This window comes from Pseudonocardia sp. Ae717_Ps2 (assembly GCF_001932475.1).
GTDB lineage: Bacteria > Actinomycetota > Actinomycetes > Mycobacteriales > Pseudonocardiaceae > Pseudonocardia.
Map to the genome: position 1 here is coordinate 5823413 of NZ_MCIS01000001.1, position 57520 is coordinate 5880932.

The 57520-nt window shown below is 73.0% G+C and carries 52 protein-coding genes, 2 tRNA genes and 1 pseudogene (2 of these 55 cut by a window edge); 36 read left to right on the forward strand and 19 right to left on the reverse strand.

The window, feature by feature from the left end; all coding sequences use genetic code 11:
* Positions 1-56 carry the 3' portion of an SdpI family protein gene (locus tag Ae717Ps2_RS36435; RefSeq protein WP_020621930.1) on the forward strand. It extends 430 nt beyond the left edge of the window, so 56 of the gene's 486 nt are visible here — the last part of the coding sequence; its start codon lies off the left edge, out of view; it ends in the stop codon at positions 54-56.
* 163 nt (positions 57-219) lie between these two features.
* Here Ae717Ps2_RS36435 and Ae717Ps2_RS26905 read toward each other — a convergent pair whose 3' ends face one another.
* Both Ae717Ps2_RS26905 and Ae717Ps2_RS26910 read right to left on the reverse strand, forming a co-directional pair.
* A complete protein-coding gene (locus Ae717Ps2_RS26905) occupies positions 220-816 on the reverse strand; it encodes a YqgE/AlgH family protein (protein WP_020621932.1) in 597 nt (198 codons plus the stop codon).
* A gap of 141 nt (positions 817-957) precedes the next feature.
* Positions 958-2433 carry a CCA tRNA nucleotidyltransferase gene (locus tag Ae717Ps2_RS26910; RefSeq protein ID WP_075334027.1) on the reverse strand — a complete coding sequence of 492 codons (1476 nt, stop codon included), beginning with the start codon at positions 2431-2433 and terminating at the stop codon, positions 958-960.
* Between the two features lie 196 nt (positions 2434-2629).
* Here Ae717Ps2_RS26910 and Ae717Ps2_RS26915 point away from each other — a divergent pair, with 196 nt between their 5' ends.
* From Ae717Ps2_RS26915 to Ae717Ps2_RS26950, 8 genes are all read left to right on the forward strand, one after another.
* On the forward strand, positions 2630-3178 hold the full coding sequence (locus Ae717Ps2_RS26915; RefSeq protein WP_043276193.1) for an NUDIX hydrolase: 549 nt from the start codon (positions 2630-2632) through the stop codon (positions 3176-3178).
* Positions 3175-5469 (forward strand): DUF6049 family protein, encoded by a 2295-nt coding sequence (locus Ae717Ps2_RS37480; protein WP_075309305.1) that lies wholly within the window; start codon positions 3175-3177, stop codon positions 5467-5469. Before Ae717Ps2_RS26915 ends, Ae717Ps2_RS37480 begins: the two co-directional genes overlap by 4 nt.
* 266 nt (positions 5470-5735) lie before the next feature.
* Positions 5736-7499: a protein kinase family protein gene (locus Ae717Ps2_RS26925; RefSeq protein WP_075309303.1), complete on the forward strand. Its 1764-nt coding sequence runs from the start codon at positions 5736-5738 to the stop codon at positions 7497-7499.
* 77 nt (positions 7500-7576) lie between these two features.
* Positions 7577-8089, forward strand: coding sequence for a sigma-70 family RNA polymerase sigma factor (locus Ae717Ps2_RS26930; protein ID WP_020622546.1), 513 nt, complete (start codon positions 7577-7579; stop codon positions 8087-8089).
* A 119-nt stretch (positions 8090-8208) separates the two neighbouring features.
* On the forward strand, positions 8209-8766 hold the full coding sequence (locus Ae717Ps2_RS26935; protein ID WP_075309301.1) for a hypothetical protein: 558 nt from the start codon (positions 8209-8211) through the stop codon (positions 8764-8766).
* 192 nt (positions 8767-8958) lie between these two features.
* Complete coding sequence (trxB, locus tag Ae717Ps2_RS26940; RefSeq protein WP_075334028.1) at positions 8959-9972, forward strand: thioredoxin-disulfide reductase; 1014 nt, start codon at positions 8959-8961, stop codon at positions 9970-9972.
* Between the two features lie 50 nt (positions 9973-10022).
* On the forward strand, positions 10023-10349 hold the full coding sequence (gene trxA, locus Ae717Ps2_RS26945) for a thioredoxin (protein ID WP_020622767.1): 327 nt from the start codon (positions 10023-10025) through the stop codon (positions 10347-10349).
* A gap of 202 nt (positions 10350-10551) precedes the next feature.
* Positions 10552-11712, forward strand: a complete 1161-nt coding sequence (locus tag Ae717Ps2_RS26950; RefSeq protein WP_075309297.1) for an N-acetylmuramoyl-L-alanine amidase — start codon at positions 10552-10554, stop codon at positions 11710-11712.
* An 87-nt stretch (positions 11713-11799) separates the two neighbouring features.
* Here the strand turns inward: Ae717Ps2_RS26950 and Ae717Ps2_RS26955 are convergent, their stop codons facing one another.
* On the reverse strand, positions 11800-12489 hold the full coding sequence (locus Ae717Ps2_RS26955) for a GNAT family N-acetyltransferase (protein ID WP_075309295.1): 690 nt from the start codon (positions 12487-12489) through the stop codon (positions 11800-11802).
* A gap of 271 nt (positions 12490-12760) precedes the next feature.
* Between Ae717Ps2_RS26955 and Ae717Ps2_RS26960 the strand changes: the two genes are divergently transcribed.
* A complete protein-coding gene (locus Ae717Ps2_RS26960; protein ID WP_233147687.1) occupies positions 12761-14122 on the forward strand; it encodes a PLP-dependent aminotransferase family protein in 1362 nt (453 codons plus the stop codon).
* Between the two features lie 89 nt (positions 14123-14211).
* Positions 14212-15162 carry a D-alanine--D-alanine ligase gene (locus Ae717Ps2_RS26965; RefSeq protein WP_075334029.1) on the forward strand — a complete coding sequence of 317 codons (951 nt, stop codon included), beginning with the start codon at positions 14212-14214 and terminating at the stop codon, positions 15160-15162.
* 2285 nt (positions 15163-17447) lie between these two features.
* Here Ae717Ps2_RS26965 and Ae717Ps2_RS26970 read toward each other — a convergent pair.
* The 8 genes from Ae717Ps2_RS26970 to rpmH all read right to left on the reverse strand — a co-directional run bounded on the left by Ae717Ps2_RS26970 (position 17448) and on the right by rpmH (position 22859).
* A complete protein-coding gene (locus Ae717Ps2_RS26970) occupies positions 17448-18419 on the reverse strand; it encodes a ParB/RepB/Spo0J family partition protein (RefSeq protein WP_075309291.1) in 972 nt (323 codons plus the stop codon).
* Position 18420: 1 nt separating this feature from the next.
* Positions 18421-19314, reverse strand: coding sequence for a ParA family protein (locus tag Ae717Ps2_RS26975; protein ID WP_075309289.1), 894 nt, complete (start codon positions 19312-19314; stop codon positions 18421-18423).
* Positions 19315-19384: 70 nt separating this feature from the next.
* Complete coding sequence (rsmG, locus tag Ae717Ps2_RS26980) at positions 19385-20059, reverse strand: 16S rRNA (guanine(527)-N(7))-methyltransferase RsmG (protein WP_075334030.1); 675 nt, start codon at positions 20057-20059, stop codon at positions 19385-19387.
* Positions 20056-20547, reverse strand: coding sequence for a R3H domain-containing nucleic acid-binding protein (locus Ae717Ps2_RS26985; RefSeq protein WP_139319064.1), 492 nt, complete (start codon positions 20545-20547; stop codon positions 20056-20058). The genes rsmG and Ae717Ps2_RS26985 overlap by 4 nt, the downstream gene beginning before the upstream one ends.
* A 179-nt stretch (positions 20548-20726) precedes the next feature.
* The gene (yidC, locus tag Ae717Ps2_RS26990; protein WP_075309285.1) at positions 20727-21860 is read right to left on the reverse strand and encodes a membrane protein insertase YidC; all 1134 of its coding nucleotides are present in this window, start codon (positions 21858-21860) and stop codon (positions 20727-20729) included.
* A gap of 40 nt (positions 21861-21900) precedes the next feature.
* Positions 21901-22266, reverse strand: a complete 366-nt coding sequence (gene yidD / locus Ae717Ps2_RS26995; RefSeq protein ID WP_020622602.1) for a membrane protein insertion efficiency factor YidD — start codon at positions 22264-22266, stop codon at positions 21901-21903.
* Between the two features lie 41 nt (positions 22267-22307).
* Positions 22308-22694, reverse strand: coding sequence for a ribonuclease P protein component (rnpA, locus tag Ae717Ps2_RS27000; protein ID WP_075309283.1), 387 nt, complete (start codon positions 22692-22694; stop codon positions 22308-22310).
* A 27-nt stretch (positions 22695-22721) separates the two neighbouring features.
* Positions 22722-22859, reverse strand: coding sequence for a 50S ribosomal protein L34 (gene rpmH / locus Ae717Ps2_RS27005; RefSeq protein ID WP_020622600.1), 138 nt, complete (start codon positions 22857-22859; stop codon positions 22722-22724).
* A 503-nt stretch (positions 22860-23362) separates the two neighbouring features.
* Here rpmH and dnaA point away from each other — a divergent pair.
* The 11 genes from dnaA (at position 23363) to Ae717Ps2_RS27055 (ending at position 36695) form a co-directional block, all read left to right on the forward strand.
* Positions 23363-25120 (forward strand): chromosomal replication initiator protein DnaA, encoded by a 1758-nt coding sequence (dnaA, locus tag Ae717Ps2_RS27010; RefSeq protein ID WP_075334031.1) that lies wholly within the window; start codon positions 23363-23365, stop codon positions 25118-25120.
* 1040 nt (positions 25121-26160) lie between these two features.
* The gene (dnaN, locus tag Ae717Ps2_RS27015) at positions 26161-27315 is read left to right on the forward strand and encodes a DNA polymerase III subunit beta (protein ID WP_020628488.1); all 1155 of its coding nucleotides are present in this window, start codon (positions 26161-26163) and stop codon (positions 27313-27315) included.
* Positions 27316-27460: 145 nt separating this feature from the next.
* On the forward strand, positions 27461-28405 hold the full coding sequence (gnd, locus tag Ae717Ps2_RS27020) for a phosphogluconate dehydrogenase (NAD(+)-dependent, decarboxylating) (RefSeq protein WP_051050530.1): 945 nt from the start codon (positions 27461-27463) through the stop codon (positions 28403-28405).
* Positions 28406-28441: 36 nt separating this feature from the next.
* Positions 28442-29629: a DNA replication/repair protein RecF gene (gene recF, locus Ae717Ps2_RS27025; RefSeq protein WP_060713932.1), complete on the forward strand. Its 1188-nt coding sequence runs from the start codon at positions 28442-28444 to the stop codon at positions 29627-29629.
* A gap of 57 nt (positions 29630-29686) precedes the next feature.
* On the forward strand, positions 29687-30403 hold the full coding sequence (locus Ae717Ps2_RS27030) for a DUF721 domain-containing protein (RefSeq protein WP_337819621.1): 717 nt from the start codon (positions 29687-29689) through the stop codon (positions 30401-30403).
* Between the two features lie 420 nt (positions 30404-30823).
* Positions 30824-32890 (forward strand): DNA topoisomerase (ATP-hydrolyzing) subunit B, encoded by a 2067-nt coding sequence (gene gyrB, locus Ae717Ps2_RS27035; protein WP_020628484.1) that lies wholly within the window; start codon positions 30824-30826, stop codon positions 32888-32890.
* Between the two features lie 49 nt (positions 32891-32939).
* Complete coding sequence (gene gyrA / locus Ae717Ps2_RS27040; RefSeq protein WP_075309275.1) at positions 32940-35450, forward strand: DNA gyrase subunit A; 2511 nt, start codon at positions 32940-32942, stop codon at positions 35448-35450.
* A gap of 99 nt (positions 35451-35549) precedes the next feature.
* Positions 35550-36263: a DUF3566 domain-containing protein gene (locus tag Ae717Ps2_RS27045; protein WP_083695422.1), complete on the forward strand. Its 714-nt coding sequence runs from the start codon at positions 35550-35552 to the stop codon at positions 36261-36263.
* Between the two features lie 95 nt (positions 36264-36358).
* Positions 36359-36432 (forward strand) — tRNA-Ile (locus tag Ae717Ps2_RS27050).
* A gap of 40 nt (positions 36433-36472) precedes the next feature.
* On the forward strand, positions 36473-36583 hold the full coding sequence (locus Ae717Ps2_RS39390) for a DLW-39 family protein (protein WP_020628481.1): 111 nt from the start codon (positions 36473-36475) through the stop codon (positions 36581-36583).
* Positions 36584-36619: 36 nt separating this feature from the next.
* A tRNA-Ala gene (locus Ae717Ps2_RS27055) sits at positions 36620-36695 on the forward strand.
* Between the two features lie 16 nt (positions 36696-36711).
* On the opposite strand, the gene Ae717Ps2_RS27060 is transcribed toward Ae717Ps2_RS27055, so the two are convergent.
* Entirely contained in the window at positions 36712-36855 is a 144-nt protein-coding gene (locus Ae717Ps2_RS27060) for a hypothetical protein (protein WP_233147688.1), read from the reverse strand.
* A pseudogene (locus tag Ae717Ps2_RS39395) lies at positions 36856-36915 on the reverse strand (integrase); the annotation flags it as partial.
* On the opposite strand from Ae717Ps2_RS39395, the gene Ae717Ps2_RS36445 reads away from it, so the two are divergent.
* A complete protein-coding gene (locus Ae717Ps2_RS36445; RefSeq protein WP_139318878.1) occupies positions 36907-37302 on the forward strand; it encodes a hypothetical protein in 396 nt (131 codons plus the stop codon). The pseudogene Ae717Ps2_RS39395 and the gene Ae717Ps2_RS36445 sit on opposite strands and share 9 nt — an antisense overlap.
* Here Ae717Ps2_RS36445 and Ae717Ps2_RS36450 read toward each other — a convergent pair.
* Together Ae717Ps2_RS36450 and Ae717Ps2_RS27075 are read right to left on the reverse strand one after the other, a co-directional pair.
* Positions 37299-38135: a putative RNA methyltransferase gene (locus tag Ae717Ps2_RS36450; protein WP_139319221.1), complete on the reverse strand. Its 837-nt coding sequence runs from the start codon at positions 38133-38135 to the stop codon at positions 37299-37301. The two genes, Ae717Ps2_RS36445 and Ae717Ps2_RS36450, sit on opposite strands and share 4 nt — an antisense overlap.
* Positions 38136-38497: 362 nt before the next feature.
* A complete protein-coding gene (locus Ae717Ps2_RS27075; protein WP_217695641.1) occupies positions 38498-40279 on the reverse strand; it encodes an IS481 family transposase in 1782 nt (593 codons plus the stop codon).
* Between the two features lie 581 nt (positions 40280-40860).
* Between Ae717Ps2_RS27075 and Ae717Ps2_RS27080 the strand changes: the two genes are divergently transcribed.
* On the forward strand, positions 40861-41490 hold the full coding sequence (locus Ae717Ps2_RS27080; RefSeq protein ID WP_075309269.1) for a hypothetical protein: 630 nt from the start codon (positions 40861-40863) through the stop codon (positions 41488-41490).
* Between the two features lie 196 nt (positions 41491-41686).
* Positions 41687-42529 (forward strand): IS5 family transposase, encoded by an 843-nt coding sequence (locus Ae717Ps2_RS27085; protein WP_075329730.1) that lies wholly within the window; start codon positions 41687-41689, stop codon positions 42527-42529.
* 554 nt (positions 42530-43083) lie between these two features.
* Here the strand turns inward: Ae717Ps2_RS27085 and Ae717Ps2_RS27095 are convergent.
* Entirely contained in the window at positions 43084-43788 is a 705-nt protein-coding gene (locus Ae717Ps2_RS27095) for a DUF3159 domain-containing protein (RefSeq protein ID WP_139320141.1), read from the reverse strand.
* A 190-nt stretch (positions 43789-43978) separates the two neighbouring features.
* Between Ae717Ps2_RS27095 and Ae717Ps2_RS27100 the strand changes: the two genes are divergently transcribed.
* Positions 43979-44842, forward strand: a complete 864-nt coding sequence (locus Ae717Ps2_RS27100) for a helix-turn-helix transcriptional regulator (protein ID WP_075309267.1) — start codon at positions 43979-43981, stop codon at positions 44840-44842.
* 18 nt (positions 44843-44860) lie between these two features.
* Here Ae717Ps2_RS27100 and Ae717Ps2_RS27105 read toward each other — a convergent pair whose 3' ends face one another.
* A complete protein-coding gene (locus Ae717Ps2_RS27105) occupies positions 44861-45289 on the reverse strand; it encodes an SRPBCC family protein (protein WP_198932239.1) in 429 nt (142 codons plus the stop codon).
* 122 nt (positions 45290-45411) lie between these two features.
* Between Ae717Ps2_RS27105 and Ae717Ps2_RS27110 the strand changes: the two genes are divergently transcribed.
* The 4 genes from Ae717Ps2_RS27110 (at position 45412) to Ae717Ps2_RS27125 (ending at position 50305) form a co-directional block, all read left to right on the forward strand.
* Positions 45412-45819 carry a YciI family protein gene (locus Ae717Ps2_RS27110; RefSeq protein ID WP_075309265.1) on the forward strand — a complete coding sequence of 136 codons (408 nt, stop codon included), beginning with the start codon at positions 45412-45414 and terminating at the stop codon, positions 45817-45819.
* A 2-nt stretch (positions 45820-45821) separates the two neighbouring features.
* Positions 45822-46967, forward strand: a complete 1146-nt coding sequence (locus Ae717Ps2_RS27115) for an RNA polymerase sigma factor (RefSeq protein ID WP_020625419.1) — start codon at positions 45822-45824, stop codon at positions 46965-46967.
* An 84-nt stretch (positions 46968-47051) separates the two neighbouring features.
* Positions 47052-48764 (forward strand): SpoIIE family protein phosphatase, encoded by a 1713-nt coding sequence (locus Ae717Ps2_RS27120; RefSeq protein WP_075334032.1) that lies wholly within the window; start codon positions 47052-47054, stop codon positions 48762-48764.
* A 92-nt stretch (positions 48765-48856) separates the two neighbouring features.
* On the forward strand, positions 48857-50305 hold the full coding sequence (locus tag Ae717Ps2_RS27125; RefSeq protein ID WP_158071550.1) for an NAD(P)/FAD-dependent oxidoreductase: 1449 nt from the start codon (positions 48857-48859) through the stop codon (positions 50303-50305).
* Here Ae717Ps2_RS27125 and Ae717Ps2_RS27130 read toward each other — a convergent pair.
* Positions 50281-50745, reverse strand: coding sequence for an STAS domain-containing protein (locus Ae717Ps2_RS27130; RefSeq protein WP_075334033.1), 465 nt, complete (start codon positions 50743-50745; stop codon positions 50281-50283). The two genes, Ae717Ps2_RS27125 and Ae717Ps2_RS27130, sit on opposite strands and share 25 nt — an antisense overlap.
* 166 nt (positions 50746-50911) lie before the next feature.
* Here Ae717Ps2_RS27130 and deoC point away from each other — a divergent pair, with 166 nt between their 5' ends.
* Together deoC and Ae717Ps2_RS27140 are read left to right on the forward strand one after the other, a co-directional pair.
* Complete coding sequence (gene deoC / locus Ae717Ps2_RS27135; RefSeq protein WP_020625415.1) at positions 50912-51634, forward strand: deoxyribose-phosphate aldolase; 723 nt, start codon at positions 50912-50914, stop codon at positions 51632-51634.
* A 79-nt stretch (positions 51635-51713) separates the two neighbouring features.
* Positions 51714-53129, forward strand: a complete 1416-nt coding sequence (locus Ae717Ps2_RS27140) for a hypothetical protein (protein WP_075334034.1) — start codon at positions 51714-51716, stop codon at positions 53127-53129.
* Between the two features lie 21 nt (positions 53130-53150).
* Here the strand turns inward: Ae717Ps2_RS27140 and Ae717Ps2_RS27145 are convergent, their stop codons facing one another.
* On the reverse strand, positions 53151-53756 hold the full coding sequence (locus Ae717Ps2_RS27145) for a TetR/AcrR family transcriptional regulator (protein WP_043279680.1): 606 nt from the start codon (positions 53754-53756) through the stop codon (positions 53151-53153).
* Between the two features lie 99 nt (positions 53757-53855).
* On the opposite strand from Ae717Ps2_RS27145, the gene Ae717Ps2_RS27150 reads away from it, so the two are divergent.
* The 4 genes from Ae717Ps2_RS27150 to Ae717Ps2_RS27165 all read left to right on the forward strand — a co-directional run.
* Entirely contained in the window at positions 53856-54359 is a 504-nt protein-coding gene (locus Ae717Ps2_RS27150) for an SCP2 sterol-binding domain-containing protein (protein ID WP_083702510.1), read from the forward strand.
* 59 nt (positions 54360-54418) lie between these two features.
* Positions 54419-55627: an acyl-CoA dehydrogenase family protein gene (locus Ae717Ps2_RS27155; RefSeq protein ID WP_075309255.1), complete on the forward strand. Its 1209-nt coding sequence runs from the start codon at positions 54419-54421 to the stop codon at positions 55625-55627.
* Positions 55628-55930: 303 nt separating this feature from the next.
* The gene (folP, locus tag Ae717Ps2_RS27160) at positions 55931-56797 is read left to right on the forward strand and encodes a dihydropteroate synthase (protein ID WP_139318875.1); all 867 of its coding nucleotides are present in this window, start codon (positions 55931-55933) and stop codon (positions 56795-56797) included.
* Positions 56794-57520, forward strand: partial view of a dihydrofolate reductase family protein gene (locus Ae717Ps2_RS27165; protein ID WP_083695427.1) — the 5' portion only. 38 nt of this gene lie beyond the right edge of the window; 727 of the gene's 765 nt are visible here — the first part of the coding sequence; its start codon is at positions 56794-56796; its stop codon lies off the right edge, out of view. The genes folP and Ae717Ps2_RS27165 overlap by 4 nt, the downstream gene beginning before the upstream one ends.

A 57520-nucleotide genomic window follows, 5' to 3' on the forward strand; every position in this document is an offset into this window, starting at 1 on the left:
GCACCGAGCCGGGCTCCGAGCCCGGGGCCCGCACCGGCCTGTCCCACGAGGCCTGACCGGGCCCACCGGCCGCGGAAACCCGGCCCGCCGGTGAACGGGCCGACGAGCTCGTCGGTGACCCGGCCCCCGTAGAACCCGCCGGGCTGCGGGCGAACCGTCTCCCCGTCGAGGGTGATCCGCTCGAACGGCGCCACGTGCACCGCGACGCGGTCGGCCGCGTCAGTTCCAGGCCGGATCCCGCGGGAACGTGGCGAGCAGCGCCAGCGGGACGCCCTGACGGCGCAGCACCCGTTCCCACAGCTGGTCGTAGACGGTGGTCAGCAGGTCGTCGGGCAGGCCGGGGACGACGTACCAGTCACCCCGGGCGATCTCGCCACCCAACTGACCCGCGTCCCAGCCGGAGTAGCCGGCGAAGATCCGCAGGCCGCGCAGCCGCCGCGCGAGCGGGGCCGGGTCGGAGTCGAGGTCGACCAGCTGCACCGGCGGCCGGACCGGCATCAGCCCGCCGATCCCGCTGCCGGTCTCCCCGGTCCGAAGGGCGGCCAGGCAGAGCGCGGTGCGGGCCTCCACCGGCCCGCCGACGAACATGGTCCCGGGGTCGCTGGTGAGCCCGGCCCAGCGCGGGAGCACGTCCCGCACGGCGGCCTGGCCCGGCCGGTTGAGCACGACCCCGAGGCTGCCCTGCGGACGGTGCTCGATCATGTAGACGACCGTCCGGGAGAAGTTCGGGTCGCCCAGACCGGGGGCGGCGACGAGCAGACTCCCCGGCGTGACCGGGGGAAGAGCGGCGCCTCGCGTGGCGCGGTGTTCCCGCACAGGTCCATGTTCGCACCTAAGACGCGGACGCGGTTCTGCCACCCGTTCGCCGTAGCGTCGTACTCCAGACATGATAGTTCATACGTTCGTGTAGGACGTACGTCCACCGATGTGTACGTCCGTACAGGACGTACGTCCGGGTCAGAGGTTCTCGGCCGCCCAGGCCCGCAGCGCGGCCTCGGCCTGCTCGGCGTCCATCGGGCCCTGCTCCATCCGCCGCGCCAGCATGTGCCGGTAGGCCTTCCCGACCGCCGGCCCCGGCGGGATGCCCAGCAGCTCCATGATCCGGTTGCCGTCCAGGTCGGGGCGGATCGCGTCGAGCTCCTCCTGCTTGCGCAGCTCGGCGATCCGGTTCTCCAGGCCGTCGTAGTTGCGCTGCAGGGCCGCGGCCCGGCGCCGGTTCCGCGTCGTGCAGTCCGAGCGGACCAGCTGGTGCAGCCGCTCCAGCAGCGGCCCGGCGTCGGCGACGTAGCGGCGCACGGCCGAGTCGGTCCACTCGCCCTTGCCGTAGCCGTGGAACCGCAGGTGCAGGTAGACGAGCTGACACACGTCGTCGACCAGGGCCTTCGGGTACCTGAGCGCCCGCAGTCGCTTGCGGGCCATCTTCGCCCCCACCACCTCGTGGTGGTGGAACGAGACCCGCCCGTCCGGCTCCTTGCGCCGGGTCGCCGGCTTGCCGATGTCGTGCAGCAGCGCGGCCAGGCGCAGCGTGAGGTCCGGCCCGTCGGTCTCGCGCTCGATCGCCTGCTCCATCACGACGAGCGAGTGGGTGTAGACGTCCTTGTGCTGCATGTGCTCGTCGGTCTCCAGCTGCATCGCCGGGACCTCGGGGACGACGTGCCGGGCCAGACCGGTGTCGCAGAGCAGCTCCAGACCCCGCCGGGGGTGCTCGCCGAGCATCAGCTTGGTGAACTCGGCCTGCACCCGCTCGGCGGTGATCCGGGTCAGCTCGTCGGCCATCGCCGTCATCGCGGTGGTGACCCGCGCGGCGGGGGAGAAGCCGAGCTGGGAGACGAACCGGGCGGCGCGCAGCATCCGCAGCGGGTCGTCGGAGAAGGAGCGCTCCGGGGTGTCCGGGGTGTCCAGGACCCCCTGGGCGAGCGCGGCGAACCCGCCGTGCGGGTCGACGAAGCGGCGCTGCGGCCCGGTCAGCTCGACCGCCATGGCGTTGACCGTGAAGTCGCGGCGCACGAGGTCGCCCTCGACGGTGTCGCCGAAGCGGACCTCGGGGTTGCGGGAGGTGCCGTCGTAGGTGTCGGCGCGGAAGGTCGTCACCTCGAGGGTCTGCCCGTCGCGACGCAGTCCGACGGTCCCGAACGCGATCCCGGTGTCCCAGACCGCCTCGGCCCAGCCGCGGACGATCGCGAGGATCTGCTCGGGGCGGGCGTCGGTGGTGAAGTCGAGGTCGCCGGAGTCCCGGGTCGACGCGCCGGTGCCGCGCAGCACCGCGTCGCGGACGCTGCCGCCGACGAGGTAGAGCAGGTGCCCGCGGGCGGCGAACCGGGCGGCCAGCTCGTCGACGACGGCCGGGACGTCGAGCAGTGCGACCACGGCGTTCTCCTGTGCTCGCTGCAGCTCGTCCGGGTCCGGGGCGGATCCGGCCGGGGGCCGGGTCACCTGTCGGGCGGTGGAGGACGGGGACGACGAGGACACGACGGGCCAGTCTAGGCAACGCGCCCGGCCGCCGGGCACGGGTCCTCCGGTCGTCCCGCACCGTCCGACCGGTGATCGACGACGGGGCGACCGGGTGACGCCGCGGCCGCGGGCGGCTCGTCGACCCCCCTTCGGGCCACCTCCTCGTTACCATCGCCACATGTCCCCCTCCCGCGGCCGCTCCTCGGCAGGGCGCGGCGCGGAACCCGGCCGTGAGAGCCGGAGCGCACGCGCCGGCCGTGCCGGGCGCTCCGACCGGTCCCCGGACGGTCGTCGCCGGCTGCGCACGGTGGACGAGACGTCCGCCGGTGGGCTCGTCGTGCACCCCGAGACCGGCGCCGCCGCGCTGATCGGCCGGCTGGACCGCCGGGGCCGGTTGCTGTGGTCGCTGCCCAAGGGCCACATCGAGGCCGGTGAGACCGCGGAGCAGGCCGCGGTGCGCGAGGTGCAGGAGGAGACCGGCATCATCGGTGAGGTGCTGGCTCCCCTGGGCACCATCGACTTCTGGTTCGTCGCCGAGGACCGGCGCGTCCACAAGACGGTCCACCACTACCTGATGCGCGCCCTCGGCGGCGAGCTCTGCGACGAGGACGTCGAGGTCTCCGAGGTGGCCTGGGTTCCGCTCGACGAGCTCGAGGGCCGTCTCGCCTACGCCGACGAGCGCCGGCTGATCCGGCATGCGGCCGACCTGCTGGAGGAGACGGCGTGAGCCGGGTCGCGGCCCTGGTCGCGATCGTGCTCACCGCGGTGGTGGCGCTGTTCCTCCCCGCGGCGTTCCCGGCGGGCGCCCCGCAGGCGGCCGCCCGGGACAGTCCGGTGCAGCAACCGCTGCGGCAACCGGCCCAGCAGCCCGCCGCCCCGGTCCGGCTCGACGTCGCCACGATGACCCCGCGGGTGGTGACGTCGGCGGGGCCGGGCGAGCTCGTCGTCACCGGCACCGTCACCAACACCGGCCCGGGGACCGTCGACGACCTGTCCGTCCGGGTGCAGCGCGGGCCGGCGCTCACCGGTGAGGCGGCGCTGCGGACCGCGCTGGCCGGGGAGGCCGCGGTCGACGACGCGACGCCGCTGTTCGCCGACCTCGGCCCGCTCCCGTCGGGTGCGTCGGTCCCGTTCCGCTACGCCGTCCCGCTCACCGGGCCCCCGCAGTCGACGCTGGCGCTGCCCGGCCCGGGCACCTACCCGCTGCTGGTGAACCTCAACGGGACCGTCGACGGCGCGCCGTCGCGGCTGGCCGGGGTCCGCACGTTGCTGCCGGTGTCGTCGCTCCCGGGGGCCGCGTCGCCGCCGGCGCCGGGGGCCGCCGCGCCGGTGACGATGCTGTACCCGATCACCGACCCCCCGCGCCGGGTCCCGCCGCTGCCCGGCGAACCGCCGCTGCTGACCGACGACGACCTCGCGGTCTCCTTCGCCGAGGGCGGGCGGCTGCGCGGCCTGGTCGAGGCGCTGGGCTCCGCGGCGCCCGCCGGGTCCCCGACCCGGTCCGCGCTCTGCCTGGCGATCGACCCCGAGCTCGTCGCCACCGCGGCGGCCATGCGCGACGGCTACGACGTCGTCACCGGCCCCGACGAGTCCGAGCCGGGGCGCGGCGCGGAGGCGGCGGGCCAGTGGCTCGCGGCGCTGACCGCGGCCGCGCGCGGGACCTGCGTGATCGCCCTGCCGCCGTCGGACGCCGACCTGGTCGCCCTGGTCCGCGGCGGTCAGGCCGACCTCGCCCGGACCGCGCTGGACAGCGGCCGCCGGACCCTGTCCGCCGAGCTCGGGACCACGGTCCTCGACGGCGTCGTGTGGCCCGTCGACGGCGTCGTCGACGAGGCGACGCTGGACGCGCTCGGCGGTGGGACCCGGCTGCTGCTCACCGCCGACGGGGTCACCGGCGCGACGGCGTCGGGCCGGGTGAGGGTGGGCGGCTCCGGCGGCGCCGGCCGGGACGGCGACGAGTCCGCGCTGCTCACCGACCCGCTGCTCACCGAGGCCGCGACCGGACCCGCCGGTGTCGAGGTGCAGCAGGGGGCCGCGGGCGGGCTCGCCGGCCAGGACCTCGCCGGGGCGCTCGCGCTGCGCGCCGGGGAGGCCGACGGGCCGCTGGTCGTCGCGCCGCCGCACCGCTGGGCCGCGGACGGACCGGCCGCCGCCGGAGTGCTGACCGCCCTGACCTCGCTGATCGAGGACGGCCGGATCGCCCCGACCGGCCTGCCCACCCTCACCGGGGGCGAGATCCGGACCGGCGGGACACAGCTGTTCTACCCACCGCAGGCCGGCGGCGCGGAGATCCCGGGGAGCGTCGTGTCCGGGGTGGCCGACCAGGTCAGGACGATCGAGGCGCTGCGCGCCGCGGCCGAGGCCCGCACCGGGGTCGGGGCGAGCCCCGCCGACGTGTTCGACCCGCTGGTGACCGGCACCCTGCGGGCGGTGTCGTCGTGGTGGCGGGGCGACCCGGCGCGCGCCGAGCAGGAGCAGACCGTCGTCGCCGACCGGGTGGCCCAGATCCGTGCCTCGGTGCGGGTGGTCGAGCCGCCCAGCCCGTACTCGCTCGGGACCAGCGACGCACCGCTGCTGATCACCGTCGCCAACGGGCTGCCGGTGACGATGAACGTGCGGGTGGTGCTGTCGAGCACCACCGGTCTGCGGGTCGCCCCGATCGAGGTGCAGGCGGTACCGCCGCGCGGCCGCGTCCAGGTGCGGGTCAGCGCCCAGGTCACCCGCTCCGGGGTGTTCAGCGTGGACGCCGGTCTGCTCACCCCGGACGGCGTCGCGCTCGGGCCGGACACCCGGCTGCGGGTCCGGTCGACCGTCTACGGGACGGTCACCGTCTGGCTGACCGCGATCGCGGGCGGCGTCCTCGTGGTCCTGGTGGTCCGACGGGTGCTGCGCAGGCTGCGTCCGGCCGCCGCACCCGGTCCGTCCGGTGGCCCGGGACCCGGCCCCGGACCGGGCCCGCCCCCCGACGCCCCCGTGCCACCGGGGCCTGCGCCGTCCGGACGCGCCCACCGCTCCTGAGCCCGGGACGGACGTCGGGGAGACATCGGGGGAGGGATCGGGGGAGACAAGGAACACCGACGTCGTTCGCCGTACGGTATTGACCGCTCGTCGCATCACCCCTGCTTCCGGGCGAATCGCGAGGATGGGTGGGCAAACCGATCGGCACCCGCCGCCGAAGACAGGGGAGACGGGTCCGGGGGCGTGTTCTCGGCTCGTCCGCATCCGACCGAGTGCCGTAGGCTGACGCCGGACACGACACCGAGCGCCAGGGGAGGGCGAGGCCGTTGAGCGGGCAGATCGGCGAGCGCACTGCCCGGACCGGCCCCCACCCCGTCGAGGACGACGTGGCACCTCGTCCGCACCCGTCGCTCGACCCCGTCGACGCCGCGGCGACCGCCGACGCGCCCGGGACCGCCGGGGCGCCCGCGGACGAACAGCCGACGGCCGCCGTTCCCGCCGTTCCGGCCCAGGCCCGGCCCACCGAGCGCATCCCGGCCGTCCGCGAGACCGCGAGCACGACGGCGGGTTCGCCGCTCACCGAGCGCTACGTGCTCCGCCAGCGGATCGGGTCCGACCCGGCCGCCGGGGCGGAGTTCTGGCGCGCCGAGGACACCGTGCTGCGCCGTCCCGTCGGCGTCACGCTGCTGCGCAGGCTGCCCGCAGACGACCGTTCCGACGACCCCGAGGGCACCGCCCGCGCCGGCGAGATGATCGTGCGCGCCCTGCGCTCGGGCTGCTTCGAGCACTCCGGCAGTGCCCGGCTGCTCGACGTCCTGGCCCCGGGCACGCACGGCCTGCCGGCCGACGTCCTGGGCGCCGCCGTCGCCGAGTGGGTGCCCGGGCGGTCGCTGGCCGAGACCGTGGCCGAGGGCCCGGTCCGCGCGCAGCGGGCCGCGAAGGCCGTCGAGACCCTGTCGGCCGCCGCCACCGAGGCCCACCAGCAGGGCCTGGTCCTCGGCTGCGACCACCCGCAGCGGGTCCGGATCACCCCGGACGGCCGCGCCATGCTGGCCTTCCTGCTCCCCCGCCCGTCGGTGTCCGCCGCCGACGACGTCCGCGGGCTCGGCGGGATCCTCTACTGCCTGCTCACCCGGCGCTGGCCGCTGTCGGTGTCCGACGCCGCCCGGGCCGGGCTCGTCGCCGCCGACCGCACGCCCGCGGGCCGGCTGCGCCCGGCGTCGCAGCTGCGCCCCGGGGTGCCGCTGGAGCTGGACACGCTGTGCAGCGGAGCGCTCGGCCAGGGCGACGGCGTCAGCCGGGTGCACACCGCCGCGGCGATGCACCGGATGCTGGCGGACGTCGTCGCGGAGGACGCCGACCAGGCGTTCTTCCCGCCGGTGCACGACGGCGCCCCCGCCGAGCCGGACGACGTGTGGCAGGACTCCGACCGGCTGCCCGACACCCGCAACGACCCCCGGCGCCGCCGCAACCTGCGGATCGGTCTCGGAGTGCTCGCCGTCGGTGTGCTGGCCCTGCTCGGGTGGGTGGCCGTGCAGCTGGGCATGTTGTTCGGTGGCGGTGGCACCCCGCCGGTCGTGATCCCGCCCGCGGCGAGCGCACCGGTGCAGCAGCAGGTGCCCGCCCCGCAGGGCCCGGCCGCGACGTCGGGGACGGGCGTCGCGGTGCAGGGCGTGTCGGCGACGGTGTTCGACCCGGTCGGCGACGCGGACAACGCCGGCACCGTCGGCAACGTCGTCGACGGCGACCCCTCCACCGTGTGGAGCACGAGCCGCTACTTCCAGCCCTTCCCGGCGCTCAAGCCCGGGATCGGTGTGCTGGCCTCGTTCGGCGCCGCCGAACCGCTCACCGGGCTCACCATCGACTCGCCGACCGCGGGCGCGGTCGTGCAGGTCCGCTCGGCCCCGTCCGCCGCGCCGACGCTGGCGGACACGACGCTGCTCGACACCGTCACCCTGTCCACGGGACGGACGACGGTGGAGCTCGACCCGAGCCGCCCCACCCAGCACGTGCTGCTGTGGATCACGAACCTGGGTCCGAACAACCAGACCCAGATCGACGACGTCACCTTCCGCCGCACCGCCCCCTGAGCCGACCCGTTCGCGATCGCGACGGACCGGCCCGGCAACGCCCGTGGGCACTCCGTCGCGCTGCCTACCGTGCGCGGGTGACGACCGTCGACCGGATCCCGGACCGGGCCCAGCCCGATCTGGACGAGATGTTCCGGAGGTATGCCGACCGGCTCTGGTCGGTGGCCCTGCGGATGCTCGGCGACCGGGCCGAGGCCGAGGACGCGGTGCAGGAGGCGTTCCTGTCCGCGCTCCGCTCGCCCGGGTTCCGTGGTGATGCGGCGACGGGGACGTGGCTGCACCGGATCCTCGTGAACGACTGCGTCGACCGGCTCCGCGCGGCCGGACGGCGGAGGGACCGGCTGCGGACGCTGGAGGCCGTCGTCGCGGCCCGGGACCACGCGGGCGGGCTCGTGGTGCGGCTCGCCGTCTCCGACGCGCTGGCCCTGCTGCCGGCGGACCAGCGGGCGGCCCTGGTGCTCGTGGACGGCCTCGGCTACGGCGTCGCGGAGGCGGCGGAGATGCTGGCCGTGGCGCCCGGGACGGTGAAGAGCCGCCGGGCCCGCGCACGGGCCCGGCTGGCCCCTGTGTTGCGGGAGGACGAGGGATGAGTAGTTCTCACCGGTTCGACGACAATGAGGGCCGCGCCAATCGTCAGAACGACGACAACCACGCAGCACCTGCTTCGTGTCATGTCGACGAGGAAGACCTCGTCGAGGTCGGAGCCCGGGTGGCCCGGGAGCTCGGCCCGGTGGCGATGCCGGACGACGTGGCGGCGCGGATGCGGGCACGGCTCGTCGCGGAGGCGTCGGGGAGCGCCACCGGACCGCACTCCCACGCGCTCCCGGTAGGCGGGAGCGGCCCGCTGAGGACCGCCGGACGCAGCGCCGCCCACAGCCTCCGGGGCACCCCCTGGCGGGCGCTCGCCGTCGCCGCGGCGGCGGTCGTCGTCTCCGTCGCCGGTGCGGCCGCGCTCGCCCCCACGGTCCCGGAGGTCGTCCCGGTCGCCGGGACCGCGCCGGAGGAGCTCCGGTCCGCCGCCGCGGGCGCGGCGGCACCCGTCGGTGCGCTCGACGACCCCGCCCGGGTCCGCGCCTGCCTCACCGCTGCCGGCGCCGCCCGGCCGGACGCGCCGTTCCTGGCGGCCCGCCCGCACGCCGTGGACGGCCGTCCGGCGGTCCTGCTGGTCCTCGGCGCACCGGAACGGGGCCGCTACCGGCTCGTCGTCGTACCACCGGACTGCGGGCCGGGCTCCGCACGGGTGCTCGCCGAGACCACCACCGGCTGACCCGGCAGGGCACCGGCGACGCCCGCGTCACCCTGGCCACGTTCGGCGGGACCGACGGGCGGGAATGCCCCTGTCTAGGATCGCGTTCGAGCCATACGGCAGCCACGACGCAGGAGCCGGCCAGCAGGGCCGGCACCCGCAGGCCCCGTCATCGCGCCCGTCTCGCGGGCGCGCCAGGAGGGATCGGTACCGGTGACCACCGACGACACGGTGCACAACCTGATCATCATCGGGTCCGGGCCGGCCGGCTACACCGCCGCGGTGTACGCCGCGCGGGCCCAGCTCGCCCCGCTCGTGTTCGAGGGCAGCCAGTTCGGCGGCGCCCTGATGATCACGACCGAGGTGGAGAACTACCCGGGCTTCACCGAGGGGATCATGGGCCCCGAGCTCATGCAGCAGATGCGCGGCCAGGCGGAGCGCTTCGGCGCCGACCTGCGCCCGCAGGACGTCGACGAGGTCCGCCTCGACGGCGACGTCAAGGAGGTGCGGGTCGGGAAGGAGACCTTCCGGGCCCGTGCGGTGATCCTCGCGATGGGTGCCGCCCCCCGCTACCTGCACGTCCCCGGCGAGCAGGAGCTCCTCGGCCGCGGTGTCAGCTCGTGCGCCACCTGCGACGGCTTCTTCTTCCGCGACCAGAACATCGCCGTCATCGGCGGTGGCGACTCGGCGATGGAGGAGGCCACCTTCCTCACCCGCTTCGCCGAGACCGTCACGGTCATCCACCGTCGCGACGAGTTCCGTGCCTCGAAGATCATGTACGAGCGCGCGAAGAACGACCCGAAGATGCGCTGGCGTACCAACTCCGAGGTCACCGCGGTGACCGGCGAGGGCTCGGTCAAGCAGCTGCAGCTGCGCGACACCGTGACCGGTGAGACCAGCACGCTCGACGTCACCGGCATGTTCGTCGCGATCGGCCACGACCCGCGCAGCGCGCTGGTCGCGGGCCAGGTCGACGTCGACGACGAGGGGTACGTGAAGGTGGACGGACGTACCACCTACACGAACGTCCCGGGCGTCTTCGCCTGTGGCGACCTCGTCGACCACACCTACCGCCAGGCGATCACCGCCGCCGGCTCCGGCTGCTCGGCCGCGATCGACGCCGAGCGCTGGCTGGCCGGCCACGAGGTCAGCTCCGAGCTGGTCGGTGGCAGCTACGGCTCGGAGGAGACCGCCCCGGCGGCCGCCGTCGCCGACGCCGCGCACTGACCGCCCACCGGCACCCACCAGACCCGCATCCGCGACCGAAGGAGAACCCCATGGGCAACAACACCGTCGACGTCACCAGCAGCTCGTTCGACCAGGACGTCCTGAAGAGCGACAAGCCCGTCCTGGTCGACTTCTGGGCCACCTGGTGCGGCCCGTGCAAGATGGTCGCCCCGGTGCTGGACGAGATCGCCGGCGAGAACTCCGAGAAGCTGACCGTCGCCAAGCTCGACATCGACGCCAACCCGGAGGTCGCTCGCGACTACCAGGTCATGTCGGTCCCGACGATGATCCTGTTCTCCGGCGGCAAGCCGGTGAAGCAGATCGTGGGCGCGAAGCCGAAGGCGGCGCTGCTCGCCGATCTCGCCGACCACATCTGATCACACTCCGTGCGCCGTATAGCGCACAGACATCACGCTGCGTGTCCCGGTTGATCACAACCGGGACACGCGCGTATCCGCCCCGCTGCACTCCTCCGGGGGTCGGGCAGGGCACAATGAGTCCGGCACGCGTCCGGTCACCGGGCGAAACCGACCCATCACGGGCGTCGCACGGCGCCTCACGACTGCGAGCGAGGGGTGCATGCAGCTGCTCCGGCGCGGGGACTGCGGTCCGGCCGTACGCGAGATCCGGACGACGCTGGGACAGCTCGGTCTGCTCCCGGCGGTGCCGCCGGGCTCGCGCGCCCAGGACATGTTCGACGACGGCGTGGACCGCGCCGTCCGCATGTTCCAGCAGGGCCGTGGCCTGATCACCGACGGCATCGTCGGCCCGGACACCGCCCGCGCGCTGCGGGAGGCGGGATGGAGCCTGGGCGACCGGATGCTGTCGTTCACGCTCTCCACCCCCACCACCGGCGACGACGTCGCTCACCTGCAGGAACGCCTGCTCGAGCTCGGGTACAACCCGGGCCGGCCGAGCGGGCTGTTCGACCAGCAGACCGAGCAGGCCCTGATCCGCTTCCAGCGGGACTACGGCATGACCCCCGACGGTGTCTGCGGGCCGGAGACGCTGCGCGCACTGCGCCAGCTCGGCCGCAAGGTCACCGGCGGTCGTCCGCACCTGCTGCGTGAGCAGGAGCTGCTGCGCCGTGCCGGGCCGCGGATGCGTGGCAAGCGGATCGTCATCGACCCGGGCCACGGCGGACACGACCGCGGCGTCGACGTCGGCGGGGTCACCGAGGCCGACCTGATGTGGGACCTCGCCCGCCGGGTCGTCGGCCGCATGTCGGCCACCGGGATGGAGGCCCTGCTCTCCCGCCCGGAGAACGGCAACCCGCCGGACAGCGAGCGCGCGCAGTTCGCCAACGACGTCGGCGCGGACCTGGTCGTGTCGCTGCACACCGACGCGAGCTTCAGCCCGCACGCGCAGGGTCTGGCGACCTACTACTTCGGCAACGGGTCGGGCACCACGTCCAATGTCGGCGAGGCGCTCGCCGGGCTGATCCAGCGCGAGCTGCTCACCCGGACCTCGATGCTCGACTGCCGTAGCCAGACGTGCACCTGGGAGCTGGTGCGCCGGACCCGGATGCCGGCCGTCCGCGTCGAGGTCGGGTACCTGACGCATCTCGGGGACCGCCGCAAGCTGCTCGACCCCGGCTTCCGTGACGTCGTCGCCGAGGGCATCCTCGTCGCCGTCAAGCGGCTCTACCTGCTCGGGCAGGACGACCAGCCCACCGGCACGTTCACCTTCAACGACGTGCTGGCCCGTGAGTACACCCGGGACGAGATCCGGGCCGTCTGAGGCCCGCCACGACCTGCAGAACCCGGCTCGGCCCCGTCCACTCGGGGCCGAGCCCGGCAGGCCGCTCACGGCCCGCTCAGAGCGCCCTCAGATCGTCCCTGTGGGTGGCGTGAACGACAGTCGGCAGGACCCCGCACGGGCCGGTGTCGCCGTCGGACGCGGCGCCGCGCTCTGCATCGGGATGGTCACCGTGTTGAACAGCTGTTCGAGCGCGGCCTCGACGTCGGACTTCCACTCCAGCCCCGAGCGCAGCTCCATCCGCAGCCGCGGCCAGCGGTGGTGCGGGCGGACGGTCTTGAAACCGACCGAGCGCAGGAAGTCCGCGGGGACGACGCAGTCGGACTCGGTGCCGGGGCGGGCGTCGCCGAACGCCTCCACGGCCTTCACCCCGCGCCGGGTCAGGTCCTTCACGACGGCCTGGGCGAGCGCCCGGCCCAGCCCCTCGCCGGAGAACTCCGGAGCCACCTGCATCGTGGTCAGCAGGACGGCGTCGGCGCTGACCGGGCCGGTCGGCATCTCGGTGGCGCGGGGGACCGACGCCGGCGGCGCGAACAGCACGTACCCCGCCGGGGCACCGCCGACGTAGACGACCCGGCCGCAGGAACCCCACTCGAGGAGCACCTCGGACAGCCAGGCCTCCTTCTCCAGGTCGGTCGTGCCGTACCCCTCGGCCTGCTCCGCCAGCTGGGGCGAGAGCTCCCAGTAGACGCAGTTCCGACACCGCTTCGGCAGATCGCCGAGGTTGTCGAGGTTGAGCGCGGCAACATGCCAGGACACGGAAACCGACCTCCGGATGTCGTCGTCACGCGCTGCACGCGCTGCTGCGCGGTCCGGCCCGTCCGGGGCGTGGTCCCGACCCCGGCGCCGGAGCGGCCGTCCCCCCTGGCCACCCCCGGGTCCGGTGACCCGCGCAGCCCGAGAGTAGGTGGATTTCCGCGATCCCGTCACCCCGAGAGTGCTCACCGGTACGAACGTCACGACGAAGGGCGGGCCGATCACCCGTCGCGGTTACACTCGGCGGGTCCTTCCCTTCGCAGAGGAGCACGCGATGACCCTGCCCGACCGCCCGCAGCAGCCCGACGTCCGCCGTCCCGCGGCCGCGGCAGCAGCGGCGGCAGGGGAGGGGGCCGTGGTCCCGCTCGCCCCCACCGAGCGTTTCGCGACCCGCACCGCCGGGATGACGGCGTCGGAGATCCGGGCGCTGTTCGCCGTCGCGAGCCGCCCCGAGGTCGTCTCGCTGGCCGGCGGCATGCCGAACCTGGCGGCGCTGCCCCTGCAGTCCCTCGCCCGCGAGGTGGCCGAGCTGGTCGACGTGGACGGCATGTCCGCGCTGCAGTACGGCTCCGCCCAGGGCGTCCCGCAGCTGCGCGAGCAGATCTGCGAGGTCATGCGCGAGGAGGGCATCGAGGCCGACCCGAACGACGTCGTCGTCACCGTCGGCTCGCAGATGGCCCTCGACCTGCTGACCCGGATCTTCGTCGACCCGGGTGACGTCGTCCTGGCCGAGGGGCCGTCCTACGTCGGCGCGCTGGGCAGCTTCGCCGCCTACCAGGCGCGGGTCGTGCACGTCGCGATGGACGAGCACGGGCTGGTCCCGGAGCTGCTGCACGAGGCGCTGGAGTCCCTGGCCCGGCAGGGCGTCGTCCCGAAGTTCCTCTACACGATCCCGAACTTCCACAACCCGGCCGGCGTGACGCTCGCGCACGAGCGCAGGCCGCGGATCCTGGAGCTGTGCCGCCGCTACGGCGTCATGGTCGTCGAGGACAACCCGTACGGGATGCTCGGCTTCGACGGCGAGGTGCACCCGGCGCTGCGTTCCTACGACCCGGACGTGCTGTACCTGGGGTCGTTCTCGAAGACGTTCGCGTCCGGGCTGCGGGTCGGCTGGGCGCTGGTGCCGCCGCTGGTGCGGGACCGGCTGGTGCTGGCCGCGGAGTCGGCGACGCTGTGCCCGCCGTCGTTCACGCAGATGCTGGTGTCGCGCTACCTGTCGCACCACGACTGGCGCAGCCAGATCAAGACGTTCAGCGAGAACTACCGCGAGCGCCGCGACGCGATGTTGGCCGCGCTGGAGACGTACCTGCCCGAGGGCTGCACCTGGAACGTCCCCGACGGCGGGTTCTTCGTGTGGCTGACCGTGCCGGAGGGCGTCGACACGAAGGCGATGCTGCCCCGCGCGGTGACCGCGCGGGTCGCGTACGCGTCCGGCACCGGCTTCTACGCCGACGGGTTCGGCAGCCGGCAGCTGCGGCTGTCGTTCTGCTTCCCGACGCCCGAGCGCATCACCGAGGGAGTGCGGCGGCTCGCGGCGGTCCTGGAGGCCGAGATGGAGGTCGTGCGGACCTTCGGGACGCCGGTCCGCCCCGAGCTGAGCCGGGGCACCCAGAGCCCGTCGCCGGACACCACCTGACGCCGTCCCACGACGGCGATGTTTCACGTGGAACGCCCCGGACCGGCTCCCGGTCCGGGGCGTTCCCGTTGATGGCGCAGAATGCCCGCGTGAGCGATCGAACGGTGGCCGTGCTGGCCGGAGGCCTGTCCCACGAGCGTGAGGTGTCCCTGCGATCCGGTCGTCGACTGGCGGGCGCGCTGCGCGCGAACGGTGTCGACGTCCGCGAGTGGGACGTCGACGCGCGCCTGCTGGAGCGGTTGTCGACCGACCGGCCGGACGCGGTCGCCGTCGCACTGCACGGCGGCGAGGGGGAGAACGGCGCGGTGCAGCAGGTGCTGGAGCTGCTGGGCATCCCGTTCGTCGGGACTCCGTCCGGGGCGTGCCGGCGGGCGTGGGACAAGCCGAGCGTGAAGGCCGAGCTCGTCCGAGCGGGCCTGTCCACGCCCGACTGGGTCGCCCTGCCGCACTCGACCTTCCGGGAGCTGGGCGCCCAGGGTGTGCTCGGCGCGATCGTCGACCGGCTGGGGCTACCGCTGGTGCTGAAGCCGGACCAGGGCGGCTCGGCGCTCGGCGTGCAGGTGGTCCGGAACGCGGCGGACCTCCCGGCCGCGATGGTCAGCTGCTTCGCCTACGCGGAGACGGTGCTCGTGGAGCAGTTCGTCGCCGGGACCGAGGTCGCGGTGTCGGTCGTCCACGACCGCGAGGAACCCCGCGCGCTGCCCACGGTGGAGGTGGAGGTGCAGTCCGGGTTCTACGACTACACGTCCCGCTACACGCCCGGTGCGGCCACGTTCCACTGCCCGGCACGGCTGCAGTCGGACATCCTCGACACGCTGGCCGACACTGCCCTGGCCGCACATCGACTGCTGGGCATGCGTGACGTGTCGCGCACCGATGCGATCGTCGACGCCGACGGTCATGTGCACGTCCTGGAGATGAACGTGTCGCCGGGCCTGACCGACACCTCGCTCCTCCCGACCGCGGTGGCCGCGGACGGTTCCGATCTCGCGACGGTCTACCTGGCGCTCGTCGAGCGCGCGGCGGCCCGACAGGGCTGAGCGATGTTCCACGTGGAACCACAGCCGTGTGGTTTCCCGTGGAACATCGGCCGAGCACGCCGGCGACAGGACCGGTCGCCCGGAGCGGGACCCGCAAGACGGCGGCGTCGGTCACGGTCGCGTCGACGCTCGGGGCTCCACCGGCCCGATGCCCTTCGCGCCGTGCACCGGAGGGATCGTCGTCCACTCGCCGCGGGGCTCGATCGCGCTCACCGGGGGAGCCGTGGGTGGCGTCGAGCTGCCAGGCAGCACGCATCACCGTGACGGAGTCGCCCAGCGGGTGGATCCGTCCCGCCCACCCGGGCACGGCCGAAGCCGGCGTGCAGCAGGGGCCGTCGCATCGGTGTCGGGCGGGCATCCCCGGAGGACCGCCGAGCGATCCCGGAGGAGGACGGGTCTCGGGCGACGCCGGGACGCACGGCGCGCACCACCGAGTGCCGGTGTCCGACGCCCACCGGCAGACCGCGATCTCGCACCGCTGCTGCACTTTCTGTGCCGGCGCGTCGAGGCCGGGGGAGGACCGGTCGGATGCGCACCACGACCGGTTCCGCTCCAGCAGGACGACGACCGAGAACCGGCCTCGTGGGACGTGGGCGCGTCCGGCGGTCGCCGAGGTCACGCTCAGCCGGCACCGCGGGGCGACGGCATGCGCGCCGCGGGCGGGCGGTTCGGCGCCGGTGGGCACCCGACCGTCCGCACGGTGTTCCACGTGAAACACGCGCGCACGGAGCCGGGTGCCGGTCGATCTGATCTGCCTCACTCGGGGCGCGGCTGGGCTTCTGCGGCGGCGTACCGGCTCGTTCCCACCGCGCCACCCCGTCCCGCCCCGTAGGGCCCGTGCACACGCAGGCTGGCCCGGCCTCGCCAGGTTCTACATCGCCGGGTTCTGTATCGCCGGGGATCCGCGCTGCCAGGTTCGGTGGCGCCGGGGTTCGGGCATGACGGCGCGGCCCGCGCTGTCGCCGCCCACGGTGTCGGTAGGTTCGGTGTCCCCGCGGTTCAGCGCCCTGGTTCCGGCGGCCCTGGGTTCGGCGGCCCTGGGGTCCAGCGACCCGTGCCTCAGCGCTCCCCGGTTCAGCGCTCCGCGGCTCGGCACACCGGGGGGTTCAGCGCCCCGCGGCTCGGTGGCCCCGCGGCTCGGTGGCACCGGGGTTCGGCGCCCCGGGGGTCGACACCCTGGGGTTCGGCACCTCCGGAGTTCGGCACCGCCAGGTTCCGCACTGCCCGGGCTAGCCGGATCCGCTCACGCAGCCCACTCGATCCCGCAGTGCCACCCCATCCCTTCAACTCCAGCCCCACAGCACCCGGTCCCACAGCACCCGGTTCCACTCACGTCACCTGACCCCTGAGCGCCACCCGGTCCAGAAGCAATCGAGACCGCGCCGACCAGTCCCGCATCCCGCGCCAGGCCGGCGGTCGAGCTGCGCGAGGGCGCAGTGCAGAACCACCCCGGAACACCACACCCCGGGCCGACGGACACAGGGCGGCCGTGTCCGACACCGTCGCCGATCATCGGCACGAACCCGGTGACGCAGCAGTGCCGACGCCCCACCAGAAGCTTCCTCCGAGGCACAGCCCGGACCGCGGGACCACGCGTCGGTGTCGCGCCTGCCCACCGCACGGCCCGAAGTCGATGACGGGCCCGTGGTGTGAGGCGCCGTCCTGAGCACCGCACTGCCGACGACTCGCACGAGGTCCCACCGCTGGCCCCGCGCAGACCGACACACGGCCCCGCCCCCGTCGATGTTCCACGTGAAACAACCGCTCCACGGGAAACTGCCGCATCGCTCCACCCGCGGTCCGGGTCACGCCCCGAACCGACGGTCGACACCGCCACCGGGAGCAGCGACCCCACCCCACTCCGGTCACGCACGCCCACGGCAGGCGCCGCCCCGACCACCATCCCGTCCCGGCACCACCCGAACCCGTCACCGCCGCCCCGTGAAGCACCGATCCGCCTCCAGCGACCGTCGACACGGCCGGATGTAGACGTACGTACGACAGATCGGGTCGCACTGCGGGCCTTTCGCCCCAGCCGACAGCGAGATGACCAGACAGCGGACGAATCGGGCATCATCCGTGCCTCAGCGACCCCCTGCGCCTCCTGAAACCCCCCTCGGCCTCCCCACAAGCAGGATGTCCGAACGACATCTCAGAGACCGTCTCAGGGCGCCCTCAGATCCGCTCCACGGCTCGATACCTCACGTCCGAACAGGAACCCGGAAACGCCGACGGCCGCCGTCCACGGGGACGACGGCCGTCGGGGCAGGGGACAGGTGTGCCTATCAGTCGCGGTCGCTGATGCCCATCAGCCCGGTGATCCGGTCCAGATCCTCGACCGACCCGAACTCGACGACGATGCGGCCCTTGCGCTGACCCATCTCGACCTTCACCCGGGTGTCGAACATGTCGGCCAGCCGGTCGGCACGCTCGACGAACTCCGGACGCTGCTCGCCGCGACGACGGGCCCGGCGTTCCCGTGGGGGCCCCTCCTGCCGCGCGAGCACGACGGCCTCCTCGGTCGCGCGGACCGACATGCCCTCGGCGACGATCCGGGTGGCGAGGTCCTCCTGCTGCCCGGCGTCCTCGAGGCCGAGCAGGGCGCGCGCGTGCCCGGCCGACAGCACCCCGGCGGCGACCCGGCGCTGCACCGACACCGGCAGCTTCAGCAGCCGGATCATGTTGGTGACGACGGGCCGGCTGCGACCGAGCCGGTCGGCGAGCTCGGAGTGCGTCACGCCGAACTCGGCGAGCAGCTGCTCGTAGGCGGCCGCCTCCTCGAGAGGGTTGAGCTGGACGCGGTGGATGTTCTCCAGGAGCGCGTCGCGGAGCATCACGTCGTCGGCGGTGTGCCGGACGATCGCGGGCAAGGTCTCCAGCCCGGCACGCTGGGCGGCGCGCCACCGGCGCTCACCCATGATCAGCTCGTAGTCGACACCGGCGCGCCGGACGACGATCGGCTGCAGCAGCCCGAACTCACGGATCGAGTGCTCCAGCTCGGCGAGCTGGTCCTCGTCGAACTGGGTCCGCGGCTGCTTGGGGTTGGGGACGATCCGCGGCAGCGGGATCTCGCGGTATTCCGCCCCGCCGTCGACGACCGGGGTCTCGGGATCGTGGTCGTCGCGTCGGACGGCCGGGCCCGGGCGGTGCAGCGGCGCACCGGGTCCGTTGCCCCCGGGCCGGTCACCGGCCTCCGTCGGGCCGGTGGGAATGAGCGCGGCGAGGCCGCGGCCCAGCCCACCCTTGCGCTCGGCCATCTCAGCGACCGTCCTGGCGGTAGGCGCCACTCGCCCCGTGCTCGGCGATCTCACGGGCCGCGTCGATGTAGCTCATCGCGCCGCGCGAGCCGGGGTCGTAGGCGAGCACGGTCTGGCTGTAGCCGGGGGCCTCGGAGACCTTCACGCTGCGCGGGATGACCGTGCGCAGGGCCGTCGGGCCGAAGTGCTGGCGGACCTCGGAGGTCACCTGGTCGGCGAGCTTGGTGCGGCCGTCGTACATGGTCAGCAGGATGGTCGACACGTGCAGCGAGGTGTTCAGGTGCGAGCGGACGAGGTCGATGTTGGACAGCAGCTGCCCGAGCCCCTCCAGCGCGTAGTACTCGCACTGGATCGGGATGAGCACCTCGGACGCCGCGACCAACGCGTTGACCGTCAGCAGCCCCAGCGACGGCGGGCAGTCGATGAGCACGTAGTCGACGTCGAGCCGGGACAGCGTCTCGTCGTTGAGCGCCTGGGCCAGCCGGGACTCCCGGGCGACCATGCTGACGAGCTCGATCTCGGCGCCGGCCAGGTCGATCGTGGCGGGCAGGCAGAGCAGGTTCGGCGACGCGGTGCTGACCGCGACGGCTTCCTCGAGCGGGATCTCGCCGAGCATCACCTCGTACACCGACGGCGTGCCGGTGCGGTGCTCGACGCCGAGCGCGGTGGACGCGTTGCCCTGCGGGTCGAGATCGATCACCAGCACCCGGATGCCGTGCAGGGCCAGCCCCGCGGCCAGGTTGACCGTGCTCGTGGTCTTCCCGACCCCGCCCTTCTGGTTCGCGACGCTCATGATGCGGCGCGCGGCCGGGCGGGGCATGCCGTGCCGGTCGGGGTGCAGGACGCGTGCGGCCCGCTCGGCCTCGTCCGCGATGGGGGTCCATCCGGCACTCATGCGCGACCCTCGCTTCCTGGACGGTTCGTGCCCGGTCGGTGTTTCACGTGAAACGGCGCTCCGGCACCCATCATCGCCGTTCCTTCCTCGGGATGCGGCGGGGCGCGCCGGTCCGCGGGATCTCGACCACCGTGGTCAGCGGATCGACCACACCGGCTCCGGTCTCGTGGATCCGGGGCTCGCCCCCTCCGAGCGCACGGACCGCCGCGGCGTCGCGGGCGATCTCGTCCGGGGCGGAGGCCCCCTTCAGCACCAGCATCGCACCCCCCTGCCGCAGCAGGGGCAGGCAGATGCCCGCGAGCCGGGCCAGCGGTCCGACGGCCCGGGCGGTGACGACGTCGGCCCCCTCCCATCGTCGCAGAACGGGCCGCTCCTCGGCACGCCCCCGTTCGACGGCGATGTCCAGGCCGAGATCGGTCAGCACCTCGCCGAGCCACTCCACCCGTCGGGCGAGCGGCTCGATCAGCACGATCCGCAGGTCCGGGCGGGCCAGGGCGAGCGGGATCCCGGGGAGCCCGGCCCCGGAGCCGACGTCGGCGACCCGGGCGTCGGCGGGCACGACCTCACCGAGGACCGCGCAGTTCAGCACGTGCCGGTCCCACAACCGGTCCCGCTCGCGCGGGCCGATCAGGCCGCGCTCGATCCCGGAGGTCGCGAGGTGCTCGACGTAGCGGACGGCCAGCCCGGTCCGGTCGCCGAAGACCTTCTCCGCGACCTCCGGGGTCGGGATGGGGGAGGTGGTCACTTCTTGTGGACCACGACCTGGCGACGCGGCTCCTCGCCCTCGCTCTCGGAGACGACACCCTTCACGGTGGCGACGGCGTCGTGCACGACCTTGCGCTCGAACGGCGTCATCGGCCGCAGCCGCGCGGACTCGCCGCTGGCCTTGACCTCCTGGGCGGTCTCCAGACCGAGTGCGGTGAGCTCGTCGCGGCGGTGCCGTCGCCAGCCCGCGATGTCGAGCATCAGCCGGCTGCGGCTGCCCAGCTGCTGCTGGACGGCGAGGCGGGCCAGCTCCTGCAGGCTCTCCAGCACCGAGCCCTTGTCACCGACGAGCTTCTGCAGGTCGGGGTCGTCCTCGGCGCCCTCGATGCTGACGATGGCGCGGCCGCCCTCGACGTCGAGGTCGATGTCGCCGTCGTAGTCCAGGATGTCCAGCAGGCGCTCCAGGTAGTCACCTGCGACGTCGCCCTCCTGGATCAGCAGGCTCTCGCCGGACGGCTTGTCCTGCACGTCCGGACCCTCGGCGGGCTCCTTGGCGGTGGTGGGCACGCGCTACTCCTCTCGTCAACGGTTCGCGGTCCGTCGCGTCCGGGCCCGCGCGGCGGTGGGGTCCGCCGGGGCCGGCGGGGCGCGCCGGGGTCTGTGGGGTCGTGCCTGTGGGGTCGTGCAGGGGTCGTGCGGTGGGGTCGTCAGCGACGCTTGCCGCGCCGGGCCTTGGCCCCCGGGCGCTTCTGCACCGGCTTGGCCCCGGGCTTCTTCTGGCCGTTCCCGTTCCCGTTCCCGTTGCGGGCCGCGCCGTTGCGCTGCCCGTCGGAGGTGGTGCCGGTGTCGGCGGAGGCACCGTCGGACCCGGTGGCGCGGGCCTGCGACGCCGCCTCGGCGGCCTTCTCCTCGGCGGGGCCGATCGGCTCGTCGGCGATCTCGCGGACCTCCTCCGCGGTGCCGCGACGGGCGTCGCGGATCGGCTTCTGGCCGGGGCGCGGGGCGCGGGCCTTCGCGGACTCGGTGGCCTTCTCGGCCTTGTCCGACTCCTCGGCGTCGATCTTGCGGTAGACGACGTACTGCTGGCCGAGGGTCCACAGGTTGTTGGCGACCCAGTAGAAGAGGACCGCGAGCGGCAGGAACGGCGCACCGACGACGACACCGATCGGGAACACGTAGAGCATCAGCTTCTGCATGATCTCGGCCTGCGGGTTCGCCGCGACGGTGCCGGCGGCGATCTGCGCCTGCTGGCGGGCGACCGAGTGGCGCGCGGTGATGTGGGTGAAGATGCCGGCCGCGATCATCAGCGGGATCATCACGATCCACTGCGAGACGAGGTTGCCGCCGAGCTCGGCGACCGACGCGGTGTTCTGCAGCGGCCACACGGCCGAGCCCAGCTTGGCGCCGAACAGGCTGGAGTCGACGAACGAGGCGTTCTCCGCCGCGTTGAAGACGTAGTTCTCGGTCTTGCCCGGCTTGAACTCGCGGAGCACGTGGAACAGGCCGATGAAGACCGGGATCTGCACCAGGATGGGCAGGCAGCCCATCAGCGGGTTGGCGCCGTTCTGCTGCTGGAGCTTCTGCATCTCCGTGGCGAGCTTCTGGCGGTCGTTCGCGTACTTCTTCCGGAGCTTCTGCATCTCCGGGGCCATCTCCTGCATCTTGCGCATGGAGCGGACCTGGACCACGAACGGCTTGTAGAGCAGCACGCGCAGCGTGAAGACGAGGAAGACGACCGACAGCGCCCAGGCGAACCCGTTGTCGTCACCGAGGACGAAGCCGAAGACCTTGTGCCAGACCCACATGATCCAGCTGACGGGGTAGTAGATGAAGTCCAGCACTGCTGCGTTGCTCCTCGTGGTCTCGGGCGGGGCCCGCGGGTCAGCGGTCCGTACCGCGTGAGAGGCCTTCGGTCCGGGGCGGGTCGGTGGACGTCTGCTCCGGCCCGGGATCGGGTTCGGTGCCGCTGCGCGGGACCCCGTCGCTGCGCCGCCGGCGCGGCGGGACCGGGTCCCACCCGCCAGGGTGCCACGGGGCACACCTCAGCAACCGCCACACGGTGAGGCCGAGACCGCGCACGAAGCCGTGCTCGCGGAACGCCTCGACCGAGTAGGCGCTGCAGCTCGGGTGGAACCGGCAGCTCGGCATCAGGTTCGGGGAGATCCACACCTGGTACCAGCGCACCGCGGCCATCGCGGCCCGCGCGCCGACGCCGGGACGGGCGCCGGGGAGCCCTCCGTCGTCCATCGGAGCCTCCTCACCCGTCGGAGCCGCGTCGTGTGCCGGACTCATCGCGCGTCGTCCGTGGCCGGGCGCGGACGGCGCGGTCGCTGCGCCGCCCGCAGTGCGGAGTCGAGGTCGGCCGCCAGCTCGGCGGACGAGGCGTCACCGGCGGGCGGCAACGCACGGACGACGAGCGCGGCACCTGCGGGCAGCGCCTCCAGCCGGTCCGCGACCAGGTGCCGCAGACGCCGGGCGACCCGGTGCCGGACCACGGCGTTGCCGACGGCCTTGCTCACGACGAAACCCGCCCTCGGCGAGGCGTGCTCGGGCACGCCGCCGGGGCGGGTCAGGTCGAGGTGCACCACCAGCCTCGACCGGCCGGCGCGTCGTCCGCGCCTGATCGTCGAGGCGAACTCGGGCCGGCGGGTGAGCCGGGCGTGTGCCGGCAGCACGGCGCGGGCCGGTGGGGGCGCCGGCCGTCAGGCCGAGAGGTTGCCGCGCCCCTTGCGACGGCGCGCGGCGAGGATCGCGCGGCCGGCGCGGGTGCGCATGCGCAGCCGGAAGCCGTGCGTCTTGGCCCGGCGGCGGTTGTTCGGCTGGAAAGTACGCTTGCTCACGGTCGGCTCCTGGTCGGCGGTTCGCAGGCGTCCTGCGACGCCGAGATGTCTACGGTCACTGGCTCGGGTTCGCGGGCCACCGGCCACACGACACACCGCAGGAATGCGGGACGTCGCGTTCGACGGGCGCGACACGCCCATCCGACCAGGTGTCCGGTCGTCAAGGGTACGCAGCGCGTTTCGAGGGGGTCAAACCGCCCCCACCGGGCGCCGTGACCCCGCCGGCCGGCCGCCGCGACGGCTGCTGCTAGCGTCGCCGCCCCCGCCCGGGACCGGCGCGGGACCAACGACCTCGCGCACCCCGACCGAGACCTCCACACGGCCGACGACCGACGCCCCGATGCGCGCCGGCCGAGGCCTGCTGCGTACCTTTACGCACAAGTGTGGACAACTCTGGGGATACATCGCCCCAGAGGTCGAGTCCGCGCGTCCGGACGGCTCACCGCCAGTGCTCCGGGGGGAGCAGACCGCCGACAGCGGCCGATCGGGAGGGGGAAACGCGGATGACCGACCAGCCGGGCGACCTCGGCGCGGTCTGGAACCGGGTCATCGCCGATCTCTCCGGCGCGTCGGCCGAGTCCGGTACGCCCACCCTCTCCCCGCAGCAGCGCGCGTTCCTGCGCCTGACCCGCCCCCTCGGCCTGCTCGACGGCACGGCGCTGCTCGCCGCGCCGAGCGAGTTCGCGAAGGACGCCATCGAGCGGATCCTGCGCAGACCGATCAGCGACGCCCTCGGCCGCCACCTCGGCGTGGCGGTCAACCTCGCGGTCGTCGTCGACGCCTCCGCGGCGTCCGGCGGCACCGAGGTCCCCGACCCGCCCGGGTTCGGCATGCACCGCGGCGTCACCGCCGGGGACAGCGTCCGTGACACCGGCACCGGCGACCGCGCGGGCGACGCCCCGGCTGCGGTGACCACCGGGGACCACGGCGCCGGTCCCGCACCCGAGCACGTCGCGCACGAGCACGTCGACGGCGCGGGCCCGGACACCGGGCCGCAGCCCGCCGTCGACGGCGGGTACGGCAACGGCTTCGCCGGCGGGTCCCGCCGCGACGACGCCGGCCCCTCCGGCACGGACCGCGGCTGGTCGGCCGAGCAGCCGCCGTCGTCGTCCGGGGGGTGGGCGCCGCAGCCCGGAGGTCGCCCCGAGCCGGGCTCGCGCGACGGGCAGACCTCGTGGCCTGCCTACACCGCGCCGCAGGCGGGCGACCCGGTCGCGCCGCGGTCGCAGACCCGGCTCAACGAGCGCTACACCTTCGACACCTTCGTCATCGGTGCGTCGAACCGGTTCAGCCACGCCGCCGCGGTCGCTGTGGCCGAGGCGCCGGCGCGGGCGTACAACCCACTGTTCATCTGGGGCGAGTCCGGGCTGGGCAAGACCCACCTGCTGCACGCCGTCGGGCACTACGCCCAGCGGCTGTTCCCCGGGATGCGGGTCCGGTACGTCAGTACCGAGGAGTTCACGAACGACTTCATCAACTCCCTGCGCGACGACCGCAAGGTCGCCTTCCAGCGCCGCTACCGCGATGTCGACGTGCTGCTGGTCGACGACATCCAGTTCCTGGAGGGCAAGGAGGGGACGCAGGAGGAGTTCTTCCACACCTTCAACACCCTCCACAACGCGAACAAGCAGATCGTCGTCTCCTCCGACCGTCCGCCCAAGCGCCTCGAGACCCTCGAGGACCGGATGCGGACGCGGTTCGAGTGGGGGCTGATCACCGACATCCAGCCGCCCGAGCTGGAGACGCGGATCGCGATCCTGCGGAAGAAGGCCGCCCAGGACCGGCTCGCCGTCCCCGGTGAGGTCCTGGAGTTCATCGCGGAGCGGATCGAGCGCAACATCCGCGAGCTCGAGGGCGCGCTGATCCGGGTGACGGCGTTCGCGTCGCTGAACCGGCAGGCCGTCGACACCCAGCTCGCCGAGATCGTGCTGCGCGACCTCATCCCGGACTCCGCGGCCTCCGAGATCACCGCCCCGACGATCATGGCGGTCACCGCCGAGTTCTTCGGCCTCACGCTGGACGAGCTGTCCGGGCCGGGCAAGACGAAGGCGCTCGCCCAGGCCCGTCAGATCGCCATGTACCTGTGCCGCGAGCTGACCGACCTGTCGCTGCCGCGTATCGGGCAGACCTTCGGCGGACGGGACCACACCACCGTCATGCACGCCGACAAGAAGATCCGTAACGAGATCTCGCTCCGGCGGAAGACCTTCGAGCAGGTGCAGGAGCTGACCGCGCGGATCAAGCTGCGCGCTCGGCACTGACCTCCGCCGGGGCCCGCCGAGGCGGGTTGTCCACCGGTCGCACTGCTTCTCCACAGCCCGACCGGCTCCGCCGTGACCTGGCAGGACGCGTTCGCGGCGGTCACCGCGCGCACCGGGACCGATCCCGTGCAACCCACAGGGGCCACAGCCCCCCAGATCGCCGCTGCGGCGCGTTCGGCGCCCTCCCGGGGCGATCGGCACCCCCGCCGTCGCGGACGTCCGGGGCGCCCGGCCCGGTCGACGCGATACCGATCGGGTCCGGCGTGGCGCCACCCGCGTGTCGGTCCCACTCCTCCCGTTCGTCGTCCGGTAGAGGGCACTCGGCGCTTCGTCACTCGCCCCGGTGATCGCTTGCGCCCACCCGCCGGTCACGCTGCGTCGACAACCCTGTGACGAGTGAGACGTCTGTGGGTTCTTCGCGCAACGCGGGAGTGCCGAACTGTCTGTGCCCCCGGTCACCCAGGGTCCACGATCCACCACGTTTTCACCCACATCTGGGGACAACTCTGTGGTTGGATCGTCTCCGGCCCGTGGACGGATGGCCCGGGATCCGTGGACAACTCTGTGGTGAACCCGGGATGAACCGGGGACGGATGGGCGTCGACGCGGTCGGACCACCGCTCCACGGACCTGTCAACGGGTGCCCCCACCCCCGCGTCCCCAGCCGACGCGGCCTGCTGACCAGCACGGATGCGCTCCATCCACACTGTGCACAGGACTTAGTACTACTGCGGTTGTTCTCTCTCTATCTCTTCTTCCCAAGAACACCTGTGTGGACCGACCCCCGGACGGGGGTCACGGACGGGGACACCCGACGGGCACCGGGGTGGCGTGGAAACTGTCGGGGCGAGGCTCTACCGTGAGCGTCCCGGCGAACCCCGGCTTCCGATCCGTCCCGGCCACTCCGCTCCGCAGCCCCTCCGGGCCACGGGGCCGGCCGGACCCGGAGGCCGAACCGGTCCGCCGCAGCACCGTCGTCCCGTCGACGACCCGGCCCCGCGCCGTGGTCGGAGTCGGGCGCTACCGGGGAAGGTCTCCAGATGAAGTTCCGGGTCGAACGCGACGTCCTCGCGGATGCGGCTGCCTGGGTGGCGCGCAGCCTCCCGGCTCGTCCGCCGGTGCCCGTGCTCGGCGGGGTCCTCATCCAGTCCGACGGCGAGTCCGGCGAGAAGCTGACGGTCTCCGGCTTCGACTACGAGACCTCGGCCCGCGTCGAGCTCGACGCGACGGTCGGGGAGCCGGGCCGCACGCTCGTCTCCGGGCGGCTGCTGGCCGACATCACCCGCGCGCTGCCGTCCAAGCCGGTCGACCTGACCGTCGACGGCTCCCGCGCCACGATCAACTGCGGCAACTCCCGGTTCAGCCTCCCGACGATGCCGGTCGAGGACTACCCGCAGCTGCCCGACATGCCGCAGCGCGCCGGGTCGGTCGCCGCCGACGCGCTGGCTGCCGCCGTCGCCCAGGTCGCCGTCGCGTCCGGCCGGGACGACACGCTGCCGATGCTGACCGGCATCCGGCTCGAGATCGAGGGCTCGCAGCTGACGCTCGCGGCCACCGACCGGTTCCGGCTCGCCGTCCGCGAGCTCGAGTGGTCCCCGGAGGACGCCTCGATCTCGACCGCGGTGCTGATCCCGGCCAAGACCCTCGCCGAGGTCGCCAAGACCCTTGCCGGGTCCGGCACCGTGGAGATCGCGCTGTCGGCCGGGGACGGGATGCTCGGCCTCACCGGTGGCGGCCGTCGCTCCACCAGCCGGCTGCTCGACGCCGAGTTCCCGCGCTTCCGCCAGCTGATCCCGGCCGAGCACACCACCGCCGTCGAGCTCGACGTCGCGCTGCTGGTCGAGGCGATCAAGCGTGTCTCGCTCGTCGCGGACCGGGTCGCCCAGATCCGGATGGAGTTCGGCGAGGACGGCCTGCGGCTGGCCGCCGGCGGCGACGACGTCGGGTCCGCCGAGGAGGAGCTGCCCTGCGCGCTCGACGGCAGCCCGCTGACGATCGCGTTCAACCCGGGCTACCTGCTCGACGCGCTCGGCGCGCTGCACACCGACCGCGCGCAGCTGACGTTCACCACACCGAACCGGCCCGCACTGGTCCGCCCGGTGCCCAAGCCCGCCACCGACGACGCGGGCGAGGCGCCGTCGCCGGAGAAGTCGGGCTACCTGCACCTGCTGATGCCGGTGCGGCTGCCGGGCTGACCCCGACCGGGTCGGCCCGCCGGTGCCGACCCCCGCCGGGCGGACGTCCCGGCGAGGGGGAAGACTCCTCCCCGGTGTGATCGACGAGGGCCACCGGTGCCCTGTGGGGCATGCCGGCGGCACGGACGTGAAGGGGGCCTCTGCCGTGCAGATCGGCATGATCGGACTCGGCCGCATGGGCGGCAACATGCGGGAGCGGCTGCGGGCCGCCGGGCACGAGGTGGTCGGCTACGACCCCCGCCCGGAGGTCAGCGACGTGGCCTCGCTCGCCGAACTCGCGGGTGCGCTGGCCGCACCGCGCGTCGTGTGGGTCATGGTTCCCTCCGGTGAGCCGACCCGGAACACCGTCGCCACGCTGGCGACCACGCTCGAGGCCGGTGACCTGGTCATCGACGGCGGCAACTCCCGCTACACCGACGACCAGCCCAACGCCGCCCTGCTCGACGCGCACGGCATCGGCTACATCGACTGCGGCGTCTCCGGCGGGATCTGGGGCAAGGACAACGGCTACGGCCTGATGGCCGGTGGCGAGCCGGAGCACATCGCGCGCGCCATGCCGATCTTCGACGCGCTGCGTCCGGAGGGTGTGCGCGAGGAGGGCTTCGCGCACGCCGGTCCGGTCGGCGCGGGCCACTTCGCGAAGATGGTCCACAACGGGATCGAGTACGGCCTGATGCAGGCCTACGCCGAGGGCTTCGAGCTCATGGAGGCCAGCGAGCTGATCACCGACGTACCCGGGGTGATCCAGGCCTGGTCGCGTGGCACGGTCGTCCGCTCCTGGCTGCTCGACCTGCTGGTCGACGCGCTCAAGGACGACCCGCGCCTCGAGCAGCTCGAGGGGTACGTGGACGACTCCGGGGAGGGTCGTTGGACGATCGAGGAGGCCATCGCGCACGCGGTGCCGTTGCCGGTCATCTCCGCGGCCCTGTTCGCCCGGTTCTCCTCCCGGCAGGCCGAGTCGCCGGCGATGAAGGCCGTCGCCGCGCTGCGCCAGCAGTTCGGCGGGCACGCGGTGAAGAAGTCCGGGCCCGCCGGGTCCCCGGGGGACAAGGCGGGACCGTCGTCCGGCGGCGGTTCGACGCAGCAGTGACCCGGCGCCGAGCCGGACGGGAAGGGTGACCAGGCGGTGTACCTCAGGCGGTTCTCGGTCACCGACTTCCGGTCCTGGCCGGAGGCCGAGCTGGAGCTCGACCCCGGTGTGACCGTGCTGGTCGGGGCCAACGGCGTCGGCAAGACCAACCTGGTCGAGGGGATCGGCTACCTCGCCACCCTCGGCTCGCACCGGGTGTCCTCCGACGCGCCGCTGATCCGGCGCGGGGCCGAGCAGGCCGTCGTCCGCGGCGAGGTGCACCACCACGGCCGGAAGCTCGGCGTCGAGCTGGAGATCAACAACGGGAAGCAGAACCGGGCACGGGTCAACCGCTCACCGGTCTCGCGGCCGCGCGAGGTCCTGGGGATCCTGCGCAGCGTGCTGTTCGCGCCGGAGGACCTGGCGCTCGTGCGGGGCGACCCGTCGGAGCGCAGGCGCTTCCTCGACGAGCTGCTCGTCGCGCGGTTCCCGCGCTACGCCGGCGTCCGCGCCGACTACGACAAGGTCCTGCGCCAGCGCTCGGCCCTGCTGAAGTCCGCGAAACCCGCGCTGCGCGGGGCCCGCGGCCGGTCCCGGTCGCCGGTCGCCGCGGACCCGGACCTTCCCGACGACCTGGCGACGCTGGAGGTCTGGGACGGGCACCTCGCCCGTACCGGCGCGGCACTGCTGGCCGGGCGGCGCGAGCTCGTCGTCGCGCTGGCGCCCTACGCCCGGGAGGCGTTCGCGGCGATCGCGCCGTCGTCGGACCCGATCGGCCTGGACTACCGGTCCAGCCTCGGGACGGCGGGGGTGGCGGAGCTGCCGTCCTCGACCGGGGAACTGGAGACGCTGCTGCTCGACCGGCTGGCGCAGGTGCGGTCCCAGGAGATCGAACGCGGGGTCTGCCTGGTCGGCCCGCACCGCGACGAGCTGGACCTCGCCCTGGGCGAGGGACCGGCGAAGGGCTACGCCAGCCACGGCGAGTCCTGGGCGTTCGCGCTGGCGCTGCGGCTGGCGTCCTACCGCCTGCTGCACGCCGACGACGTCGAGCCGGTCCTCGTGTTGGACGACGTCTTCGCCGAGCTGGACTCGGCCCGGCGCCGCGCGCTGGCCGATCTCGTGGCCGACGCGGAGCAGGTACTGGTGACCGCCGCGGTGGCCGAGGACGTGCCCGCGGAGCTCGACGGGGCCCGGTTCGCCGTCGGCGACCGGAGGGTGAGCCGCGACGGCGAGGTGCCCGCATGATCGCCCCGACAGGTCTCGAACGCGTCACGGCATTCTGGGGACAAGGCTGTGGATACTGTGGATAACTCAGGCGAACCGGGGGACGGACGCCGTTCCGGAACCGGAAACCGGAGGACAGGGCGTCGGGGAACGGGCACCGACGGCACCGCCCCTGGGGACGGACGCGACACCGGACCGGGTCACGACGCGGTCACGGGCGCGGACGTCCCGGGCGCGGGGGTCCCGGGAGAGCAGGGGGACCTGCTCTCCGGCGACCGCGCGAACCTGCGCGGTGCCGACCTCGCCCGCGAGGCGTTGCGCGCGGCCCGTGAGGCGTCGGCCCGCAAGGCCGAGGAGCGGGCCCAGGCCGACCGGCCCAAGCTGCGCGTGGTCTCCGGGCGGGGGCGTCGCCGTCGCTGGTCGGGGGCTGGGCCCGACGACCGGGACCCGCAGCCGTTCGGACGCCTGGTGTCGCGGGTGTCGGTGGACCGCGGCTGGTCGAACCGGCTGACCGACGCGACCGTGCTCGGCCGGTGGCCGCAGCTGGTCGGACCGGACGTCGCCGACCACTGCACACCGGTCTCGCTGCGCGACGGCGAGCTGACCCTGCAGGCCGAGTCGACGGCGTGGGCCACCCAGCTGCGGACGCTGCAGCGTCAGCTGCTGACCCGGCTCGCGGCCGCGGTCGGGCCGGACGTCGTGCGCCGGATCCGGGTGGTCGGGCCGAGCGGCCCGAGCTGGCGGCACGGTCCGCGGCACGTCCGCGGTCGCGGCCCTCGCGACACCTACGGCTGAGCCCCGCTCCACCCGCACACGGACCGCCGACCGGGTGGTGCGAGCCCGGTCGCTCACGTTGCGGACGCGTCACGACGCCAGGGGCGCGTACGGGGGCCCGGATCGGGTGGGGAGCTGCACCGGAGTGCACGGGCCGCTCTCGTCGGCGGTGAGCGCGGGATGACACGGCCGCCGGTCCGCTCGGCCCGGCAGGGGCACGTTCGACCCCGTACCGGACGCCGTTCGCCCGTCTGTGGCGCTTCTGGGCGGGTCCTATCCGCCTTCCCGGGCGTTCCGCCGGGTAGGATCGACAGGTGTTCCCCGGGTGGCTCCCCAATGACATGACCAGAGCGCCCGGTCGGTGGAACCGCTCCGTCGTCGTCGCACCGGTGGTGCGCGCGTCGCGCGGGTGGTTCACGTGGCGAGGAGAAGCAGCTACCCGTGGCTTCCGACAAGGCAGCGAACAACGCCTACGGCGCGTCGTCCATCACGGTCCTCAAGGGCCTGGAGGCGGTCCGCAAGCGGCCCGGCATGTACATCGGCTCGACCGGTGAGCGGGGTCTGCACCACCTGATCTGGGAGGTGGTGGACAACTCGGTCGACGAGGCGATGGCCGGTCACGCCACGAAGGTCGTCGTGACCCTGCAGGCCGACGGCGGCATCCGCGTCGAGGACGACGGTCGTGGCATTCCCGTCGAGATGCACCCGGTGGAGAAGAAGCCGACCCTCGAGGTCGTCCTCACCAGCCTGCACGCCGGCGGCAAGTTCGACGACAAGTCCTACGCCGTGTCCGGTGGTCTGCACGGCGTCGGCGTCTCGGTCGTGAACGCGCTGTCCACCGCGCTCGACGTCGAGGTCCGCCGGGACGGCAAGATCTGGCGCCAGCACTACGAGTACGCCGTGCCCGGCGAGCTCGTCGAGGCAGGCACCACGAAGAAGTCCGACACCGGCACCACGATCACCTACTGGGCCGACCCGAAGATCTTCGAGACGACCACCTACACGCTGGAGACGATCCGTCGCCGGCTGCAGGAGCAGACGTTCCTGAACAAGGGCCTCACCATGGTCCTGCGTGACGAGCGCAGGCCGGAGAAGCCGGCGGGCGTGCCGTCGTCGGACGCGGTCGACGAGGACGGGAACCCGGTCGAGGCACCGGTCACGGAGATCGACACGGACTCCGAGCCCGACGCCGAGGGCTACGTCGCCAAGCCCAAGGAGTACGTCTTCCACTACCCGAACGGGCTGGAGGACTTCGTCGCGCACCTGAACAAGTCCAAGGACCCGATCCACCGCAAGATCGTCAGCTACACCGGCGAGGGCCCCGGCCACCAGGTCGAGGTCGCGATGCAGTGGAACTCGGGCTACTCCGAGTCGGTCTACACCTTCGCGAACACGATCAACACGCACGAGGGCGGCACCCACGAGGAGGGCTTCCGCCACGCGCTGACCGCCACGGTCAACAAGTACGCGCGCGACAAGAAGCTCATCAAGGAGAAGGACCCGGCGCTGTCCGGCGACGACATCCGCGAGGGCCTCGCCGCGATCGTCTCGGTCAAGGTCTCCGAGCCGCAGTTCGAGGGCCAGACCAAGACCAAGCTCGGCAACACCGAGGTCAAGTCGTTCGTCCAGCGCGTGTCGAACGAGTGGCTCGCCGACTGGTTCGAGCGCAACCCCACCGAGGCCAAGACGATCGTCACCAAGGCGGTCTCCTCGGCCCAGGCCCGCCTGGCCGCGCGTCGTGCACGCGAGCTCGTGCGCCGCAAGAGCGCCGGTGACATCGGCGGCCTGCCCGGCAAGCTGTCGGACTGCCGCTCCCGCGACCCGGAGAGCTGCGAGCTCTACATCGTGGAGGGTGACTCCGCCGGCGGCTCGGCGAAGGCCGGCCGCGACTCGATGCACCAGGCGATCCTGCCGATCCGCGGCAAGATCATCAACGTCGAGAAGGCCCGGATCGACCGCGTCCTCAAGAACACCGAGGTCCAGTCGATCATCACCGCGATGGGCACCGGCATCCACGACGACTTCGACCTGTCGAAGCTGCGCTACCACAAGCTCGTGCTGATGGCCGACGCCGACGTCGACGGCCAGCACATCCGCACGCTGCTGCTCACGCTGCTGTTCCGCTTCATGCGCCCGCTGATCGAGAACGGGCACGTGTTCCTGGCGCAGCCGCCGCTGTACAAGCTCAAGTGGGCCGGTCGCGGGGCCGAGCCGGAGTACGCCTACACCGACCGCGAGCGCGACGGCCTGATCGAGGCCGGCCGTGCCGCGGGCAAGAAGCTCCCCAAGGACCAGGGCGTGCAGCGCTACAAGGGTCTCGGCGAGATGGACGCCAAGGAGCTGTGGGAGACCACCATGGACCCGACGAACCGGCTGCTGCTCCAGGTGAGCCTGGACGACGCCGCCACCGCCGACGAGCTGTTCTCGGTGCTGATGGGTGAGGACGTCGAGTCCCGCCGCTCCTTCATCACCCGCAACGCCAAGGACGTGCGCTTCCTGGACGTCTGATCCACACATCTGATCCAGACGAACGTATGAACACGCACGAGGAGACTTCGTGACGGACACGATCGACCCCGCCGCGCCCACGGGCGGCGGCGGAGAGGGTGGGGGCCGGGTCGAACCGGTCGACATCCAGCAGGAGATGCAGCGCTCGTACATCGACTACGCGATGAGCGTGATCGTCGGGCGGGCGCTGCCGCTGGTGGAGGACGGGCTCAAGCCGGTCCACCGCCGAGTCCTCTACTCGATGGGGGAGAACGGCTTCCGGCCCGACCGTGCCCCGGTCAAGTGCGCCCGCGTCGTCGGCGACGTGATGGGCAACTACCACCCGCACGGCGACTCGGCGATCTACGACGCCCTCGTGCGGCTGGCCCAGCCCTGGTCGATGCGCTACCCGCTGATCCAGGGGCAGGGCAACTTCGGCTCGCGCGGCAACGACCCGGCCGCGGCCATGCGGTACACCGAGTGCCGGCTCTCGCCGCTGGCGATGGCGATGCTCCAGGACATCGACGAGGAGACCGTCGACTTCCTGGACAACTACGACGGCAAGACCCAGGAGCCGGTCGTCCTGCCGTCGCGGGTGCCGAACCTGCTCATCAACGGCAGCTCCGGCATCGCGGTCGGCATGGCGACCAACATCCCGCCGCACAACCTGCGCGAGGTCGGCGCCGGCGTCGCCTGGTGCCTGGAGAACCCGGACGCCACCGACGACGAGCTCCTCGAAGCGGCGATGGAGCGGATCAAGGGGCCGGACTTCCCGACCTACGGCCTCATCGTCGGTCGCGACGGCATCGAGTCGGCCTACCGGACCGGGCGCGGCTCGGTGCGGATGCGCGCCGTCGTCGAGGTCGAGGAGGACACCAAGGGCCGCACCACCCTGGTGGTCACCGAGCTGCCCTACCTGGTGAACCCGGACAACCTCATCGAGTCGATCGCGGCCATGGTCCGCGACGGCAAGATCGCCGGGATCTCCGAGATCGTCGACGAGTCCTCCGACCGCATCGGCATGCGGATCGTCGTCACGCTCAAGCGCGACGCCGTCGCCAAGGTCGTGCTGAACAACCTGTACAAGCACACCCAGCTGCAGCACAGCTTCGGTGTGAACATGCTGTCGATCGTCGACGGCGTGCCGCGCACCCTGCGCCTCGACCAGATGATCCGGCACTACGTCCGGCACCAGATCGAGGTCATCGTCCGGCGGACCCGCTACCGGCTGCGCAAGGCCGAGGAGCGGGCCCACATCCTGCGTGGTCTGGTCAAGGCGCTCGACGCGCTCGACGAGGTCATCGCGCTGATCCGGGCGTCGGCCACGGTCGACGTCGCCAGGGCCGGCCTGATCGACCTGCTCGACGTCGACGACATCCAGGCCCAGGCGATCCTGGACATGCAGCTGCGACGGCTCGCCGCGCTGGAGCGCCAGAAGATCGTCGACGAGCTGGCCGAGATCGAGCGCGAGATCGCCGACTACCAGGACATCCTGGCCCGGCCCGAGCGGCAGCGGCAGATCGTCCGCGACGAGCTCGCCGAGCTCGTCGAGGCCCACGGCGACGACCGCCGCACCCGGATCGTCGGCTTCGACGGCGACGTCACCGACGAGGACCTGATCGCGGTCGAGGACGTCGTCGTCACGATCACCCGCACCGGCTACGCCAAGCGCACGAAGACCGACCTGTACCGCGCCCAGAAGCGCGGCGGGAAGGGCGTGCAGGGGGCGCAGCTGAAGCAGGACGACATCGTCAACCACTTCTTCGTCTGCTCCACGCACGACTGGATGCTGTTCTTCACCAATCGCGGGCGGGTCTACCGGCTCAAGGCCTACGAGCTGCCCGAGGCGAACCGCACCGCGCGCGGCCAGCACCTGGCGAACCTCCTGGCCCTGCAGCCGGAGGAGGAGATCGCCCAGGTCATGCAGATCAAGGACTACTCGGCGCGGCCGTACCTGGTGCTGGCCACCCGCAACGGCCTGGTGAAGAAGTCGCGCCTGACCGACTTCGACTCCAACCGGGCCGGCGGCCTCATCGGCATCAACCTGCGCGACGACGACGAGCTGGTCGGCGCCGTCCTCTGTTCGGGTGATGACGATCTGCTCCTCGTGTCCGCCGAAGGCCAGTCCATCCGGTTCACCGCGTCCGACGACGCGCTGCGCCCGATGGGCCGCGCGACCTCCGGCGTGCTGGGGATGCGGTTCAACGAGGGCGACAAGCTGCTGGCCCTCGGCGTGATCCGCCCCGACACCTACCTGCTCGTCGCCACCACCGGTGGCTACGCGAAGCGCACCCCGATCGAGGACTACCCCGTTCAGGGCCGTGGCGGGAAGGGAGTGTTGACCCTCCAGTACGACCGTCGGCGTGGCACGCTGGTCGGTGCGCTCATCGTCGGCATCGACGACGAGCTGTACGCGATCACCTCCACCGGCGGGGTCATCCGGACCTCCGCCCGCGAGGTGCGGAAGGCCGGCCGGCAGACGAAGGGAGTCCGCCTGATGAACCTGGGCGAGACCTCCACGCTGCTGGCCGTCGCCCGCAACGCGGAGGAGACCGAGGAGGACCCGGGCCAGCAGGCGTAGTGCCACGTCGGGTGGCCGGCCCGTGAGGGCCAGCCACCCGGCACACGCCGTGGGGCCGGGGTAGTACCGAGCGACGACCAGCGAGGAGAGCTCCCACTCGTGAGCACCGACGACCGCACCCCGTCGCAGGACGAGGCCCGCACCGTCGCCACCGACGCCGACCACGACCCGTCGACGGCGGCGGCCGACCACGTCCCCGGCCCGCGCGACGACGCCGCGGCCGAGCCGGCCGCGGCCTCGCCGCCCCCGTGGCGGCGGGTACCCGACATCCATGACGACCGCGACGGCGGCACCGTCGCGGACTCGCTGCTCAGCGAGGCCCCGACCGCGTTCATGACCGCACCCGGACCGAGTGCGGCCACCGGTGCGACGACCGCCGTCCGCGATCCGGAGCTGCACGAGAACGGCACGGGCCCGGCGGACCCGCCGCGCGCGTCGGTCCGCAACCGGCCCCCGCGCCAGGCGCTGCTGCAGCTCAAGCGGCTCGACCCGTGGTCGGTGCTCAAGATGGCCCTGGCGCTGGCCGTCGTGCTGTGGCTGGTCTGGATGGTCGCCGCGGGCGTCCTGTACGGCGTACTCGGCGGGATGGGCGTCTGGGACCGGCTCAACGGCACCTACGCCGACCTCGTCACCTCGCAGCAGGAGACCGGGGGGTCGCTGATCAGCGTCGGCCGGGTCTTCGGGCTCGCGGCCGTCGTCGGTGCGGTCAACAGCCTGCTGTTCGCGGTGGCCATCACCGTGGTCGCGTTCGTCTACAACGTGGCCGCTGACCTGGTCGGCGGCATCGAGGTCACGCTCTCCGAGCGGGACTGACCGGAGCGTCGTCGCGCACACCGCACGGGGCCGAGCGGCGGGGGACCCCCTCGTAACCCGCTCGACCCCGTGCGGTAGTGTTTCTCCTGTTGCACGGGCCTATAGCTCAGTTGGTTAGAGCGCATCGCTGATAACGATGAGGTCGCTGGTTCAAATCCAGCTAGGCCCACACCTTCCCCCTCCGACAGTCACTCGCGAGGAGACCTGCGATGAAGAAGCTGTTCGTGCTGGCCGTCGCTGCCGGTGCCGCGTACTTCGGCTGGTCCCGCCTCCGCGGTGTCGGGTCCGACGACCTGTGGCACGAGGCCACCACCCGCTGACTCCGCCTCCCGGGGTACCGTGGTCGGGACCCACCAGGGGACATAGCTCAATTGGCAGAGCACCGCCTTTGCAAGGCGGGGGTTAGGGGTTCGATTCCCCTTGTCTCCACCAGCAGAAACACACCTTCTCAGGTCTCCTCGTCCCCCTCGTGGGGCACATCCGGGGCACATGCCGCCGAGTCCATCCGGTCGGCGAGGTCGTCGAGCCGGTCCGGGAACAGGTGCCCGTAGAGGTCGAGCGTCATCGTCGCCGTCTTGTGCCCCAGCATCATCTGGACGACCTTGACGTCCGCTCCCGACGCGATCGCCAGCGACGCCGCGGTGTGCCGCAGCTCGTGCGGGTGGAAGCCGTCCGGCCCGACGCGGTCGACGGCAGGGTCGAAGACCGCTCACCTGCAGGACGCACTCGTGCGGGGACTCAACAGCAGCACATCGGGCGCCCGGTCTCCAGCGAGCGGCGCCGGCTCGCCGGAGACCTGCGCTTAGGTCACTGCCTCGGCGATGTTGCCCCGAATGTCCTGCACGGGGGCCGACGACTGGTGCTCGTCGACCCCCGCGAGATGAACGGTGAAACCGCGTACGACATCGCCGTACCTGCACTCGAGCTGAACTGCGACGACCTCGACACTGCCCGCGCTGCCAGCATCGTCCTGGGCAACGGAGACGACCCCGACCGCCCCGCGGCGTGGGCTGTCGTCGCCGACGCTTCGACCGCCTAACTGCGGGTCGTATCGCGACGGAGAACGACGACGTCCACAGCAGCGGTCAGTCCCAGGGTGTCCGGCAGCTCTTGCAGGACGCGGTCACGGTGGTCTGAGTCGATGTGATGGGCGCTGGGCCCCATGTCGACGAGCGCGCGCACCTGGTCGCGGCTCAGGGCGAGCCGCCACCTCACCGCTTGCCGAGCAACCTCGGTGAAGCCCTCGAAGGCGTGCCGGAGCCGGTCCGCCTTGCGGGGGTCGACGCCGATCGTGCCGAGGCGGCTGCGCAGCTCGCGCAGATGCTCCGCGCCCGCCGTCGCCATGATCAGGACCCCGTCGCTGCTCAGCACACGGTCGATCTCGCCCGGTGTCCGCGGGCCGAAGACGTTCAGCACGACATCGGCTGACCGCGACGCGAGTGGCAGTGGTTGCCACATGTCTGCTCCGACAGCGGCAGCTCTGGGATGAGCGCGGCTCGCACGCCGCAGTGCTGCGGCTGACAGATCCAGGGTCGCGCCCCACGCTGCAGGAAGTGCGTCGAGGGTTGAGGCGAGGTAGAAGCCGGTACCTCCGGCGAGGTCGGCGACGAGCCCGGTCTGTCGTGGGGCGTGCTCGACGGCGAATGCTGTGATCGTCGAGCGCACCGCCTCGAAGTGGCCTTTGCCCAGGAACGATTCTCGGGCCGTCACCATGTCCGCGGTGTCTCCACGGTGGCGGCGCCGGCCGGACAGCAACGTGAGGTAGCCAGGCCGGGCGATGTCGAAGGAATGGCCCGCCCGGCAACGGACCGTCCTGCCGTCTCGGCACAGCACGGCGGCATGGCACAACGGGCACCGCAGCCGTCCGAGCACGGCGTCCAGCGGGGTCGGGTATGAGGAAGCGCCGTCAGCGTGGCAGCCGACGGCCGGAGTGGTCTCCACAGTCGCGTGGTCCCTGTACGTGGAAGCGGGAACGCGGCGGTGGCACGTCTACACGACGAGCCCATGTCGGCACGGGTGAGAGGCCGTCGGACCTAGCAGGGTCGGACGGCGGGGTGCACCGCCTCAGGCGGTGCGGGGGCGCTTCGCGAGCGGGAGCCACATGCTCCTGAGCCTACCTACCTGGCCGATGACCAACGTCAAGCATCAGCCGGGACACGACAGCGCCGCCAGCGCTCTGTCGGGTCTCACCTGATGCTTGACGTTCCTGTCCCGGGTGATGGTTGACGTTCGGGCTAGGAAACTGTGCGGTCTGTCTGGGCCTTGAGATTACGGATCGCGCCGGTGCTGGTGCGGGTGACGGTGCGGTGGGCGCCGTCGGCGAGGTCGACGGTGATGGTGTGTTCGGCGACGTGGGCGGTGACCAGGGTCCGGGCCTGATCACGTCCGAGCGCGATGAGTTGGCGGGCGATCATGATGGTGCCGGTGGTCGAGACCCGGCGGGTGACAGTCACCGGTTCGACCGACGGGCGTGGTGGTGGTCCGGCGGGGCGGGCGCCGCGCAGGTGGCGGGCCTGGTCGTAGGTCAGCGGGTTCGGCCTGGTCCGGAGAAGTTCACGGGTTTCGGGGTCGAAGATCAGCAGGACGTGGTCCTCGATGCGGATGGTGACCCGGCGGCCGCCGAGGATCTCCGCGGCGAGGTTCCAGCGTCCACCGAAGCTGATCAGGCCCTGGGCGGAGACGGTGCGGTCGACCTCGATCGCGGTCCCGTCGGGCTCGACCGGTGGTAGCGGTGGCGGGCCGGCGGGCCGGCCTCCGGTCGCGGCGAGGGTGGCGAGCTGGTCCTCGGTGTAGGGGGAACGGACGGTCTTGATCCGGGCCCCGCCGGCGGTGAGGTGGATGACCTGGGTGTCGGCCCAGAACGTGACGGTGACCCCGGCCCGGAGCGGACCGAGCCAGAACTGTTTGCCGAGAACGGCGAGGTTTCCCGAGGCGGGGACGACCCGTTCGAACTCCACCGGTCCGCCCCGATAGACCTCGATCTCGGTGCTCGGCTCGTCGTCCGGGGCCGGGGCGGGGTGCTCGGAATGTGGGGTCGGGGCGGGCGCGGTGGTGAGTCGGGCGGGCAGCCGCAGCGGGAGCAGGTCCTCGTCGCCGCGCTGGTGCTGGCTGGGAGCGAAGCGGTCGACCGGGCAGGCCATGTCGATGGCCTGGTGCGGGCGGGTGCAGTTGTAGGTGGTGATCCAGGAGTCCAACGCCGCCTGCGCCGCGGTCAGGGTGTCGAAGGGATCGGTGTGGTCGAGCAGCTCCCGGCGCAGGGTCTGGTGGAACCGCTCGACCTTCCCGGTCGTGGTCGGGGTCGCGGGCTGGGTGAGGCGGTGGGTGATGGCGTTGTCACGGCAGATCCGGTCGAACAGGACCTCGCCGCCGCGGCCGAAGCGGGCGGTGAACTGTTTGCCGTTGTCGGTCAGGACCTCGTCGGGGATGCCGTAGCGGCGCAGCGCGTCGGCGAAGGCCAGACAGACCGCGCGGCCGGTGGCCCGGACCATGACGGTGGCGATGACGGCGAAGCGGGAATGGTCATCGACCCCGGTCACAATCTTGGCCTCGGTCACGGTGCCGTCGGGCTGGCGGAGGTGGATGCCGCCGACGATGTCGAGCTGCCACAGCTGCATCGGGGCGGGGCGTTCCCAGCGGCGATAGTCCGAGCGGCGTCTGCGTCGGCGGCGGGGTTCGACCAGGCCGTTGCGGTGCAGGATCCTCGCCACCGTGCTGCGCGAGGGGGCCTGGGCGCCGAAGCGGGGGCCGAGTTCATGGGCGATGCGTCGGGGCCCCCAGCGGGGGTTGCCGCGGCGCATCTCGCAGACCGCGACCTCCACCTGCTCGGATGCCTGGTGAGGGCAGGAGTCCGGGCGGTGTGAGCGCGAGGCGAGGCCGGCCAGGCCTTCGGCGCGGTAGCGGGTGATCCAGGTGTGCAGGGTCTGTCGGGAGACGCCGAACTGAGCCGCGACCTGGTAGCGCGGTTCGCCTTGCTCGACGGCCAGCACGGCGCGGTAGCGCTGCTCGACCACGGTCATGTCCACCAGGGCCAATCCCGGCCTCCCACCACCCGCTGACCAGCACGGACAGCGGACAGGAAAGCCGATCAGGCCCGAACGTCAAGCATCAGGTGAGACCGGAACGTCAAGCATCAGCCGGGACACGACAGCGCCGCCAGCGCTCGCCGTGTCTAGACCTTCCGTTCGGTATCAAGCGGCGCCTCCGGCGCCGCGCGGAGCATGCGGCCTCCGGCCGGTCACCGCGCGGCGGGCGGTTCCCGATACATGAAAACCAATGGTGTGACTCAGGGCCATACGGGTGAAGTTGTTGTGACTCTGGGGGTGGGGACTCCGAACCAGCGCAAGGCTCTGAGCGGGAAAACCAGGACCTGTCCACAGAAGTATCCATAGATGCATCCCCAAGACGGGGGACGTGATGGACGCGGAGCGCGCTGGTGTCGTCGGAGGTGCCCGCTACAGTTAGAGAACGCCTCGGGGAACCGCTCCGCGGCGGCCGCCCGAGGCGTTGTCTGTGTACCTGTGGCAAGGACACGGTAACTCCTCACGCTGAACCGCGCGACAGTGGGGCGGACGTGTCTGTGCGCGCATTTGGAGTAACCGTGTCCACTGACGACACCATGCAGGCTAGGGGCCTGGGCGTTTTCGCCGACTACGTCAACTCTGTCGGTTCTGGCCGGATGAAGATCATCGAGGACCAGTGGAAGCGGTTCAACGACCCTGACAGCGGGGCCAAGCAGGCGTACGGTCCGGCGCTGGCCGGGCTCCGCCACGCGGTCCGAAGCGGTGACGACCTGGAGCTGCGCCGGATGATCTTCCGAGCCAGCCGGACGATGGTCCGCTCCTACGAGGAGTTGGCTGCGGGGATGCAGGGTTTCCTGGCCAGGTCGCGTCCCGAGTGGGTCTCGACGAACAACGCCACCTGGACGTGGGCAACCCTGCCGATCAACGTCAACCAGCATGTCGGGATGCGCCTCAGCGGGGTGGAGACCGTCGTGCACCTCTACCTCAAGCAGACGCCTCTGACGGCACAGGGCGCGACCAAGGTCATCTGGCGCACACTCCAGCTCACCGTCGACCAGACTCGTCCGCATGCGGCGGTGGCTGTTCTGGACGTTCGGCGCGGCAAGCTGTGGAAGCCGACGCCGATCAAGAAGATCCGGGCTCTCGACGCGTGGATTGAGTCGGAGGCGTTGGGCTACATCGAGCACTGGCGGCGCAGCGCGGCTTGACGGTCCTGGTTCCTGGGGTGGTCGGGCGAGTCCTGATCACCCCAGGAACGTGGTGCGCCCGTAGGCATATGGCGTTGCACTAAGAGGTCGCGCGGATTGATCACAGCTGGGTCGCGGCCGGGTGTCGATGGTGAGGGGCGGGCACGGGCCTGTCGATCATGAAGTTGTTGACTCTTCGTGATCGTCTGGAGGCCGCGTGCCCGCCCTGCCATCATGGTTGACCGAGCCGTTGTGGGACCAGTTCGCCGCGCTGCTGCCGCCCCGGGTCGAGTTCGATCCCACTCATCCGTGGGGCTGTCACCGCCGCCGGATCGCGGATCGGGTCGTGTTCGACAAGCTCCTGCAGGTGCTGCGGTTCGGCTGCCCGTATCAGGGCGTCTCCGACAGCACCTGCTCGGCGACCACCATCCGCGATCGCCGTGACGAGTGGATCCGGCTCGGGGTCTTCGCCCAGCTACGCCGGATCGCCCTGGACGCCTACGACCGCATCGTCGGCCTGTTGCTTGACGACGTTGCCGTCGACGGCGCCATCACCAAGGCCCCCGGCGGCGGTGAGGTCGCCGGACCGTCACCGGTTGACCGGCGTAAACAGGGCATGAAGCGATCGGTGCTCGTCGAGGGCCATGGCATCCCACTGGGCCGGGTCCTGGCCGGGGCACACCGCCACGACTCCCCGCTACTGGGCCCCACTCTCGACCACCTCGACGCTCTCGGCCCGCTGCCCGACGACATCACCGTGCACCTCGACGCCGGCTATGACTCCGGTAAGACCCGCGACACACTCACCGAACGGGGCCTGCACAGCGAGATCGCGCGCAAGGGCGAGAAAGCACCGATCCAGGCCACCCAACGCTGGCACATCGAGCGCACCAACGCCTGGCACAACAGCTTCAACCGGCTGCAGCGCTGCTACGAACGCCGCGAAACCGTCGTCGACGCGTTCTTCGACCTCGCCGACACCATCATCACACTCCGTAGCCTGATCCGGCAGGCCTGGACCACGCACCGCTGGGACAGCCGACCACACCGCCGCCCATGATCATCCATCAATCCGCGCGACCTCTAAAGCAGCTCCAGGTGGACTCCCGGCACCGCCAGTCCGTCTAGGCTCAACTGACGGGTGGCCGCATTGCTTGATCCCGAGCAGCCCTCGCCGGGCGGGCAAGTCTCCGGAATGGCACTCAGCAAGCACAGGGGGAGCGGCTGGCGCCGGGGCACATCGGGGGCACATCCGCCCCGGAACGGCCCGATACCCGCTGACACGACGTGGCAGCGGGTGGGCTGGTGATCGGGGCCGCCGAGCAGGACGCACAGGCAGGCGGCGAGCTTGGTTCGCGTTTGCAAGGCGGTGTCCGCGTCGGGCGGCGACGCTGAGCTGTGAGGTCACCCGGGCCCGACCGGCGCGGCGCAGCGGCATCAGGTACACCACGAGAGCGACGTGGCCGAGGTAGTTGGTGCCGAACTGCCGCTCGAACCCGTCGACGGTCGTGGTCCGCCGGGGAGGGGACATGACGCCGGCGATGTCGCGGGTGCGAGACACGATGTCTCCCTGATGGGTGAGGCCTGCGAGGGACGAGCCGGATGCGTGGCGGGTCAGGTCCCATCGGCACCGCGGGAGCTGACCGCGCGACGTGCGGCGACGAGCGTGACCGCGGCGAGCGCTGCGAAGACCGGAGCGGCCCCGACGCTGAGCGCGGCGAGGACGGCGGGCTGGTCCGCCAGGTAGGCCAGGGCGCGCAGGGTGAGGTTGAGCGCGTGGAGCACGACGCCGACCAGCGTGGTGACGGTGTAGATGCGCATCAGCCGGGAGTGGTCGCGCCAGTCGTCGGGGCCGCCGACCAGGCGGTTGAACAACGTCCCGGTCACCGGCCGACGGACGAGGACCGAGCCGAGGAACAGCACGCCGAGCGCGGCGGGGATCAGGGTGGGCAGCAGGAAGAACGCCCGTGCCTCCCCGGAGAATCCGGCGACGGCTGCGCACACCGCGGCGACCGCCAGACCGACGACGGCCGCCCGCAGTGATTCCCGGCGGGCCAGGCGCACCCCGAACGTCACCGGCGCCGCCACGGCGAGTGCGACGAAGGCCCAGGTCAGACCGCCCACCGCGTCGGCGACCACGAAGGCGACGGTCGGTACGGCGGCGAGGAGGATGCCGAGCCCGCCACCGGATCGCTCCAGGCTGGTGCGCATCGCGGCGCCGAGCGTCGCGGCCGGGGCCTGCCCGTCCGAGCGGCGGTCCTCCGGGCGATCCGATGGGACGGTCGCGGTCGGGTCGAGCGACACGAGTTCGTTCGGCACGGTGGGCTCCTCGGCTCGGCGGGGGGGGGTGTGCCGACCACGTTCGTCGCTGTGCAGGTCGGTAGCCACGGCCTGACGATCCGTGGCTGAGCGGTCCGACCCGGAGCCGGTGGGGAGGATCGGCAGTCCGTGGCTACGCCCCGCGCGTCGCGGTAGGAACGAATCGGTGAGCGACCGAGAGGCGGCGCGGATGATCGACCGGACGGGCCTGGCGCAGTTCCTGCGCCGGCGTCGTGAGGTGCTCCAACCGGAGGACGTCGGACTGCCGCGGGGGCAGCGGCGCCGCACCAGCGGGCTGCGCCGGGAGGAAGCCGCGGCCCTGTGCCACATGTCGACCGACTACTACGCGCGCCTCGAACGGGAGCGCGGCCCGCGGCCGTCGGAGCAGATGATCGCCGCGATCGCCCAGGGCCTGCACCTGTCGCTCGACGAGCGCGACCACCTGTTCCGGCTCGCCGGCCAGCACCCACCAGCCCGCGGAACGGGCGGCGACCACATCGGACCCGGGCTGCTGCGCATCCTCGACCGGCTCGTCGACACCCCCGCCGAGATCGTCACCGAGCTCGGGGAGACGCTGCGCCAGACGTCACTGGGGGTCGCGCTCACCGGCGACACGACCGGGTTCACCGGGCCGAGGCGGAGCGTCGGCTACCGCTGGTTCACCGAGCCCGCAGCCCGCAGGCGCCACCCACCGGAGGACCACGCGCTGCTGTCGCGGCGCTACGTCTCGGGCCTGCGCGCGGTCGCGGCCCGGCGCGGACCGGACTCCCGCGCGGCCCGGCTCGCCGAGCTCCTCCACCCGCACAACGAGGAGTTCCGCACGCTGTGGGACGCCCACGAGATCGGCGTCCGGTCCGACGACCTCAAACGGCTCGTCCACCCCGAGGTCGGCGCGCTGGAACTGCACTGCCAGACGTTGCTCGATCCCGAGCAGTCCCACCTGCTGCTGGTCTACACCGCCGTACCGGGCAGCGAGACGCACGAGAAGCTGCAGCTCCTCTCGGTCATCGGCGCACCGTCCCCCGCCTGGCACGGTGAGCCGGCCGGGCCGTGACCCGCGACGCCAGGGTGGTCAGCGCGGCCCGGCGCCGATCCCGCGCACCAGCCCGGACAGCAACACCTTCGACAGTCCCTTGGCCAGCAACGCCTCCCCGACGGGCAGCCGCTTGTCGGCCTCCACGGCGTAGGTGATCTCGGTGCCGGCGCCGACCGGTCGCAGCGTGACCTCGCCCCGGTAGTTCTTCAGCGGCACCCCGGCGATCGCGCGGTAGCCCAGCCGTCGCCCCGGCTCGAACGCGGTGACCTCCTCGACGATCGGCCCCGGTGACCCGATCCCGACCTTGCGCACCGTCCCGACCCCGTTCGGCTCCGGCTCGCCCGCCCGGGTGATCTCCACCTTCAGGCCCGGCGCCCAGGTCGACATGCCCTCGTGGTCGGACAGCACCGACCACACCGCCTCGGGCGTCGCGGACACGGTGCGGACGGACGTCGCTCTGATCATGTGCGGAACTTACTGACGGGTAGAAGAAAAATCGAGCGGCGGTGTCGAGAACGTGCGTCCGGTTCCGTCCCCGGGGTGAACGCGGCCAGGATGGGCCGCGACGAGCACCGAGGAGATCCACCATGGCCAAGTACCTGCTGCTCAAGCACTACCGCGGAGCCCCGGCCCCGAAGAACGACGTGCCGATGGACCGCTGGGCGCCCGAGGAGGTCACCGCGCACATCCGCTTCATGCAGGACCTCGCGGAGGACCTGAAGCGCTCCGGGGAGTTCGTCGACGCCCAGGCGCTCGCTCCCGAGGGCACCTTCGTCCGCTACGACGGCGAGGGCCGCCCGCCCGTCACCGACGGTCCGTTCGCCGAGACCAAGGACCTCGTCGCCGGCTGGATGATCATCGACGTCGACAGCTACGAGCGGGCCGTCGAGGTGACCGGTGTGCTGTCGGCGGCGCCCGGTGCCGGTGGGGAGCCGATCCACGAGTGGATCGAGCTGCGCCCGTTCCTCGAGGCCCCGCCGACCGTCACGGAGTGAGCATGGACGCCGCGCTGCTGCGCGGTCTCGTACCGGAGGTCCTCGGGATCCTCGGCCGTCGCGGGGTGGGCTTCGCGGCGGCCGAGGACGCCGTGCAGGACGCCCTGGTCGAGGCCCTGCGGACCTGGCCGGCCGACCCGCCCCGGGACCCGAAGGGCTGGCTGGTGGCGGTGGCCTGGCGCCGCTTCCTCGACGCCACCCGGTCGGAGACCGCGCGTCGTGGCCGGGAGGAGCGGGCCGAGGCCGAGCCGGTGCCGGGTCCGGCGTCGGACCACGACGACGCGCTCGAGCTGTACTTCCTCTGCGCGCACCCGTCGCTGTCGCCGTCGTCGGCGGTCGCGCTCACCCTGCGGGCCGTCGGCGGGCTCACCACCCGCCAGATCGCCGCGGCCTACCTGGTGCCCGAGGCGACGATGGCGCAGCGGATCAGCCGCGCCAAGCGCACCGTCGCGGGGGAGCGGCTCGACCGACCCGGCGACGTCGCGACCGTCCTCAGGACGCTCTACCTGGTGTTCAACGAGGGCTACTCCGGCGACGTCGACCTCGCCGCGGAGGCGATCCGGCTGACCCGGCGTCTCGCGGCGTCGGTCGACCATCCCGAGGTCGCCGGCCTGCTCGCGCTGATGCTGCTGCACCACGCCCGCCGCGCCGCCCGGACCGGTCCGGCCGGCGAGCTGGTGCCGCTGGCCGAGCAGGACCGTGGCCGCTGGGACACCGCGCTGATCACCGAGGGCGTGGCGGTGCTGCAGGCCGCGCTGGCCCGTGACCGGCTGGGGGAGTTCCAGGCCCAGGCGGCCGTCGCCGCCCTGCACGCCGACGCGCCGGCGGCCGAGGAGACCGACTGGCCCCAGATCGTCGAGTGGTACGACGAGCTGGTCCGGCTCACCGGCAGCCCGGTCGCCCGGCTGAACCGCGCCGTCGCGGTCGGGGAGGCCGACGGGCCACGGGCAGGCCTGGCGGCACTCGCCGACCTCGACCCGACGCTGCCCCGCTGGACCGCGGTCAGCGCCCACCTCCACGAACGCGCGGGGGAGCGGGCCACGGCCGCACGTCTCTACGCCGAGGCCGCGGCGCTGGCGTCCTCCACCGCCGAACGGGACCACCTGACCCGGTGTGCCGCCCGGCTCCACTCCGGATCGGCGAGCTGAACCGCATCGTCACAACTGACGATCGCCTGGATTCCTCGGCACACCGACGGGACGCCGACGCGATGCGGTGCGAGGATCACGTGAATGAGCCTGGTGTCGGATCCCGTCGCGGTCACGGTCGCGGCACCGTCGCCGCTGGAATCGCCTGCCCGGCTGGCCGCGGTCCGCGCCACCCGGCTGCTCGACACCGGGCCGGAGGAGGCGTTCAACCGGCTGACCAGGCTGGTCTCGGTGGTCCTCGGGACCCCGGCGGTCATGCTGACCGTCGTCGACGAGGTCCGGACCTTCCTCAAGGGCACGCCCGAACCGGCACGGATCGTCGGGCCGGACGGAGTCTGGTCGGCGCCCGTCGAGGACAGTGGGTGCAAGGTCGTCGTCGAGTCCGACGGGGAGATCTGCGCCGGAGACGTGCAGGCCGAGCCGCGGCTGCGCGACCTGAGCCTGATCACCGAGTTCGGGGCGGCCGCCTGGCTCGGGGTACCGGTGCGCGACCCCGCGGGCCAGGTCGTGGGCAATCTCTGCGCGATGGACGTCGTCGCCCGGGAGTGGACCCCGCTGCACCGCGAGACCATCCGGACCCTGGCCGACGCCGTCGAGGGCGAGATCGCGCTGCGCCTGGCCCTGCGCGAGACCGAGCGGCAGGCGCTCGCGGCCGCCCGCCACGCCGCCGAGGCCGAGACGCTGGCCCGGACGCTGCAGGAGTCGCTGCTGCCCGCACGGCCCCCGCGGCTGCCCGGGATCGACATCGCGGCCCGTTTCCTGCCGGGCGGTTCCGGTGTGGAGGTCATGGGCGACTTCTACGACGCGGTCCCCACCCCGGACGGCGTCGCCGTGGTGATCGGCGACGTCCAGGGCAAGGGCTCCGCCGCCGCCCGGACGACCGCGCTGGCCCGCTCGGCCACGCGTACCGCCGCACACGTCGAGGACGACCCGGTCGCCGTGCTCCGCACCGTCAACGACGTCCTGCACGTCTGGTTCGACGGCCGCATCAGCTTCGTCACCGCCGCGCTCGCGTCGCTGCGTCGCGGTCCCTCCGGCACCTGGCACGCCGACCTCGCCTCGGCCGGCCACCCACCCGTCCTCGTCCGACGGGCCGACGGCACCGCCGAGTTCCACGGCGGCGGCGGGCTGGTGCTCGGTATCGGCACCACGCCGATGGTGGCCCACGAGACGGTCACCCTCGCGCCGGGCGACAGCCTCGTGCTCTACACCGACGGCATCACCGAGGCGCACGTGCGCGGGCACTGGGAACAGCTGGAGGAGGAGGGTGCCCGGCGCACGCTGGCCTCGCTCGTCCCGGGCGCCGACGCCGACACGATCGCGCGCGCCCTCACCGGCGCCGCCCTCGCACACTGCGGCGGCCACCTCAGCGACGACGCCGGTGTCGTCGTCGTGCAGGTCGAGGAGCCCGCCGCCGTCGACGCCGACCGGGTCGTCACCGAGCACGTCCCGCACGCCGGGGTCGGCCGGGAGACGCGGCGTTCCGCGGAACGCGTCCTGACCGGCTGGGACCTCGCCCCGGGCAGCCTCGCCGACGCAATGCTGGTCGTCGAGGAGCTGGTCGCGAACGTCGTCGACCACGCCCGCACCCCGTTCCGCCTGACCCTGGTCCGGACCGGGGACGCCCTGCGGATCGAGGTCGAGGACGAGGACTCCGGCAGCCCGCTGCTCCAGCCGCTCGACGTGCGGGCGGCGCGCGGGCGCGGCCTGCAGCTCGTCGACGCCGTCGCGCAGTCGTGGGGCTGCGACACCCGCGGCGGCGGCAAGCGGGTGTGGGCCGAGCTCCCCACGCGCTGACCCCGTCCCCGGAGGCGTTCTCTCCTCGGGCATTGCGTGTCGATCTGAGACAGGTCGGTCCGGCGGCGTCGGGGATCGGCCACGCTGGGCCTGTGGAGGACGAGCACGACGTCGTGGTCGTCGGCGCCGGGGTCGCGGGGCTGTACGCGCTGCACCTGCTGCGACGGCGTGGTCTGCGGGTCACCTGTGTCGACGCCGCCCCCGAGCTCGGCGGCGTCTGGCACCACCAGCGGTTCCCGGGTGCCCGCATCGACACCGAGGGCGCGGCGTACCAGTACCTGTTCTCCGACGACCTGTACCGCGACTGGGGCTGGAGCGAGCGCTTCCCGGCCGGGTACGAGGTGCTGCGCTGGCTGCGGTTCGTCGCCGACCGGCTCGATCTGCACCGCGACCTGCGACTGTCCACACCGGTCACCGCCGCCCGCTGGGACGGCGGGCGCTGGCGGGTGCGCACCGGCGACGGCGAGCTGTCGGCACGGTTCCTGGTCCGCTGCACGGGCGCGTTCACCGCGCCCCGCACCGACGCCGTCCCCGGCCGGTCGGACTTCGCCGGGCCGGTCGTCCACACCGGAGCGTGGCCCGCCCGCGGGCCCGAGTTCGACGGGCTGCGGGTGGGTGTCGTCGGCTGCGGGCCGAGCGCGGTCCAGCTGGTCCCGGCGCTGGCCGGCCGGGTCGGCGGGGTCACCGTCCTGGCCCGGACCCCGCGTTTCGTGCTGCCCGCGGCCAACCCGATGTACGGCTGGCCGGAGCGCGCGGCCTACCGCGACCGCCTGCCCGCGATGCGCGAGGCGGTCCGGTCCACGGTGTCGGGCACCGTGCACCCATCTGTCCACAGAGGACTACACAGCCTGGGGACCGCCTACGACGAGGACCCGCTGTCGCTGCACCCGACCCGGCTCGCCGGGTTCGCGTCGGACCCGGCGCTGCGGGCCGCGGCGGCCGCCGTCGTCCGCGACCGGATGCGGGCGCGACTGGGCGACGACCGTCTCGCGGCGGCGCTGGTCCCGGACGGCGACGACTACGGCCTGCGCCCCGTCGCCACCGACCAGGGCTGGCTGGAGACCTTCCACCGCGACGACGTCGAGGTGGTCCCCGTCGGGCGGAACCCGGTCGTACGGATCCGGCCGGAGGGGGTCGAGCTGGCCGACGGGACCGTCGTCGGGCTGGACGCGATCGTGCTGGCCACCGGGTTCGACCCGACCGCGACCCGCGCCGGGATCGACGTCGTCGGACGCGACGGGCGGCTGCTCGGCACCGGGCCGGGCCTGCTCGGTCTCGCGCACCCCGGCTTCCCGAACCTGTTCGCGCCGCTGGCGCCGACCCTCGGGTACGGCAACGACGCGGCCTGCCTGCAGAGACAGGTCGAGTGGGTGGACCGGGCGATCGGCGACCTCGACGCCGGCGGCCTGTCGACGATCGAGGCGCTGTCGTGCCCGGCGGAGCCGGTCGCGCCGTACGCGGTGCCCGGCGGGGTCGCGGGCGTGCTGCGGGCCTGCGACGACGAGGGCGTCGCGGGCTACCCCTCGTTCGAGCGGCGCTGACCGTTCAGCCGCACGTCCGGCTCCGGTACGCCGAACAGCATGTTCCGGGACGGGACCGGCTCCTCGGGGATCCGGTCGACGACGTCGAACAGGTCCATCGCGCCGGTCACCTGGAGGGCGCGCCGCGCGGGCCGGCTCGACCCGCAGTGCACCCGCAGTCGCTTGCCCTCGGCACCCATCATGTCGCGCGACTGGAGCAGCGAGTTCAGCCCCGCCGTCCCCAGGAAGTCCACGCGGGACAGGTCGAGGATCAGTTCGGGGCCCGCCTCGGACCAGATGCCCATCTCGACCCAGAGATCGGGCGAGGTGTCGTCGTCGATGGCGCCGATCGCGTGCAGCACGGTGGCGCCCGCCGGGTGGCTGGACTGCTCGAACCGCAACGTCGGCCCGGGAACGGCGGCGTGCGCGGCATCCGGAGCGGAGCGGTCGTCGTCCGCCATGGTCGGCCCCTTTCCGCCCCCGGGATCTCCGGGGCGTCCGACCAGCATCGCAGCGGGTGGCCGTCGCCGCATGTGCTGATCGGGGGCGGCCCGGGCGCGTAGCCTTCGCATCCGACCGCCGACCACCCGCGGGGGCGATCCTCCCGCCGGGACCCGAAGGACCACCGTGAGCGCTACGACCCTCTCCGCCGCCGCGATCGCCGGGATGATCGACCACGCGATCCTCAAGCCCGAGCTGACCCGCACCGAGGTCGACGCCCAGCTCGACGTCGCCGCCCGCTACCGCATCTTCTCCGTCTGCGTGCGCCCGTCCGACGTCGCGCACGCCGTCGCCCGGCTCGCGGGGACCGGCGTCGCCGTCGGCACCGTGATCGGGTTCCCGCACGGCACGACCAGCACCGCGGCCAAGGTCGCCGAGGCGCGGCAGGCGATCGCCGACGGTGCCGTCGAGCTCGACATGGTGCTGAACATCGGCCGGCTGCGCAGCGGCCTGACCGACGACGTCGAGGCCGACATCCGGGCCGTCGTCGAGGCCGCCGACGGCCGCGTCGTGAAGGTGATCCTGGAGACCGCCCTGCTGTCCGACGACGAGGTGGTCGCCGGCTGCCGGGCCGCCGAGTCGGCGGGCGCCGCCTTCGTGAAGACCTCCACCGGTTTCGCCGGCGGGGGTGCCACGCCCGAGCACCTCGCGCTCATGCGCGCCACCGTCGGACCGCAGGTGCAGGTCAAGGCCTCCGGCGGGGTCCGCGACCTCGACACCGTGCTCGCCTTCCACGCCGCGGGCGTCACCCGCTTCGGTACCAGCGGCACCGCCACGATCCTCGACGACGCGGCGGCCCGCGACGCCGGCGGCGACGCGGCGGCCCGGGTGGACGACGCGTCCTACTGAGAGGGCTGCCGCGCGGCACCCCGGGTCGCCGGATCTGCGAAGCTGGTCCGAGCACGTTCCCGTGAGCCGGAGGAGACCCATGGCGAAGCAGCCCCTCCCGAGCTCCTGGTCGCCCGCGGGCGTCACCGGGACGCTGATCGGCGCCGCCCTCGGCACGGTCGGCGCCGCCGTGGAGATCGGTCGACGGCTGCCCGGCTGGCTGGCCGAGGCCCCGCGTGCGGTCGAGGCCATGCCGTCGGTGGCGGCCGAGGTCGCCGCGCTCCCGCGGCGCATCGCCGGTGTCGACGCCGCGCTGACCGGTCTGGCCCCGGTGCTCGACGACGTGCTCGGCCGGGTCGTGACACTGTGGGATGACCCGGTGACCGTCGAGCGGATCGACCGGCTGACCGCGGCCGTGGTCGAGCTGGCCGGAGCCGCCGGACCGCTGCGCGAGCTGGCCGGCGCCCGCGACGACCTGCACCAGCTCGCCGGGCTGCGGGAGGACCTGCACCACCTGGCGAGCGTGCGGGAGGACCTGCGGGAGCTCGCCGCCGTCCGCAGCGACCTGCACGAGCTGGCCGCCGCGGTCGGGCCGCTGCGCGAGCTCGGCGCGGCGGTGGCCTCGCTGCGGGAGCTGGCGGGGGCCGTCGGGCCGCTGTCGGAGCTGGCGGGCGCGGTCGACGCGCTGCGTGAGCTCGCCACTGCCGTCGGGCCGCTGGCCGAGCTGGGCACGGCGGTGGAGTCGCTGCGCGAGCTGAGCGCGGCGGTCGGACCGCTGACCGAGCTGGCCGCGGTCCGCGAGGATCTGCACGAGCTGGCCGGCGCCGCGGCACCGCTGCGGGAGCTGGCACCGGCCGCGGGTGACCTCGCCGCGCTCGCCGGGGCCGTCACGTCGCTGCAGCGCCTCGCCGACGCCGTCGCCCCGCTCCAGGAGCTCGCCGCCACCCGCGCCGACCTGGCGCAGCTGGCCGGCGCGGTGGAGCCGCTGCGGGAGCTGGCCGCGGCGCGCGAGCACCTGGAGAGCCTCACCGGCGCCGTCCCCGCGGTGCACGAGCTGGCGGCGACCCGGGCCGACCTCGCACGTCTGGCCGAGGCGGTCGGACCGTTGCAGGAGCTCGCCCGCACCCCCGGTGACCTCGCGGCCCTCGCCGGGGCGGTCGAGCCGCTGCGGGCGCTGGCGACGGTACGCGAGGACCTCGCGACACTGGCCGCGGCCACCGGAGACCAGGGCGCCGTCCGGCGGATCGCGGCGGCCGTCGCCGACGCCGATGCCGACGGGACCCCGCGGCTGGCCGCCCTGGACGTCAACCTCGCGCAGGCCGCGAGCCAGCTGACCGCCGTCGCCCCGGACCTGCGCTCGGTCGCGGCCCGCATCGACGCGCTCGACCGGCAGATCGGCATGCTGGCCGACGCGCTCGCGCCGCTGCAGGGCACCACCGAGCGGATCGGCCGCATCGTCGACCGGCTGCCGGACCGCACCCGGCGACTCGTGACGCGGCCGGCGACGGAGGGCTGACCGCACGGTGGCGCCGGCGGCTCACCCGCGCAGGCGTTCCAGTCCCGGCCAGACCAGGGTCATCAACGTCGAGGCGAGGTCGTCGGGGTCCGCGCCGTCGCCCGCCCAGTCGGCCAGTCCCTCGGCCGCGCCCGCCAGCGCCGCCGCGAGCGGGGCGGTGACCGTCGCCGGGTCCACGCCCGCGGGGACGGCCAGCTCGGCCGCCAGCAGCCGCGCCACCCGGTCGACGATCCGGGTGCGTGCCGCGTGCACCTCGTCCGCGAGCGCGCCGGTGCGGGCCTGGCGGTAGAGCACCGACCAGCCGTCGCGGTGGGTGGTCACGCTGGCGAAGAACGCCCGGAGACCGCGGTGCAGGCGCACCTCGGCGTCGACCGGCGCCCCGGCCGCGGCTCCGGAGACCGACTCCAGCAGTCGGTCGGCCTCGCGGCGGATGCACCGCCGCAGCAGCTCCTCCTTCGAGCCCCCGCCGTGCGTGTAGACCATCGGCTTCGACAGCCCCGCCTCGTCGGCGACGCCGTCCATCGACGCGTCGTGGAACCCGTCCCGGGAGAACACGCGCACCGCCGCGTCGAGGACCTGCTTCTCGCGCTGCGCGGGCGGGAGCCTGCGACGGGGTGCAGATGCCATCTCGACAGCTTAGCTACTGCTGCGTAAAGTACGCCTCGTCCCGAGCCGGTACGGCGAGTACCGGACACTTGTGTGAACCACGGCGAGGTGGAACGAGCGATGGCCGACACGGTCGACATCAACGAGCTGGGTCGCAGCGTCGACCCGAAGTCCCTGTCCGACGAGCAGCTGATCGCGACGCTCGGGACGGCTCTGCGCGACGGGAACGCGAAGAACGTCGACCCGTCGCTGTTCGCCCGCCTGGTCAAGACCGCGTCGAAGCAGCAGCTGGCGACCGTGATGTCGTCCGAGGTCCGCCGACCGGTGCTCGAGGCGATCTTCGGCCGGATGAGCGAGTTCTACTCGTCCAAGGGCGCGACCGGGAACCGGCAGGTCGTGCACTGGCACATCAAGGACGGCTCGACGGTCGACAGCTTCCAGACCGTGATGCAGAACGGCACCTGCACGGTCACCGAGGGCACCGACGAGGACCCCCGCACCGCGCTGACCATGCCCGGCACCGAGTTCCTCAAGGTCGCGACGAACAACGCCAACCCGGTGACCCTGTTCATGACGCGCAAGCTCAAGGTCTCCGGCGACGTCGGCTTCGCGACCGCCCTGTAGAAGATGTTCCAGATCCCGTCTGCCTGACGAGAACCGCGACCGACCAGCGGAGAGCTGAGATGACTTCCTTCGAACTGTCCGAGGAGCACCGCGAGCTGCAGGAGTGGGTGCACGGCTTCGCCGCCGACGTCGTGCGCCCGGCCGCCGCCGAGTGGGACGAGCGCGAGGAGACCCCGTGGCCGATCCTGCAGGAGGCCGCGAAGATCGAGCTCTACAACTTCGAGACCCTCGCCTCCTTCTGGGGTGACGAGACCGGCCTGTCCATGCCGCTGGTCAACGAGGAGCTCTTCTGGGGCGACGGCGGCATCGGCATGGCGATCTTCGGCACCACCCTCGCGGTGGCCGGCATCTTCGCCTCGGGCACGCCCGAGCAGATGGTCGAGTTCATCCCGCAGTGCTACGGCGACGCCTCCGAGCCGCAGGTCGGAGCGTTCTGCTCGTCCGAGCCCGAAGCCGGCTCCGACGTCTCGGCGATGCGTACCCGCGCCGTCTACGACGAGGCGAAGGACGAGTGGACCCTCACCGGCCAGAAGGCCTGGGCCACCAACGGCGGCATCGCGAACATCCACGTGGTGCAGGCCGTCGTCGACCCCGCGCTGGGGAGCAAGGGGCAGGCCGCGTTCGTCGTCCCGCCGAAGACCCCCGGCCTGGAGTCCACCCGCAAGATCAAGAAGATGGGTCTGCGCGCGTCGCACACCGCGGACGTCTTCCTCGACGACGTGAAGCTCCCCGGCTCGTGCCTGCTCGGCGGCAAGGAGAAGCTGGACGAGCGGCTCGCCCGCGCCCGGTCGGGGGAGAAGTCGACGGGCTCCGCCGCGATGCAGACCTTCGAGCTGTCCCGTCCGACGGTCGGCTCGCAGGCGATCGGCATCGCCCGCGCCGCCTACGAGTACGCCCTGGAGTACGCCAAGGACCGGGTCGCCTTCGGCCGCCCGATCATCGAGAACCAGGCGATCTCCTTCACCCTCGCGGACATGAAGACCGAGATCGACGCCGCCCGGCTGCTCGTGCACCGGGCCGCGTGGATGGGGCGCAACAACGTCCCGTTCACCGCGGGCGAGGGGTCGATGTCCAAGCTCAAGGCCGGCCGGGTCGCGGTGTGGGCCACCGAGCGGGCCATCCAGATCCTCGGCGGCGCGGGCTACTCGCGCGAGCACCCGGTGGAGCGGATGCACCGCGACGCGAAGATTTACGACATCTTCGAGGGCACCGAGCAGATCCAGCAGCTCGTCATCGCCCGCGCGATCTCCGGGAAGCACCTGTCGTGACCTCGGCGGTCCGGTCCGCCCAGACGATCGGCGGACCGGACCGGACGGCCGTGCGGTACGTGGCTCCGTCGCGCGCATCGTGCTTTTCGCCTCATCGACGAGAAGGTGACGGGCTCGAGGCACGGCTGCCGGGACAGGTCGCGACCGGCATCGCGACCGGGCCGCGGGGGCCACCGAGCCGCCGCTGCGGGACCACGCGCGCGACCGATGACCGTCGGGGTGGGCACGCACGCCGGGCCCCGGGGCAGGATGGAGATCCAACCGGGTCCTGCAGCGGGCCCGTCCGTGCTGTGAGGAGACCACGTGCCGAGCGTGACGTTCCGTGGACGTACCTGGAACCGGGACCGGGCGATGGTCATGGCGATCGTCAACCGGACCCCCGACTCGTTCTACGACCACGGGGTCACCTTCGCCGAGCAGGCCGCCCGGGACCGCATCACGGCGGTGGTCCGGGAGGGTGCCGACGTCATCGACATCGGCGGTGTGCCGGCCAGCCCGGGTGCCGAGGTGACCGAGCAGGAGGAGATCGACCGGGTCGTGCCGACCGTGGAGTGGGCACGCCACACGTTCCCCGACGTCGCGATCTCGGTCGACACCTTCCGCGCCGGACCCGCCGATGCGGTCTGCGCGGCGGGCGCCGACCTGGTCAACGACAACTGGGCGGCCGCCGACACCGGGATCCTCGACGTCGCCGCCCGGTACGGCGCGGGCTACGTCAGCGCGCACACCGACCACGTCGACCCGCGCACCGAGCCGCACCGGCCGCGCTACACCGACGTCCTGCGCACGGTCATCGACCAGACCGTCGCGCTCGCGGAGAAGGCCGTCGCCGCGGGCGTGCCCGCCGGCGGGATCCTCATCGACCCGGCGATCGACTTCTCCAAGAACACCCTGCACAGCCTGCAGGTCCTGCGCGGCATCGACGAGATGGTCGCGACCGGCTGGCCGGTGCTGCTGGCGATGTCGAACAAGACCGTCGTCGGCGAGTCCCTGGCCGTGCCGCTCGAGGAGCGGCTGACCGGCACCCTCGCCGCGACGGCGCTGGCCGCCGACCGCGGCGTCGCCATGGTGCGTGCCCACCAGGCCCGGGCCACCCGGGAGACCTGCGAGATGGTCGCCACCGTTCGTGGCGAGCGGAATCCCTCGCGGGCGGTGAGACTGCTCGCGTGAGCACGATCCACCAGATCTTCCCGGTGGCCGACGCCGGGCCGCTGTCGACCGAGCAGCTCGAACGGCTCTACGCCTACCCGGACGACCGGCTCCGGCTGTCGGTCAACTTCGTGTCCAGCGCGGACGGGGCCGTCGAGGTCCGGGGCAGCTCGGCCGGGCTGTCCACCCCGCCCGACCGCGCGGTGCTCGACCTCGGGACCGACCTGGCCGACGTCGTGCTCGTCGCGGCCGGGACGGCCACCGCCGAGGGGTTCACGGGCGTCAAGCACAACGACCGGATGGACGACCGGCGCCGCCGCTTCGGGCTGTCGGAGCTGCCGTCGACGGCGGTCGTCACCTCGTCGGGGAAGTCCCTCGATCCGTCGGCGCCGGTGCTGACCGACACCGTGGTCCCCACGATCGTGCTGACCTGCGAGGCGGTCCCCGCGGACCTGCGCGGCCGGTGGACCGACGCCGGCGCCGAGGTCGTGCTCACCGGCGACGAGTCGGTCGACCTCGCCGTCGCGGTCGCCGCGCTGGGGGAGCGCGGGCTGCGCCGGATCAACTGCATGGGCGGCCCCGCGCTGTTCGGCAGCCTGGCCGAGGCGGGCCTGGTCGACGAGCTGCGGCTGACCCTCGCTCCGTTCCTCGTCTCCGGGGAGGCCGGGCGGATCGCCCGCGGCGCCGGCATGGATCCGGCGCGCCTGGAGCTGGTCAGCATCGTCACCGGGGACGACACGCTCC

Bases quoted from the DNA above. Each gene is read 5' to 3' on its own strand.
- Ae717Ps2_RS26970 (WP_075309291.1), bottom strand. From the start codon at position 18,419: ATGGCCGAGCGCAAGGGTGGGCTGGGCCGCGGCCTCGCCGCGCTCATT.
- yidD (WP_020622602.1), bottom strand. From the start codon at position 22,266: ATGGACGACGGAGGGCTCCCCGGCGCCCGTCCCGGCGTCGGCGCGCGG.
- Ae717Ps2_RS27110 (WP_075309265.1), top strand. From the start codon at position 45,412: ATGGCCAAGTACCTGCTGCTCAAGCACTACCGCGGAGCCCCGGCCCCG.
- Ae717Ps2_RS27100 (WP_075309267.1), top strand. From the start codon at position 43,979: ATGATCGACCGGACGGGCCTGGCGCAGTTCCTGCGCCGGCGTCGTGAG.
- Ae717Ps2_RS26975 (WP_075309289.1), bottom strand. From the start codon at position 19,314: ATGAGTGCCGGATGGACCCCCATCGCGGACGAGGCCGAGCGGGCCGCA.
- Ae717Ps2_RS39390 (WP_020628481.1), top strand. From the start codon at position 36,473: ATGAAGAAGCTGTTCGTGCTGGCCGTCGCTGCCGGTGCCGCGTACTTC.
- Ae717Ps2_RS27150 (WP_083702510.1), top strand. From the start codon at position 53,856: ATGGCCGACACGGTCGACATCAACGAGCTGGGTCGCAGCGTCGACCCG.
- Ae717Ps2_RS27145 (WP_043279680.1), bottom strand. From the start codon at position 53,756: ATGGCATCTGCACCCCGTCGCAGGCTCCCGCCCGCGCAGCGCGAGAAG.
- Ae717Ps2_RS27120 (WP_075334032.1), top strand. From the start codon at position 47,052: ATGAGCCTGGTGTCGGATCCCGTCGCGGTCACGGTCGCGGCACCGTCG.
- Ae717Ps2_RS27130 (WP_075334033.1), bottom strand. From the start codon at position 50,745: ATGGCGGACGACGACCGCTCCGCTCCGGATGCCGCGCACGCCGCCGTT.
- Ae717Ps2_RS26960 (WP_233147687.1), top strand. From the start codon at position 12,761: ATGACCCTGCCCGACCGCCCGCAGCAGCCCGACGTCCGCCGTCCCGCG.
- dnaN (WP_020628488.1), top strand. From the start codon at position 26,161: ATGAAGTTCCGGGTCGAACGCGACGTCCTCGCGGATGCGGCTGCCTGG.
- Ae717Ps2_RS26950 (WP_075309297.1), top strand. From the start codon at position 10,552: ATGCAGCTGCTCCGGCGCGGGGACTGCGGTCCGGCCGTACGCGAGATC.
- Ae717Ps2_RS27075 (WP_217695641.1), bottom strand. From the start codon at position 40,279: ATGACCGTGGTCGAGCAGCGCTACCGCGCCGTGCTGGCCGTCGAGCAA.
- Ae717Ps2_RS27060 (WP_233147688.1), bottom strand. From the start codon at position 36,855: ATGATGCTGGGGCACAAGACGGCGACGATGACGCTCGACCTCTACGGG.
- dnaA (WP_075334031.1), top strand. From the start codon at position 23,363: ATGACCGACCAGCCGGGCGACCTCGGCGCGGTCTGGAACCGGGTCATC.
- Ae717Ps2_RS27115 (WP_020625419.1), top strand. From the start codon at position 45,822: ATGGACGCCGCGCTGCTGCGCGGTCTCGTACCGGAGGTCCTCGGGATC.
- Ae717Ps2_RS27140 (WP_075334034.1), top strand. From the start codon at position 51,714: ATGGCGAAGCAGCCCCTCCCGAGCTCCTGGTCGCCCGCGGGCGTCACC.
- Ae717Ps2_RS26915 (WP_043276193.1), top strand. From the start codon at position 2,630: ATGTCCCCCTCCCGCGGCCGCTCCTCGGCAGGGCGCGGCGCGGAACCC.
- Ae717Ps2_RS27105 (WP_198932239.1), bottom strand. From the start codon at position 45,289: ATGATCAGAGCGACGTCCGTCCGCACCGTGTCCGCGACGCCCGAGGCG.
- trxA (WP_020622767.1), top strand. From the start codon at position 10,023: ATGGGCAACAACACCGTCGACGTCACCAGCAGCTCGTTCGACCAGGAC.
- Ae717Ps2_RS27155 (WP_075309255.1), top strand. From the start codon at position 54,419: ATGACTTCCTTCGAACTGTCCGAGGAGCACCGCGAGCTGCAGGAGTGG.